The 55619-nt window shown below is 67.0% G+C and carries 54 protein-coding genes and 6 pseudogenes (1 of these 60 running past the window's edge); 25 read left to right on the top strand and 35 right to left on the bottom strand.

Translation table 11 applies throughout. From position 1 onward, the window contains the following. From wrbA to FZ029_RS27770, 3 genes and pseudogenes are all read left to right on the top strand, one after another. Positions 1 to 429: the 3' portion of an NAD(P)H:quinone oxidoreductase gene (wrbA, locus tag FZ029_RS27780; protein ID WP_149272887.1), read on the top strand. Its footprint begins 171 nt before the window's first position; the window shows 429 of its 600 coding nt (coding positions 172-600); its start codon lies off the left edge, out of view; the stop codon is at positions 427 to 429. A 24-nt stretch (positions 430 to 453) separates the two neighbouring features. After that, positions 454 to 918 (top strand): annotated as a pseudogene (locus FZ029_RS33735) (ester cyclase). Between the two features lie 33 nt (positions 919 to 951). Further along, entirely contained in the window at positions 952 to 1722 is a 771-nt protein-coding gene (locus tag FZ029_RS27770) for an SDR family oxidoreductase (RefSeq protein ID WP_149272886.1), read from the top strand. 146 nt (positions 1723 to 1868) lie between these two features. On the opposite strand, the pseudogene FZ029_RS27765 reads toward FZ029_RS27770, so the two are convergent. From FZ029_RS27765 to FZ029_RS33370, 3 genes and pseudogenes are all read right to left on the bottom strand, one after another. Then, positions 1869 to 2507: pseudogene (locus FZ029_RS27765) on the bottom strand (IS6 family transposase); the annotation flags it as partial. A 71-nt stretch (positions 2508 to 2578) separates the two neighbouring features. After that, entirely contained in the window at positions 2579 to 3148 is a 570-nt protein-coding gene (locus FZ029_RS33375; protein WP_211104243.1) for an AraC family transcriptional regulator, read from the bottom strand. A gap of 47 nt (positions 3149 to 3195) precedes the next feature. Beyond that, on the bottom strand, positions 3196 to 3720 hold the full coding sequence (locus FZ029_RS33370) for an AraC family transcriptional regulator ligand-binding domain-containing protein (protein ID WP_211104242.1): 525 nt from the start codon (positions 3718 to 3720) through the stop codon (positions 3196 to 3198). A gap of 234 nt (positions 3721 to 3954) precedes the next feature. On the opposite strand from FZ029_RS33370, the gene FZ029_RS27755 reads away from it, so the two are divergent. The 8 genes and pseudogenes from FZ029_RS27755 (at position 3955) to FZ029_RS27725 (ending at position 9208) form a co-directional block, all read left to right on the top strand. Continuing rightward, positions 3955 to 4761 (top strand): SDR family NAD(P)-dependent oxidoreductase, encoded by an 807-nt coding sequence (locus FZ029_RS27755; RefSeq protein ID WP_149272885.1) that lies wholly within the window; start codon positions 3955 to 3957, stop codon positions 4759 to 4761. Positions 4762 to 4925: 164 nt separating this feature from the next. Beyond that, entirely contained in the window at positions 4926 to 5222 is a 297-nt protein-coding gene (locus FZ029_RS27750; protein ID WP_149272884.1) for a YciI family protein, read from the top strand. 33 nt (positions 5223 to 5255) lie between these two features. After that, complete coding sequence (locus FZ029_RS27745; protein ID WP_247892535.1) at positions 5256 to 6284, top strand: SDR family oxidoreductase; 1029 nt, start codon at positions 5256 to 5258, stop codon at positions 6282 to 6284. A 114-nt stretch (positions 6285 to 6398) separates the two neighbouring features. After that, positions 6399 to 6677, top strand: a pseudogene (locus FZ029_RS33365) (aldehyde dehydrogenase family protein); the annotation flags it as partial. After that, positions 6678 to 6821, top strand: coding sequence for an aldehyde dehydrogenase family protein (locus tag FZ029_RS33360; protein ID WP_211104240.1), 144 nt, complete (start codon positions 6678 to 6680; stop codon positions 6819 to 6821). It abuts the pseudogene before it with no gap. A 57-nt stretch (positions 6822 to 6878) separates the two neighbouring features. Then, on the top strand, positions 6879 to 7271 hold the full coding sequence (locus FZ029_RS27735; protein ID WP_149272883.1) for a nuclear transport factor 2 family protein: 393 nt from the start codon (positions 6879 to 6881) through the stop codon (positions 7269 to 7271). A gap of 408 nt (positions 7272 to 7679) precedes the next feature. Then, positions 7680 to 8195, top strand: coding sequence for a DUF2249 domain-containing protein (locus FZ029_RS27730; RefSeq protein ID WP_149272882.1), 516 nt, complete (start codon positions 7680 to 7682; stop codon positions 8193 to 8195). 110 nt (positions 8196 to 8305) lie between these two features. Beyond that, the gene (locus tag FZ029_RS27725) at positions 8306 to 9208 is read left to right on the top strand and encodes an SDR family oxidoreductase (RefSeq protein ID WP_149272881.1); all 903 of its coding nucleotides are present in this window, start codon (positions 8306 to 8308) and stop codon (positions 9206 to 9208) included. 45 nt (positions 9209 to 9253) lie between these two features. Here FZ029_RS27725 and FZ029_RS33190 read toward each other — a convergent pair whose 3' ends face one another. After that, entirely contained in the window at positions 9254 to 9406 is a 153-nt protein-coding gene (locus FZ029_RS33190; RefSeq protein WP_188052080.1) for a hypothetical protein, read from the bottom strand. Between the two features lie 264 nt (positions 9407 to 9670). Here FZ029_RS33190 and FZ029_RS27720 point away from each other — a divergent pair, with 264 nt between their 5' ends. From FZ029_RS27720 to FZ029_RS27705, 4 genes are all read left to right on the top strand, one after another. Further along, positions 9671 to 10117 (top strand): hemerythrin domain-containing protein, encoded by a 447-nt coding sequence (locus FZ029_RS27720; protein WP_149272880.1) that lies wholly within the window; start codon positions 9671 to 9673, stop codon positions 10115 to 10117. 100 nt (positions 10118 to 10217) lie between these two features. Next, positions 10218 to 10883 (top strand): SCP2 sterol-binding domain-containing protein, encoded by a 666-nt coding sequence (locus FZ029_RS27715; protein WP_149272879.1) that lies wholly within the window; start codon positions 10218 to 10220, stop codon positions 10881 to 10883. 6 nt (positions 10884 to 10889) lie between these two features. Then, positions 10890 to 11888: a peptidase U32 family protein gene (locus tag FZ029_RS27710; RefSeq protein WP_149272878.1), complete on the top strand. Its 999-nt coding sequence runs from the start codon at positions 10890 to 10892 to the stop codon at positions 11886 to 11888. 27 nt (positions 11889 to 11915) lie between these two features. Then, positions 11916 to 12812, top strand: a complete 897-nt coding sequence (locus tag FZ029_RS27705; protein WP_149272877.1) for a U32 family peptidase — start codon at positions 11916 to 11918, stop codon at positions 12810 to 12812. A gap of 200 nt (positions 12813 to 13012) precedes the next feature. Here the strand turns inward: FZ029_RS27705 and FZ029_RS27700 are convergent. The 8 genes and pseudogenes from FZ029_RS27700 to FZ029_RS27660 form a co-directional block, all read right to left on the bottom strand. Then, positions 13013 to 13156: pseudogene (locus FZ029_RS27700) on the bottom strand (twin-arginine translocase TatA/TatE family subunit); the annotation flags it as partial. A gap of 18 nt (positions 13157 to 13174) precedes the next feature. Continuing rightward, positions 13175 to 14209, bottom strand: a complete 1035-nt coding sequence (locus FZ029_RS27695) for an FAD:protein FMN transferase (protein WP_149272876.1) — start codon at positions 14207 to 14209, stop codon at positions 13175 to 13177. After that, a complete protein-coding gene (locus FZ029_RS27690) occupies positions 14209 to 14751 on the bottom strand; it encodes a nitrous oxide reductase accessory protein NosL (RefSeq protein ID WP_188052079.1) in 543 nt (180 codons plus the stop codon). The genes FZ029_RS27695 and FZ029_RS27690 overlap by 1 nt, the downstream gene beginning before the upstream one ends. Continuing rightward, positions 14751 to 15575, bottom strand: a complete 825-nt coding sequence (locus FZ029_RS27685; RefSeq protein ID WP_149272875.1) for an ABC transporter permease — start codon at positions 15573 to 15575, stop codon at positions 14751 to 14753. The genes FZ029_RS27690 and FZ029_RS27685 overlap by 1 nt, the downstream gene beginning before the upstream one ends. Beyond that, positions 15572 to 16498, bottom strand: coding sequence for an ABC transporter ATP-binding protein (locus FZ029_RS27680; protein ID WP_149272874.1), 927 nt, complete (start codon positions 16496 to 16498; stop codon positions 15572 to 15574). The genes FZ029_RS27685 and FZ029_RS27680 overlap by 4 nt, the downstream gene beginning before the upstream one ends. Further along, a complete protein-coding gene (locus FZ029_RS27675) occupies positions 16495 to 17859 on the bottom strand; it encodes a nitrous oxide reductase family maturation protein NosD (RefSeq protein ID WP_149272873.1) in 1365 nt (454 codons plus the stop codon). The genes FZ029_RS27680 and FZ029_RS27675 overlap by 4 nt, the downstream gene beginning before the upstream one ends. Positions 17860 to 18046: 187 nt before the next feature. Beyond that, the gene (gene nosZ / locus FZ029_RS27665) at positions 18047 to 19996 is read right to left on the bottom strand and encodes a TAT-dependent nitrous-oxide reductase (protein ID WP_149272872.1); all 1950 of its coding nucleotides are present in this window, start codon (positions 19994 to 19996) and stop codon (positions 18047 to 18049) included. A gap of 84 nt (positions 19997 to 20080) precedes the next feature. Beyond that, on the bottom strand, positions 20081 to 22426 hold the full coding sequence (locus tag FZ029_RS27660; protein WP_149272871.1) for a NosR/NirI family protein: 2346 nt from the start codon (positions 22424 to 22426) through the stop codon (positions 20081 to 20083). A gap of 285 nt (positions 22427 to 22711) precedes the next feature. Here FZ029_RS27660 and FZ029_RS27655 point away from each other — a divergent pair, with 285 nt between their 5' ends. Next, positions 22712 to 22828 carry a hypothetical protein gene (locus FZ029_RS27655; RefSeq protein WP_149272870.1) on the top strand — a complete coding sequence of 39 codons (117 nt, stop codon included), beginning with the start codon at positions 22712 to 22714 and terminating at the stop codon, positions 22826 to 22828. A gap of 229 nt (positions 22829 to 23057) precedes the next feature. Beyond that, positions 23058 to 23355: pseudogene (locus FZ029_RS33730) on the top strand (hypothetical protein); the annotation flags it as partial. Between the two features lie 178 nt (positions 23356 to 23533). Here FZ029_RS33730 and FZ029_RS27640 read toward each other — a convergent pair. After that, entirely contained in the window at positions 23534 to 24409 is an 876-nt protein-coding gene (locus FZ029_RS27640) for a ParB/RepB/Spo0J family partition protein (RefSeq protein ID WP_247892534.1), read from the bottom strand. Further along, complete coding sequence (locus tag FZ029_RS27635; RefSeq protein WP_247892533.1) at positions 24399 to 25397, bottom strand: AAA family ATPase; 999 nt, start codon at positions 25395 to 25397, stop codon at positions 24399 to 24401. The genes FZ029_RS27640 and FZ029_RS27635 overlap by 11 nt, the downstream gene beginning before the upstream one ends. A 265-nt stretch (positions 25398 to 25662) precedes the next feature. Here FZ029_RS27635 and FZ029_RS27630 point away from each other — a divergent pair, with 265 nt between their 5' ends. Further along, positions 25663 to 26115: an IS6 family transposase gene (locus FZ029_RS27630; RefSeq protein ID WP_149272867.1), complete on the top strand. Its 453-nt coding sequence runs from the start codon at positions 25663 to 25665 to the stop codon at positions 26113 to 26115. Between the two features lie 60 nt (positions 26116 to 26175). On the opposite strand, the gene FZ029_RS27625 is transcribed toward FZ029_RS27630, so the two are convergent. From FZ029_RS27625 to FZ029_RS27600, 6 genes and pseudogenes are all read right to left on the bottom strand, one after another. Further along, positions 26176 to 26403 (bottom strand): TadE family protein, encoded by a 228-nt coding sequence (locus FZ029_RS27625; protein WP_149272866.1) that lies wholly within the window; start codon positions 26401 to 26403, stop codon positions 26176 to 26178. 7 nt (positions 26404 to 26410) lie between these two features. Beyond that, positions 26411 to 26683: pseudogene (locus FZ029_RS27620) on the bottom strand (hypothetical protein); the annotation flags it as partial. A 12-nt stretch (positions 26684 to 26695) separates the two neighbouring features. Next, positions 26696 to 27526 (bottom strand): pilus assembly protein N-terminal domain-containing protein, encoded by an 831-nt coding sequence (locus FZ029_RS27615; RefSeq protein WP_149272864.1) that lies wholly within the window; start codon positions 27524 to 27526, stop codon positions 26696 to 26698. A 12-nt stretch (positions 27527 to 27538) separates the two neighbouring features. After that, positions 27539 to 27751, bottom strand: a complete 213-nt coding sequence (locus tag FZ029_RS33995) for a DDE-type integrase/transposase/recombinase (RefSeq protein WP_282184184.1) — start codon at positions 27749 to 27751, stop codon at positions 27539 to 27541. 46 nt (positions 27752 to 27797) lie between these two features. Next, entirely contained in the window at positions 27798 to 28034 is a 237-nt protein-coding gene (locus FZ029_RS27605) for a 4-oxalocrotonate tautomerase family protein (protein ID WP_149272863.1), read from the bottom strand. A 41-nt stretch (positions 28035 to 28075) separates the two neighbouring features. After that, on the bottom strand, positions 28076 to 28786 hold the full coding sequence (locus FZ029_RS27600; RefSeq protein ID WP_149272862.1) for an SDR family oxidoreductase: 711 nt from the start codon (positions 28784 to 28786) through the stop codon (positions 28076 to 28078). A 240-nt stretch (positions 28787 to 29026) separates the two neighbouring features. Here FZ029_RS27600 and FZ029_RS27595 point away from each other — a divergent pair, with 240 nt between their 5' ends. Then, positions 29027 to 29998 carry a transcriptional regulator GcvA gene (locus FZ029_RS27595; RefSeq protein ID WP_149272861.1) on the top strand — a complete coding sequence of 324 codons (972 nt, stop codon included), beginning with the start codon at positions 29027 to 29029 and terminating at the stop codon, positions 29996 to 29998. A gap of 137 nt (positions 29999 to 30135) precedes the next feature. On the opposite strand, the gene FZ029_RS27585 is transcribed toward FZ029_RS27595, so the two are convergent. Beyond that, complete coding sequence (locus tag FZ029_RS27585; protein ID WP_188052077.1) at positions 30136 to 31647, bottom strand: radical SAM protein; 1512 nt, start codon at positions 31645 to 31647, stop codon at positions 30136 to 30138. A 407-nt stretch (positions 31648 to 32054) separates the two neighbouring features. Between FZ029_RS27585 and FZ029_RS27580 the strand changes: the two genes are divergently transcribed. Continuing rightward, on the top strand, positions 32055 to 32444 hold the full coding sequence (locus FZ029_RS27580) for a DUF4280 domain-containing protein (protein ID WP_149272859.1): 390 nt from the start codon (positions 32055 to 32057) through the stop codon (positions 32442 to 32444). After that, on the top strand, positions 32441 to 33325 hold the full coding sequence (locus FZ029_RS27575; protein ID WP_211104237.1) for a transglycosylase SLT domain-containing protein: 885 nt from the start codon (positions 32441 to 32443) through the stop codon (positions 33323 to 33325). The genes FZ029_RS27580 and FZ029_RS27575 overlap by 4 nt, the downstream gene beginning before the upstream one ends. A 13-nt stretch (positions 33326 to 33338) precedes the next feature. Here the strand turns inward: FZ029_RS27575 and FZ029_RS27570 are convergent, their stop codons facing one another. From FZ029_RS27570 to FZ029_RS27505, 14 genes are all read right to left on the bottom strand, one after another. Continuing rightward, complete coding sequence (locus FZ029_RS27570) at positions 33339 to 34175, bottom strand: hypothetical protein (protein WP_149272857.1); 837 nt, start codon at positions 34173 to 34175, stop codon at positions 33339 to 33341. 35 nt (positions 34176 to 34210) lie between these two features. Beyond that, complete coding sequence (locus FZ029_RS27565; protein ID WP_149272856.1) at positions 34211 to 36205, bottom strand: hypothetical protein; 1995 nt, start codon at positions 36203 to 36205, stop codon at positions 34211 to 34213. Positions 36206 to 36214: 9 nt separating this feature from the next. Then, on the bottom strand, positions 36215 to 36943 hold the full coding sequence (locus FZ029_RS27560) for a hypothetical protein (RefSeq protein ID WP_149272855.1): 729 nt from the start codon (positions 36941 to 36943) through the stop codon (positions 36215 to 36217). Positions 36944 to 37005: 62 nt separating this feature from the next. Continuing rightward, positions 37006 to 37707, bottom strand: a complete 702-nt coding sequence (locus tag FZ029_RS27555) for a prepilin-type N-terminal cleavage/methylation domain-containing protein (protein WP_149272854.1) — start codon at positions 37705 to 37707, stop codon at positions 37006 to 37008. Continuing rightward, a complete protein-coding gene (locus FZ029_RS27550) occupies positions 37704 to 38399 on the bottom strand; it encodes a prepilin-type N-terminal cleavage/methylation domain-containing protein (protein ID WP_149272853.1) in 696 nt (231 codons plus the stop codon). The genes FZ029_RS27555 and FZ029_RS27550 overlap by 4 nt, the downstream gene beginning before the upstream one ends. A 12-nt stretch (positions 38400 to 38411) precedes the next feature. After that, the gene (locus tag FZ029_RS27545) at positions 38412 to 39149 is read right to left on the bottom strand and encodes a prepilin-type N-terminal cleavage/methylation domain-containing protein (RefSeq protein WP_149272852.1); all 738 of its coding nucleotides are present in this window, start codon (positions 39147 to 39149) and stop codon (positions 38412 to 38414) included. After that, positions 39146 to 40174: a type II secretion system F family protein gene (locus FZ029_RS27540; RefSeq protein WP_188052075.1), complete on the bottom strand. Its 1029-nt coding sequence runs from the start codon at positions 40172 to 40174 to the stop codon at positions 39146 to 39148. The genes FZ029_RS27545 and FZ029_RS27540 overlap by 4 nt, the downstream gene beginning before the upstream one ends. 19 nt (positions 40175 to 40193) lie before the next feature. Then, a complete protein-coding gene (locus FZ029_RS27535; RefSeq protein WP_149272850.1) occupies positions 40194 to 42677 on the bottom strand; it encodes an ATPase, T2SS/T4P/T4SS family in 2484 nt (827 codons plus the stop codon). 18 nt (positions 42678 to 42695) lie between these two features. Beyond that, positions 42696 to 44306 (bottom strand): bifunctional serine/threonine-protein kinase/formylglycine-generating enzyme family protein, encoded by a 1611-nt coding sequence (locus tag FZ029_RS27530; RefSeq protein WP_149272849.1) that lies wholly within the window; start codon positions 44304 to 44306, stop codon positions 42696 to 42698. A gap of 47 nt (positions 44307 to 44353) precedes the next feature. Continuing rightward, positions 44354 to 44938 (bottom strand): type II secretion system protein, encoded by a 585-nt coding sequence (locus tag FZ029_RS33990; RefSeq protein WP_188052074.1) that lies wholly within the window; start codon positions 44936 to 44938, stop codon positions 44354 to 44356. Between the two features lie 33 nt (positions 44939 to 44971). Further along, positions 44972 to 45673, bottom strand: a complete 702-nt coding sequence (locus tag FZ029_RS27520; RefSeq protein ID WP_149272848.1) for a hypothetical protein — start codon at positions 45671 to 45673, stop codon at positions 44972 to 44974. 14 nt (positions 45674 to 45687) lie between these two features. Continuing rightward, positions 45688 to 46161, bottom strand: coding sequence for a hypothetical protein (locus FZ029_RS27515; RefSeq protein ID WP_149272847.1), 474 nt, complete (start codon positions 46159 to 46161; stop codon positions 45688 to 45690). A gap of 6 nt (positions 46162 to 46167) precedes the next feature. Continuing rightward, complete coding sequence (locus FZ029_RS27510) at positions 46168 to 48165, bottom strand: secretin N-terminal domain-containing protein (RefSeq protein WP_149272846.1); 1998 nt, start codon at positions 48163 to 48165, stop codon at positions 46168 to 46170. A gap of 378 nt (positions 48166 to 48543) precedes the next feature. Further along, a complete protein-coding gene (locus tag FZ029_RS27505) occupies positions 48544 to 49350 on the bottom strand; it encodes an A24 family peptidase (RefSeq protein WP_211104236.1) in 807 nt (268 codons plus the stop codon). Between the two features lie 426 nt (positions 49351 to 49776). On the opposite strand from FZ029_RS27505, the gene FZ029_RS27500 reads away from it, so the two are divergent. From FZ029_RS27500 to FZ029_RS27485, 4 genes are all read left to right on the top strand, one after another. After that, positions 49777 to 50922: a nuclease-related domain-containing protein gene (locus FZ029_RS27500; protein WP_149272844.1), complete on the top strand. Its 1146-nt coding sequence runs from the start codon at positions 49777 to 49779 to the stop codon at positions 50920 to 50922. A gap of 414 nt (positions 50923 to 51336) precedes the next feature. Continuing rightward, positions 51337 to 53193 (top strand): hypothetical protein, encoded by a 1857-nt coding sequence (locus FZ029_RS27495; RefSeq protein WP_149272843.1) that lies wholly within the window; start codon positions 51337 to 51339, stop codon positions 53191 to 53193. 61 nt (positions 53194 to 53254) lie between these two features. After that, on the top strand, positions 53255 to 54376 hold the full coding sequence (locus FZ029_RS27490; RefSeq protein ID WP_247892532.1) for a ferritin-like protein: 1122 nt from the start codon (positions 53255 to 53257) through the stop codon (positions 54374 to 54376). 14 nt (positions 54377 to 54390) lie between these two features. Further along, positions 54391 to 55515: a hypothetical protein gene (locus FZ029_RS27485; RefSeq protein ID WP_211104235.1), complete on the top strand. Its 1125-nt coding sequence runs from the start codon at positions 54391 to 54393 to the stop codon at positions 55513 to 55515. Positions 55516 to 55619: the final 104 nt, after the last annotated feature.

Raw genomic sequence — 55619 nt, 5'->3', positions numbered from 1 at the left:
GCACCGGTCGCCACGGTGGCCGAGCTGGAGCAGTATGACGCCATCATCGTCGGCACCGGCACCCGCTTCGGCCGCATCTCTTCGCAGATGGCGGCCTTCCTCGACCAGGCCGGCGGGCTGTGGGCACGCGGCGCGCTGAACGGCAAGGTCGGTGCCGCCTTCACCTCCAGCGCCACCCAGCATGGCGGCAACGAGACCACGCTGTTCTCCATCATCACCAACCTGCTGCATTTCGGCATGGTCATCGTCGGCCTGCCCTACAGCCACCAGGGCCAGATGAGCAGCAGCGAGATCGTCGGCGGTGCGCCCTATGGCGCCACCACGATTGCCGCCGGCGACGGGTCCCGCCAACCGTCCGAGATCGACCTGGCCGGCGCCCGCCACCAAGGCGAACTCGTCGCCCGGACCGCCGCCAAACTCTTCGGCTGAAGCGAAACCACCAAGGATCCCGCGATGTCCAGCACGCCCCAGAGCAAGGCGGCGATCGCCGTCGTGCGTCGCAACACCGAAGAGGTCCAGGGCCGTGGCGACTACGCCCTGTTCGAGGAACTCTTCGCCCCCGATTACATCGACCATACGCCGCAACCGGGCGGAACGCCCGACCGGGGCGGCACGCTGCGCCTGTACAAGGCCCTGCGCGCCGCCTTCCCGGATTTCCATGCGGACATCCACTGGTAGGTCGCCGACGGCGATCTTGTCACCACCTACAAGACCTATCACGGCACCCACGAGGGGTCCTTCCTCGGCATTGCCCCCACCGGCAAGGTCATCGCCTTCGAGACGGTGGACGCCATGCGCGTGCGTGACGGCCGGATCGTCGAGCATTGGGGCGTCGCCAACCTCTACAAGCTGCTTGAACAGCTGGGCGCCCTGCCCGCAGCCGCTTCCACCACCCAGCCGGCTGGTGCGCCGGACTGATCCGGCGCCCCTTCTCTCCTCGCGAGGTCAATCATGAGCAATATTCTGAACGGCAAGGTGGTCGTGGTAACCGGCGCGTCGAGCGGCATCGGCCGGGCGATCGCGCTGCGCGCGGCCGAGCATGGTGCCCGCGCGGTGATCGTCTCCGACGTGACGGAGACGCCGCGCGAAGGCGGCGAACCGACTGCCGAAGCAATCAAGGCGTTGGGTGGAGCCGCCCGTTTCGTGAAGACCGACGTCAGCAAGCGCGCCGAGAACGACGCCCTGGTCGCGGCGGCGGAGGAGTTCGGCGGCGTCGATGTGTTCGTCGCCAACGCCGGCATCACGCTGCGGACCGACGGCGCCGAGGTGCCGGAGGAGGATTACCGGCGACTGATGGCGGTGAACCTTGACGGCGTCCTGTTCGGTGCCCAGGCGGCGGCCCGCCAGATGAAGGCCAAGGGCAAGGCCGGCAGCATCGTGCTGATGGCGAGCATGGGCGGCATCGCCGGCGCCGGGATCACGGTGGCTTATTCGACCAGCAAAGGCGGCGTGGTCCTGATGGCGAAGTCGCTGGCCGATGCGCTGGGGCCCGACGGTATCCGCGTCAACGCGGTGGCACCGGGAACCATCGACACGGTGCTGCTGCGAACGGCTCCCGGCATCGCCGAGGCGTCGGAAGGCTTCCGTCAGCGCACGCCTCTGCGCCGCCTGGGCCAGCCGGCGGAGATCGGCGACGCGGTGGCCTATCTCGGCTCCGACCTGTCCAGCTACGTCACCGGCCATGCCCTTACCGTCGATGGCGGCCTGCTCGCGGTGATCTGACCCTGCTGTCAGCGATCCAAATAGCCTTTACTCGCAAATCTCATAGAAACAAGCACTTGTCCCGGTCGCAATATCGTTAACTGGCACCGTCAACTTGTCGACAACCGGGCAGAGCGAGGGCGCGGCGGACGGCAGCGGCCTGCTGATTACGCCGCCAGCGGCGCGCCGGCGACCTCGGCCCAGACCTGGAACGCCTGGGCGCGGGCCTTCCGGTAGTCGGTGACGGGGCGGTGGTCGCGGCGGAGATGGAAGAGATTGGCGATTTGGTCGTGAATCGACAGGAAGCGCTGGACCTGGGCGGGGTCTTTGAAGCGCTTCCTCTGCCGTTCGCGCCGCCGGGTGGGTTGGTGGGAGTTCTCAGCCCCGTTGTTCAGCCCCTTGTGCTGGCGGTGCTCCCCGCCCATGGCCAGTTCCCGCTTGGCGGCGGCGTAGGATTTCAGTTTGTCGGTGATCAGCATGCGCGGTGCCTGGCCCTGCTGTTTCAGCAACCTGCGCAGCAAGCGCTTGGCCGCCTTGGTGTTGCGCCGGCTCTGGACCAGCACGTCAGGCACGAAGCCATCCTGGCCGACGGCCCGCCACAGATAGTGTTTGCGGCCGCCAATGGTCAGAACCACCTCATCGAGGTGCCATTTGTCGCCGCGCCGAGGTGCCCGCCGGCGCAACCGGGTGGCGAACTCGGGACCGAACTTCCGGGCCCATTGGCGCACCGTCTCATAGCTTACCGTGATGCCGCGGGCCGCCAGCATCTCCTCGACCATCCGCATGCTCAGCGGGAACCGGTAGTATGTGCAAAGTCAACGGATCAACGACTGAACCGAGGACAAGGCAGCGCATGAGGCATTTCTTTTGTCAGTATTTAACGCAGATGGGTTCTCTCTTCCGTGCTTTTTTCTTTCAATCCGTGTTCCATCGAAGCGCTATTACTATTCGCGCCAATACGATCCGGCAAGCTAGTACCACGTCGAACAGCTTGCGGCGTGGTTCCAGTCCATCCTCGGAAGGCACGAACAAAAGAGTTTGCGTCTTCAAATCCAAGTAAAAGCGCAATCTCAGCGCTCGACATCATTGTCTTTTGCAAATAATGCTCGGCAAGCGAGGATCGCACAGCATCAAGAGTATGCTGAAATGAGGTGCCTTCTTGTTGGAGCCTGCGCTGAAGTGTGCGCGTGCCCACTCCCAGCCGTTTCCCAACTGATTGCATCGAGACTTCACCGGCGGGTAAAGCTTCAAGCAAGGCGCTTCTGACCCGCTCGACCATGCTGGCATTTCGATCAAGATCCGCCAGCCTTTGGCGTAGCGATGGTTCGAAAAACTGCCAAAGTTTGTGGTTCTCAGTTAGGAACGGGCGATCAAAGTCGTCGGTTTTAAAGACGATTGTCGCCGCATCTGCTTCTTCAACCGGAACGCCAAAGAAATTCTTGTACAAGGCAGCATCAGCATCCGATGTATCGACAGCAGATGGCCACGTCACTTTCAGCGGGGCGATTGCTGTGCGCGTGGCAAGGCGTGCGAGTTGGACAAAAAAACGAGCTTAAAGGCAAGGAATACGTTAGGCGGTGTTTTCGTTTGATCAAGAAAATCGATCGTGAGCGTCGCGCTCGACGAAGCTCGTGCGACGTTGAACGTCATCGGTGCAATCAATCGCACATATTTCGCCATGCGTTCGACTGCGGTGCTGAGATTGGCACTGCACAAGGCGGCGAACAATTCCGGATCAAACCAGTCACTGGTCATGACCTTTGCAATGCGCAGAGGGGCAGGCAACGTAGCGTCTAGCGATCGGGCCTCATCCTCGATGGCTACCCACAGCCTGAAGAATTCCTGTGACGACAAGCGAACGTGATCACGAGCAAACAGATCGCCGGGCAGATCAGCGCGGCGCAGAACCGGGGCCGTGGCCAAGCCGGCATCCTGCATCAGCAAGCGCCAGCCCGGCCAAACGGCATAATCCCGGGAAGTTGTTGACCGACCGGACAATGCGGCGTCTGCTTTCGTCATGGCGCGATTTTATATTGCGGATCATGCCAGAACAATCGCGGATCGCGCCAATCTTGCAGGAGGTTTGCTGGCACCAAGGCTTGGCATCCAGCCACATCAAAGTGGCGCCGCGCCCCAGATTGGCGTGATTGGAATTTTCTTTGGCATGTTCCGCTAGTGAAAATAGCCGCTCTGTCCGGCATATCTGCTTTCACTCAATCCTTCTCACCGCGTTGATGCGATGGATGCAACGACATGACGAAGACTGTTCTCATTACCGGCGCGTCGTCGGGTTTCGGCTTGATGCTCGCAAATATGCTCCACAAGCAGGGCTTCAATGTCATCGGTACCAGCCGGGACCCCGCAAAGTATAGCGGAAAAGTCCCTTTCAAACTCCTCACCCTCGACATCGACGATGACGCTTCCATCCAGGCGTTTCCGGATGAACTGTTCCAACACGTCAAACAATTGGATGTCCTGGTGAACAATGCCGGTTACATGGTGACCGGTCTGGCCGAAGAGACGCCGCTCGATGTGGCGCGGAAGCAGTTCGAGACCAATTTCTGGGGAACCGTGAAGGTCACCAATGCCATCCTGCCGCATTTCCGGCGCCAGCGGTCTGGCAAGATCATCACGGTAAGCTCGATCGTTGCCCTGATCGGCCCGCCCAATCTTTCCTTCTACACGGCGTCGAAGCATGCCATTGAGGGCTATTTCAAATCGCTACGCTTCGAGCTGAACCCATTCAACGTCAAGGTCAGCATGGTAGAACCGGTTTGGTTCAAGACAAACCTTGGTGCCAATGCGGTAAAGGCGACGACTGGGGCGATCAGCGACTACGACAGCTATCGCCGCAAAACCGATGCAGCGACGCAGAAGGGGATCGACGATGCGGAAAGCCCTGATGCCGTCGTAAAGAAGATTGCTCAGCTCATCGATGCCAAGGACCCCAAATTCAGCAACCCGGTGGGCAAGATGACCGGCATGTTCCTCTTCCTGCAAAACTATGCCCCAAAAATGTTCGAGGGGGCGATCCTCAAAAGCGTAGCAAACGCGATCTAGCGGTAACGAGACCTTCGAAGGAGAAGCCGGTGTTCTTCCTGTCTCGCTTCTCGGGCACATCGATGGTCTATCCAGCTTTTGTCAATTTCTTGCACAGCTTCGTGCGCATCCTGCTGCGGATGGGGTGAGATGCTCTCCATTCCCGATCACCAAGGAGTGCTCCCATGAAAGCCTATCTGACCAAGTGGGTTCCGCCGCGTGCGGATTTCCTTCAGACCATCACCGATGAGGAAAAGGCGCTGTTCCAGCAGCATGGCGACTGGCAAACCGAACTGCGCAAGACCCGCCAGATCGTCGCGCACGGACCCGTCGCCGACCCCGCCGGACCTTATGGCGTTGCGCTGTGGGAGATCGAGGACGATGCCGACATCGCGGCGCTGACCGCGCAGGACCCGATCGTGAAGGCGGGGGTGGGGCATTACGAGCACTTCCCGATGATGCAGCTGCTTACGCGCGACTGACGCGCCGAGGAGCAATTTCCGAAAGGACCGACCATGACTGCGGTTTTCATCCCCCCGCATGCCGATGACGGCGACGGGAAATGCGATCTCGTGTCCGCGATCCTGTCACGACGCGGACTGCTCGGCGTCACCGCGGCGTCCGCTGCCGTCATTGGCTTAGGGCTCGCACCATCGACGGTACGCGCCGCCAACACGACCGTCCGCTATGTCCAGACGCCGCCGACTTCACCGCCGAAGTCGACAAGCTCCTCGCCGAAGCCTGATCCCCCAGACACAAGGTTCATCATCATGACTGTCGCTCTCATCACCGGCGCCTCCAGCGGCATCGGAAACCTCTACGCGCGCCGGCTCGCCGCGCGCGGCCATGACCTTGTCCTTGTCGCGCGCGATGCCAGCCGCCTCGCCGCGCTCGCGGAGGAGCTGCGGTCCGCGCACGGCACCACGGTCGAGGTGCTGGCTGCCGACCTGACCGATACGGCACAGCTGGACGCGGTGCAGGATCGCCTTGCGAGCGGCATGCCGGTCGACATCCTCGTCAACAACGCCGGCATGGCGGTGCTCGGCGGCTTCGCGGCGGCCCCGCGCGCAAAGCTGGCGCAGATGCTCGATCTGAACGTGCTGGCGCCCACCTTCCTGGCGCATGCGGCGCTGCCCGGCATGGTCGCACGCGGCGGCGGTGCGATCGTCAACGTCGCTTCGGTGCTGGCGCTCCTGCCCGAATACGCGCCCGGCGCCTATGCCGCGACCAAGTCGTTCATGCTGACGCTGTCTCAGAGCCTGCACGCCGAATTCGCCGACAAGGGCATCTACGTCCAGGCGGTCCTGCCTGCCGCCACCCGCACCGAGATCTACGGTCGCGCCGGGGGCGACATCAGCAAGATCAACGGCGTGATGGAGGTCGAGGATCTGGTCGATGCCGCGCTGATCGGGTTCGACCGCAAGGAACTCGTCACCATTCCGCCGGTGCCGGACGTCGCTGCCTGGGATGCCTTCGAACAGGCGCGCGCCACGCTCGCCGCGGGCTTCGGCAATGCCGAGCCAGCCTCCCGCTACCGCGGCTGACCCCCTTACCCGACACGGGAGACCATCATGGCCTATCGTACCGTCAACCCGTACACCGAACAGACGGTCAGGGAGTTCGACGACCATTCGGATGCCTAGGTCGGTGCGCGCGCCGCCGAGATGCTGAAGACGTCGACGCTGGAACTGGGCGGCAGCGATGTGTTTGTCGTGCTCGACGATGCCAATCCGGCCAAGGCGGTCGAAGGCGGCATCTTCGCGCGGCTCGGCAACGCCGGTCAGATCCGCACCGGGGCAAAACGGTTCATCGTCCAGCGCGGGATCGCCGACGCCTTCACTCAGGCCTTCGTAGGCGCCATGCAGGGCGCAGCCATGGGCGATCCGCTCGACGCGACCACGCTGCACGGCCCGCTCGCCTCGCAGATCGAGACGTGAATGGTCTTCATCAACACACCGACCACCTCGCGCCCCGAACTCCCGTTCGGCGGCATCAAACGGTCCGGCTACGGCCGCGAGCTGGGAGATGTCGGGATCAAGGAATTCGTCAACCGCAAGCTGGTCGTCGTCGCCAACGGCTGACGTCCGGAATGGAACGGCGCCGAGCCGCTCCAGACCTGCAACAGGAGGAACACCACCATGACCGATCAAGTGCAAGCCACAATCACCGAATGGCTCCGCGTCGTGACGACCCGCGACTGGGACGCGCTGCCGGCGCTGCTCACCGACGACGTGACCTATCACAACCCGGCGCAGGCCGAGCCGTTGCGCGGGACGGATGCGCTGGTCGGCACGTTGCGCCTGGTGTTCGGAATCTTCGAGGATTTCGAATACACTCGCCGGTTCGGCGGGGATGAGGGCCATGCGCTGGAATTCCGTGGCCGCGTCGCCGACGCGCCGTTCACTGGCATCGACCTGCTACGCTTCGACGGCGCGGGCCGGATCGTCGATCTGGTCGTCATGATCCGCCCGATCGGCGCGGTCATGAAACTGGGCGAGGAAGTCGCCCGCCGGATGTCGCACAAACAGTAAAGGTGCGAACCAATGAGTGATCTGGCGATTGTCGCCAGCGTGATGCATTGAGGCGAGCGGGAACGGCCTCCGCGCTGAACCAGATGGTCAAACTGCCGCGCTGACGTAGGCCAGCCTCATAGGTCGCCCAATTCGTTACGCGGTACCGGGCACGAGGAAACTGATGGCGATGCCCAGCGTGGTGTTTAAACAACATCGGGCGGCGATCGTGGCGGGCATCAATAGGGACCAACGTCTACGCCGAGCCGTAGTCCCCCGCCAATCCCCCATCCATGCACCACGCTGGCGGCCGGCTGAGCGCCCCCTACCCTCTCCGGCGTTTGTGCTGGAGCAAAGAAGGGGGCGGCGATCCGGGGTACAGGGGGGCATGGCGATCCTGCCGCTCCCCCACAGACCAGACGGACGACGATGCCGACCACCAACTCCCACGCCACTGCCCAGGCCGAACCGGTTCTCGATCTCCGCGCCATCCCGCCCTATCAGCGCCACCAGCTGATCTTCCAGTCGGTACAGGATCTGACGCCCGGCGACGGCTTCTCGCTGGTCAACGACCATGACCCGCGTCCGCTGCACCACCAGTTGCTGAGCCTGTTCGGCGCCGGTTTCTCCTGGGAGTATCTGCAGCAGGGTCCCGAGGTCTGGCAGGTCCGCATCGCCCGGCCCGAGGGTGCGGCGGCGACCAGCTTGCGCGTGCGCATCGACCGTAACGGCGACGTGGCGATCGGTGCGGCCGATGCGCGGCTGGGGCCGGACGGCAGCGGCGCCTCGGTCTGCGAGGTGACGGATGTTCCGCCGGGCACGCTGGAGGCCGACGTGCTGTCGCTGCTGCAGGGCGTGATCCCGCCGGCCGGCGTGGTCAGCATCGCGTACGAGCGGCTGCTGGCCCGGCGCAACGGGTCCTGCTGTGGCGGCATGTGCGGCTGAGGACCCCGTTTGGCCGATGGTCAGGGTTGCGGCAACCATTCCTGTCCCGACCGGTTCTGTGTGGGGCGCTTCACCGCGTCGCACACAGAGTGCCGACTCAGGAGACAGGTATGGACCGCAAGGACGACACCGTCACGCCGCAGGACCCCCGCAACAAATACCCGCGCCCGCCCTTCAAGGGCCAGTCGCAGCCCTGGCCGGGACTGGCCCGCGACATGGACCCGCCGCCCGACCATGGCGAGACCAGCTACAAGGGCTCCGGCCGGCTGGCCGGGCGCAAGGCGCTGATCACCGGCGGCGATTCCGGCATGGGCCGGGCCGCCGCCATCGCCTATGCCCGCGAGGGCGCCGACGTCGCCATCAACTATTTCCCGACCGAGGAGCCGGACGCCCGTGAGGTCGTCGCGCTGATCGAGAAGGCCGGCCGCAAGGCGGTGGCGATCCCCGGCGACCTGCGCGACGAGGGCTTCTGCCGAAAGCTGGTGGCCGATGCGGTCGCGGGCCTGGGCGGGCTGGACATCGTCGTCTGCAACGCGGCGCGGCAGCAGGCGTTCCCATCGATCCTCGACATCAGCAGCGAGGAATTCGACGCGACGATGAAGACCAACATCTACGCCCCCTTCTGGATCATCAAGGCCGCCCTGCCCCACCTGAAGCCGGGGTCGGTCATCATCGGCACCACGTCGGAACAGGCCTACGACCCGACGCCGGATTTGTACGCCTATGCCCAGACCAAGGCGGCGACGATGAACTACGTCAAGTCGCTGGCCAAGCAGCTGGCCGAAAAGGGCATCCGCGTCAACGGCGTGGCGCCCGGCCCGATCTGGACCCCCCTGCAGGTCAGCGGCGGCGCCAGCCAGGAGAAGCTGAAGCAGTTCGGTGGCCAGACGCCGTTCGGCCGTCCGGGGCAGCCGGCGGAGCTTGCCGGCATCTATGTCCAGCTTGCCGCGGAGGATGCCAGCTTCACCACCGGCCATGTCTATGGCGCGGCGGGCGGCAGCGGCCAGCCGTAAGGGGATCGGGCTGCGGGCGGCGGGGCCAATTCGCGAAAGCGGGACTCACCCCATGATGTCCTCGGCGGACCGCCTGCGGTTGGACGGGACGGTCATTGCTCCGGCGATGTCCGGCGTCAGGTTGAAACAGAGATCGCACCCGACCAGCAGGCCCAGGCTGAAGATCGACGTGGCGGCGGTGATGCAGAGGATGGTCATGGGATCGCTCCGTCCGGCGAGGGTCTGCGCCGTCCATCCGACCGGGGGTGGTTCGCGGCGTTGGAGCGATCCTGGGGGTATCCGGAGTCCGGCGCTGTGAGTGGGCCCACAGTCGGCACCTCGTGACGCCGGCGTTGTGGGCCAATTACTGACGGAAGCGCGAATAGGAGTTGTTTGCGGTGGCGCAACGATCCCGCAGCCGCCGGCCGGCATGCTGGCTTCAACACCGCCCAATCAAGGGCGGCACAGGTTGGAGACAGCATCATGTCCAAAGTCACCGTCAGCACCGCGCTCTACCGCGACCACCATGCCGGCGTCGGCCAGCTGGTCGGGCGCATCGAGGCGCTGCTCGCCTCGCGCACCGTGGAGGCGGACCCGGCGGCGCTGATCGCCACGGTTCGGGAGCTGTTCGGCACCTTCGCCGTCCATCTGTCGCTGGAGGACAGCGCGCTCTATCCCCGGCTGCTGGCCCATCCGGACGCAACGCTGCGCAGCACGGCGGCGCGGTTCCAGGCGGAAATGGGCAATCTGCGGGGGCGGTTCGACCAATACCGCACGCGCTGGCCCGGCCCGGTCGCCGTCGCCAAGGACCCCGCCGCCTTCATCCGCGAGACGCGCGAGGTGGTCGCCGCGCTGAAACACCGTATCGGCCGCGAGGACCGCGAGCTGTACGACCTGATCGACCGTGCCGGGCTGGCCAGTGCGGCCTGACGGCGGATCTTTCAAGCTTGAACTTGACCGAGGTCAATGACGTCAGGCGGTTACCGGCTTTCATGGGCGGCGGAATGACCGATGAGGAGGGAAGCCGCCCATGCGCGATCCCGATGTCGCCCCGAATGTTTCCGACGAACGCGCCCGCCGGTTCGAGACCGGGTTGAGCAGGGCCGGGCTGGGGCTGGTGCCCAAGCTCGGGCGGCGGGCCAGCGACGCGCTGCTCGCCCGGCTGCTGCGGCTGCTGGCCGAGCGGCATCCGCGCGCCTTCGATGCGCTGCGCGAGATGGCCGATGCCCGCGTGCTGATCGAGCCGGTGGATGCGCCGGTCGCCCTGCTGATGCGCGTCGGACCGGAGCTGTCGCTGCATGCCCTGGCGCGTGGGGCGGACGGTGCGGGTGAGGCTGCCGACGCGATGGCCGATGCGGTAATCCGGGGGCCTTACGCCCGGCTGCTCGACCTGCTGGAGGGGCGGATCGACGGCGATGCGCTGTTCTTCCGGCGCGAGCTGAGCATTTCCGGCGACACCGCGCTGATCCTGGCATTGCGCAACACGCTGGATGGCGAGGAGGAGATGGATTTGGTGGCCGATGCCGCCTCCATCGCCGGGCCGCTGGCCCGCGCCCTGCCGGTGCTGCGGCGCAATGCCGGGCCGGTGCTGGACCGGATCGAGGCGGCGCGCCGGCTGCTGCCGCCGCCGCTGCGGCGGGGGATCGAGCGGGTGGAGGCGCGACTGACCGGGGTGCTGCCCGGCACGGGGGCTTAGGGAATCATGGACAATTTCGAGCTGATCTGCCCGGCGGGGACGCCGGCCGCCTTGCGCGCCGCCGTCGATGCCGGGGCCGATGCCGTCTATCTCGGCTTCCGCGACGAAACCAACGCCCGCAATTTTCCGGGGCTGAACTTCACCCGGCAGGATGTCGCCGACGCGGTTGATTACGCCCATGCGCGCCGCGTCGAGGTCTATGTCGCCATCAACACCTACCCGCAGGCCGGCAATCTCGGCCCCTGGCAAAAGGCGGTGGACGATGCGGCGCGGCTGAAGGTGGATGCGGTGATCCTGGCCGATCCGGGGTTGCTGGCCTATGCCGCCAAGCGGCATCCCGACCTGCGGCTGCACCTGTCGGTCCAGGCCTCCGCCGCCAATGTCGAGGCGATCCGGCTGTACCGCGATGCCTTCGGCGTGCGGCGCGTCGTGCTGCCGCGCGTGCTGACGGTGCCGGAAATCGCCAAGCTGAACGCCGAGATCGACATCGAGACCGAGGTGTTCGTCTTCGGCGGACTCTGCCCGATGGCGGAGGGGCGCTGTTCGCTCTCCTCCTACGCCACCGGCCTGTCGCCCAACAAGCAGGGCGTCTGTTCGCCGGCCAACCATGTCCGCTATGAACAGCGGGGCGGCGCGCTGGCCTCCACGCTGGGCGGCTTCACCATCAACGTGTTCGGCGAGGGCGAGCAGGCCGGCTATCCGACGCTGTGCAAGGGCCGCTTCGTCGCCGGTACCAGCGCCGGGGAGGGGCCGGCCTATCTCTTCGAGGAGCCGACCAGCCTGAACGCGATGGACCTGCTGCCGGAGCTGAAGGCGGCCGGCGTGCGGGCGCTGAAGATCGAGGGGCGGCAGCGCGGCAAGGCCTATATCGCCGCGGTCGTGCGTGCCTATCGCGAGGCGCTGGAGAGTTTCGCCGCCGGGCGGCCGGTGTCGCACATCGATCTGCAGGCGATGGTCGAGGGCGGGACCCAGACCACCGGCGCCTATACCCGCGCCTGGCGTTGAGCCGCTGGCGGTAAGGAGTTTCAGGGAATGACTGCGTCACTCACTTTGGGGCCGGTGCTGTTCAACTGGCCGGTCGACCGCTGGCGCGACTTCTACGCCCGCATCGCCGACGAGGCGCCGGTGGACACGGTGATCGTCGGCGAGATCGTCTGCTTCAAGCGGGCGCCCTTCTTCGCCGAAGCGATGGGGGATGTGATCGAGCGGCTGAGCGCCGCCGGCAAGACGGTGTGGCTCGCCAGCCCGATCCTGGTCGGCAGCGAGCGCGAACGGGCGGCGATGCGCGATCTGGTGGAGTCCGATGCCGCGCTTATCGAGGCGAACGACATGGGGGCGCTGGCGCTGCTGGCCGGGCGGCCCCATGCGGTCGGGCCGACGATCAACGTCTACAACGAGGCGACACTGGGCTGGATGGCCGGGCGCGGCGCGGTGGCGGTGTCGCTGCCGGCGGAACTGCCGGCGGCCACCGTCGCAGTGCTGGCCAAGGCCGGGCGGGAACTGGGGGTGGAGACCGAGGTGCAGGTCTGGGGGCGGGCGCCGCTCGCCATTTCGGCCCGCTGCTATCACGCGCGCGCCCACGGGCTGCACAAGGACGGCTGCCAGTTCGTCTGCGGCAACGACCCGGACGGCATGCCGGTGACGACGATGGACGGGCAACCCTTCCTGACCGTCAACGGGACGCAGACGATGTCGCACGGCTGCCTGTGCCTGGCGGCGGAGATGAATGAGCTTGTGGCGATGGGGGTGGACCGCTTCCGCCTGTCGCCGCATGCGATGGACATGGTGCGCGTCGCCGAGGCGTTCCGCGCGGTGCTGGACGGCCGGCGCGACGGGGCGGAGGTCGCCGCCGAGCTGGGCGGGCTGATCGACGCGCCGCTGGTGAACGGGTTCTACCACGATACCGCGGGGGCGCTGCGGGTGGCGTGAGGGGGATGAGCGGGGGTGCTTAGGCGGGTGCCCCCTCCCCATCCCTCCCCCGCCTTCGGCGGTGGAGGGGGTAGGATGTTTGTCGGCGTGACTTATCTGCCAAAGCGACGGCCGTCCCCTCTCCCACCGAAGGTGGGGGAGGGTTAGGGAGGGGGCACCCGTCGCATACGCTCAAGCCATCACGCGATCGGCTTGCGATCCTCGTCCTCGTCCTTCAGGCCGGCCTTGAAGCTCTTGATGCCCTTGGCGAAGTCGCCCATCACGGACGGCAGTTTGCCGGCGCCGAACAGCAGGAGGACGACCAGCAGCACGATGGCCCAGTGGAACAGGCTGAAGCTTCCCATGACGATGATCCGATCTCTTTAAGCCGGCAGCCGCAGAATGCGGCCGTCGGGATGGGTGAAGCGGGCGGTGACGCCGGGATAGGCGGCCAGGATGGCCGGAACCCGATCCGCCGGCACCACCGACAGCGCGGTCGACAGGGCGTCGGCCGTGGTGGCGTCCGGTGCCTGCACGGTAACCGCCAGCCAATGGGCGGCGCAAGTGCCGCTCGCGGGGTCGAACAGGTGGGTGAAACGCCCCGCCGCGTCGAAACGGGTGCCGTAGCCGCCAGAGGTCGCCATCGCGCCGTCGGTCAGCTCGACCGTGGCGGTGGTGCGGTCCGGGTTGCCGGGATCGGCCAGACCGACGGTCCAGGGACGGCCGGAGGGGTGGTGGCCGAGAGCGCGCAACTCGCCCATGTCGACCAGCACATGCTCCATGCCCTCCGCCTTCAGCCGTTCGGTGACGCGGTCGGTGATGTAGCCCTGGGCGATGCCGTTCAGCGTCACCGCCATGCCGGCGGCGGCGAAGGCGATGCGGTCGGGCTCCACCCGCAGGGCATGGACATCGACCAGAGCGCGGGCGGCGCGGACGGCACCCGCCGGCGGGCCGGCGGGGTCGGCGTCGGGGCGGGCGAAATGGCCGGCATAAAGTTGCCACAGCGGCTGCACCGTGGGGTCGAAGGCGCCGCCGGTGTGGTGCGCGGCGGCGGCAGCCTCCGACAGCAGTCGCACGAGGTCGGCGGGGGGCGAGTCCAGCACGCCGTCGCGGTTGAGGCGGCGGAGCGCGGAGTCGGCGCGGTAGAGGCTGAAGACACGCTCCAGACGGGCGACTTCCTCCAGGCTCAGCGCGATCAGGCGGTCGGCTTCGGCCGGGTCGGGGTGGGCGATGCTCAGGCTGGCGTCGGCACCCAGCGCCACGCCGCGCCAGACGCGGACGGGAACGCCGCCGGGAACATTGCCGGGAATGGTTTCGGCGCGCAGCAGGCGGTGCGGCAGCAGCGACAGGCCGGCGGCGACGGCGCCGATGGCGAGGAAGCGGCGGCGGGTGAGAGGGCGGGTGACGGCGGTCTGCATCAATGCTCTCCCTCGGCCATGGTGGCGGCGGGCGGGGCAAGGATCTGGTCCTCCGGCACGTCGGCGAAGCGCAGGACCTTGCCGCCGTTGGCCTGGGCGAAGCGCTCGGCCGCCGATTTGTCGGAGAAGGGATAAGGTTCGGCGTCGCCCATGCCGCCGCGGAGCTTGCTGCCGAGGACGTACCAGGCCTGGCGCGCTTCGACCCAGGCGGTCATGTCGGGGGCGGCGGGATCGGTCGCCTTGGCCACGTCGGTGACGTAGATCGCGCTGATCTCCTTCGGCTCCTCCGGCAGCATGGTGAAGGCGAAGGTGTCGCGGACGGAGGACAGCCAGATCGGCCGCGCTTCCCCCTTCACCAGGATCTGGCCCTTGGGACCGGGATGGTCGGCGAGGTTCATGCCGCAGTAATGGCCGACGGCGTCGGCGGTCAGGGTGACAGGCGGCGGCGGAGCGATCTCCGCCTTCTCCTGCTTGCAGGCGGCGAGCGGCAGCAGCAGGACGGCGGCGAGAAGGACGGTCCGCAGGGGGGAGGTGGTGCGCATCAGATCTGCTTCCTCGAAAAGAGGGCGGCGGCCAGCGCCAGCGGGGCGGCGATCCAGCCGGCCATCACCGCCAGCAGAAGCGGGACCGACAGCTGGACATGGGCGGCGAGGCCGGCGGTGCCGGCGAAGGCGCTGACGCCCTTGAAGCCGGTCAGGTTGAACAGGCGGTAGGCGTCGGCCGGGTTGGCGAGCAGCAGCCAGTTCAGCGTCTCCACCCCCAGGCCGCTGCCGCTGGCGAGGATGCCCAGCAGGGCCATGTCGTAGAGCAGGACGAAGCCCAGCCACACCGCCACGGCGATGCCGGCCGCGGTGCCGCGGTCGCGCACGATGGTGGAGGCGAGATAGCCGAGTGCGGTGAAGGCGGCGCCCAGCATGACGCTGGACCCGATCATCGCGGCGAAGGCGCGCCAGCTGTCATGCCCGATGGCGGTGTTGCCCATGGCGAGCGCGACGCCGGCCGCGCCATAGCCGACCACGGTCGCCAGCGCGATCACCGCGGCATGGCCGAGGAACTTGCCGAGCAGCAGCTGCCAGCGCGCCACCGGGTAGGACAGCAGCAGGGTCATGGTGCCGCGGTCGATCTCCCCCACCACGGCGTCGAAGGACAGCAGCAGGGCGATCAGCGGCAGGAGGAAGATGGTCAGGCTCGACAGGCTGACGATGGTGACCTCCACCGGGCCGACACCGACCGTGCCGGTGGGGACGGATCCGAGGAAGCTCAGCGTCAGCGCCAGCGCGGCCATCAGCAGGGTGGTGGCGACGACCCAGCGGTTGCGCGTCGCCTCGCGCAGTTCCTTGCCGGCGACGATCAGAAGCGTGTTCATTCGGCGGCCTCCCGGCGCAGGAAATGGGCGTACATCTCGTCCAGGCTGGGCTGGACGATCTCGATGTCATCGACGGCGAGGCCGTTGCAGGAGATGCGGCGCACCAGGGCGATCTTGTCGTCGTTGGCGCAGGCCAGTTCCACCACCCCGCCGGCCAGACGGGTCAGGGCGGCGTCCTGCCCTACCCTGCTCGCCAGCGTGTCGATCTCGCCGGTCGGCAGGGTCAGGCGGATGCGCACCGGCAATTGGGCGAGGCTGCGCAGGGTGGCGAGCGAGCCGTCGGCCACCTTGCGGCCGCGGTTCATCACCACGACGCGGTCGGCCTGCCCTTCCAGCTCGGTCAGGGCGTGGCTGCACAGCAGGATGGTGGTTCCGCGGTCGCGCAGCTCGGCGACGATGGCGTAGAAGCTCTGGCGCAGGGCGGGGTCGAGGCCGGTGGTCGGCTCGTCGAGGAACAGCAGCTTCGGGCCGCCGAGCAGGGACTGGGCCAAGGCCAGACGCTGGCGCATGCCCTTGGAGTAGGTCGAGACGCGGCGCTTGATCGCGGCGGCTTCCAGCCCGACCTTTTCGAACAGCGCGTCGTTGTCGCGGCGCGATGCGCCCTTCAGCCGGGCGTAGAAGTCCAGCGTCTCCCGTCCGGTCATGTTGGGGTGGAAGGCGACGTTTTCCGGCAGGAAGCCGATCTGGCGGCGGATGTGGGAGCAGGCGGCGCTGGCCGGGTCGCCGCCCAGCACGCGGATGCGGCCGGCCGTCGGGGTGGTCAGGCCGAGCATCAGCTTGATGAGGGAGCTTTTGCCGGCGCCGTTGTGGCCGACCATGGCCACGCATTCGCCGGGCGCCAGCGTCAGGTCCACGCCGCGCACCGCCTCGGTCTCGCCATAGCGCTTGGTGACGCTCTGCACCTCTGCGGTGAAGTCGGTCATGGCTGTTTCCTTTCGGCGGTTTGTACGGGAGCGGGCATGGGGGGCGGCGCCATCAGCGGGGCGCTGTCGATCACGCCGCCGGGGTGCAGGGCCGGGAACTGCTTCTGCGCCCAGCGGATCACCTGGACGCCGGGGCTGTTCATCAGCAGCTTGGCCGCCGGATATTCCCACATCACCCGGTCGACCACGTCGTTGGGGCGATAGGGCTCGTCGGAGATGCCGTCGCCGTTCAGGTCGAAGGCGGCATTGTCGGACCAGAAGTTGCCGCGCCCATCCTCCGACCAGTCGAGATAGCGGGTGCCGACATACTTGACCTGGGTGCGGTTGCCGATGAAGGCGTTGCCGGTCAGGCTGTTGCGCTCCGACCCGGCGGTGAAATGGACGCCGATCTCGCAGCCCTCGAACCGGTTGCCGGTGAAGCGGTTCTTGTTGGCGTTGTAGATGAAGACGCATTTCCAGGTGCCGCTGCGCAGACGGTCGCTCATCGCCTCGCTGTCGCGGGGGATGTCGGTGTCGGGCAGCGCCTCGCCGCTGTCGGACACGGCACCGGCGAAGCTGCCCTCGATCAGATTGCCTTCGATGCGCGAGCCGTTGGCGCTGTTCAGCATCAGCCCATGTTCGCGATCGGCCTTGGAGCGGTTGTTGCGGATCAGCAGGTTGTTGGAGAACATCACCGCATAGCCGACATTGTTCGCGATGGAGACGTTGTCGGTCAGCTCGGAATCGTTGGTGTACATGTAGTGGACGGCGAACCGGACATGTTCGAACCGGTTGCCGGAGAAGACGTTCTTGCGGGACGAGGTGGTGAACAGCCCGTCGCGCCCCTCGCGCACGCTGTTGTCGAGCACGCGGGTGCCCGGCGCGTTCCACAGCTGGATGCCGTTGCCGCGTTCCGACACGCGCAGGTCGGTGCGGCCGACGATGTCGTTGCGGCGGATCAGGCTGTCGGCGGCGCCCCAGATGTAGACGCCGATCAGGTTGTCGCGCAGCCGGTTGTGTTCGACCACGGCGCCGCGCGCCTCCTTGCCCAGGAAGATGCCGGAATTCTGGTCGATCAGGCTGAGGCCGGAATTGCGGATCTCCAGGTTCCGCACGGTGACGTTGGGGGCGAGCACGGTGAGCGTGCTGTCCTTGCCGTTGCCATCGATGACCGCCCCCGGTTCGCCGGTCAGGGTGACCGGGGTGCGGACGGTCAGCGGGCCGGGATGCACGCCGGCGGCCAGCACCAGCGTGTCCCCCGGCGCCGCCGAGGCCAGCGCCGCCGCCAGTTCGCCGGGGGCGACCGTCGCCGTGGCGGCGAATGCCGGGGCGGTTGCCAGGACGAGGGTGGCGGCGAGGACTGTCGCGGTGCGGAGGAGCATGAGGGTGTCCTAGTGGGGGAGATCCCCTCTCCCGTCCCGGGAGAGGGAGGGGCCCGCCGAAGGCGGGAGGGTGAGGGGGAGTTCAAGAAACCGGGGGTGCATGGTTCCTTGCATTCCCCCTCACCCTTCCCAAGCTCCGCTTGGGCCCCTTCCCTCTCCCGGGGCGGGAGAGGGAGATCCAGAGGGATCAGGTGGCGGTCGGCTCTACGATCATGCGGCCGGCCATTTCCATGTGGAGGGCGTGGCAGAACCACTGGCAGTAGTACCAGTGCACGCCCGGACGGTCGGCCGTGAAGGTGACCGAAGCGGTCGCCTGCGGGCCGACCTCCATGCAGACGCCGTGGTTCGTGATGCTGAAGCCATGGGTCAGGTCGTCGATGTCGTCCATGTTGGTCACATAGACGGTCACCTCGTCACCCTGCTTGACCGTGAACTCCTCCAGCCCGAAGGCCGGGGCACGCTGCCACATGTAGACGCGGACCTTGTTGCCGTCGCGGATGACCTTGGCGTCGTCCTCCAGCACCACGCCGTCCTTCTTGGCCTGCTGGCGCGCCTCTTCCCACAGCGGGTCGTTGCGGTCGTAGACCGAGCGCGGGTTCACCTTGGAACGGTGGACGATCAGCGTGTCGTGCGGCTCGGCGAAGGTGGGGCCGTCATGCACCACCCGCATCTCGTCGCCGGAGATGTCGATCAGCTGGTCGTTCTCCGGCTTCAGCGGGCCGACGTTGAGGAAGCGGTCCTTGGAGAACTTGTTCAGCGACACCAGCCACTTGCCGTCGGCCTCCTTGGTCTCGCCCATCGAGCTGTGGTTGTGGCCGGGCTGATACTGGACGTCCAGCTTCTGGACGATCGGGTCGATCTTCTCGCCCTTGAAGGCACGCCGCGCCTTGTCGATGTTCCACTTCACCAGCTGGCTGTCGAGGAACAGGGTGGTGTAGGCGTTGCCGCGGCCGTCATAGGCGGTGTGGAGCGGCCCGAGGCCCAGCTGCGGCTCGGCGACGACGACGTCGCGCGGCTTGATCTTGTCGTCGAACAGGTCGTCCAGCAGACGCACGTCGAACACGGTGACGGTCGGCGACAGCTTGCCGTTCACGGTGACGTGGATGCCGTCCGGAGCGGCGTTGATGCCGTGCGGGTTGGCGGGCACCGGGATATAGCGGGTGAAGGCGCTGCCGTGGCGGCCGTCGACCACCGGCACGCCGTTGACCAGCGGGATCTTGCCGGACTTCACCGCCTCGTCGATGCGCTTCAGGTTGAAGACGACGACCCAATCCTGCTCGGCGCTGGTCATCTCCGCCGCGGTGACGCCCTCTTCGGAGTCGTAGCAGGTGGAGAAGGCGTATTTGCCCTGATAGTCGGCGTCGGTGTTGTCGAGGTTGCCGTCGACCCAGACCTGCCACGCGATCTTCATCGTGTCGCCGTCGATGGCGGTGAAGTGCGACTTGTAGGCCTTCGGGTCGGTCAGGTTACGGCCGTCGTTCGGGGTCGGCACGCGCTGTTCGCCGTTGGCGAAGACATAGCCGGTGCGCGGGTAGCGCTGCGGGCGCAGACCGTGGATGGCGGCGGCGTTGGGGATCTCGATGATGGTGTCGGTCTTCATGATGTCGCAGCGGATGCGCGCGACACGGGTGTTGGCCTTGTCGTTGATGAAGATGTAACGGCCGTCATAGGTGCCGTCGGTGAAGGACATATGCGGGTGGTGGGCGTCGCCGTTCAGATAGATGCCGCCGCGCGATGCCAGGAACTTCTTGGTTTCCGGCAGCATGTGCTCGGTCAGGATCTTCCGGCTCTCGTTGGTCATGCCCCAGCCGGTGGCGGAGCAGCGGTTGAAGACCGGAATGCGCATCAGCTCGCGCATCGACGGAAGGCCGAGGATGCGGACTTCGCCGGAATGCCCGCCGGAATGGAAGGCGTAGTATTCGTCGAGATCGCCCGGCTTCACCTCGGCGTTGAGGTGGCCCGCCTGCGGGGTTGCCGCCAGCGCCGAGGAGGCGCCGAAGAGCGCGCTGCCCGCGATGCCGCTGGCGGAGGCGCCGCCGACGGCACCGGTCAGGCCGGCGAGCGCTGCCGCCTTCGCCGTTCCGCCCAGAAGCGCACGGCGGTTGACGCCTGCCGTATTGTTCGTCTCGTTCGACATGGTCTACTCCTTCGCTGACCCCGCTTTGGGGCTTTCAAGGACCCGTTGTGGCCGGGCCCGGTTATGGGGATGAGGGGATGGTGGTCAGGACTGGTGCGGCCGGAGCGTCAGCCGGCCGGTGGCCGGGTCGGCGGTGGGCACCGTGCTGCGGGCGCTGACGGTCGTGGGGGCGCCGGCGGGGGCCGGTTGGGCCGCGGCCGCGGCTTCCTTTTCCGCCGCCAGACGGGCCTCGGCGGCCTGCCACTTCTCGCGCTTCTGCCGCTTCTGGATCATGACCGGGCATTTGTGGTCGTGGTGGTAGAGCATCTGGCAGTGCAGGCATTGGATGCATTCGTTGGGGTTGATCGAGCCGTCGGGGTGGATGGCCTGGACCGGGCATTCGTTGCCGCAACGCTGGCAGGGGCTGCCGCATTCCTTGTAGCGGCGCAGCCAGTCGAACATCCGCAGCCGGCCGGGGATCGCCAGCGCCGCACCCAGCGGGCAGAGATAGCGGCAGAAGAAGCGTTCGATGAACAGGCCGGCCGCCAGCAGCGCCACGGCGAAGGCGACGAACCACCAGTCGCGGACGAAATGCAGGATGATGGCGGTCTTGAACGGCTCGATCTCCGCCGCCTTTTCCGCCGTGCCCAAGGATTGCAGCGACAGGGCGAACAGCATCAGGAAGATGATGTATTTGATCGGCCACAGACGCTGGTGCAGGCCGAAGGGCACGGTGATCTGGCGGATGCCGATCTTCTTCGCCGCCTTCGACAGCAGTTCCTGCAGCGAGCCGAACGGGCAGAGCCAGCCGCAGAAGGCGCCCCGGCCCCAGAACAGCAGCGATGCCGCCACCGAGAACCACAGGATGAACACCAGCGGGTCCATCATGAAATAGTCCCAGCGGAAGTCGGTGCGCAGCGCGTTGGCGAAGGTCAGGACATTGACGACCGACAGCTGAGCCGTGGCGTACCAGCCGAGCCAGACCAGGGTGAAGACCAGATAGGCCATCCGCACCCGCTCATACAGCTTCGGGCGCCTGGTCAGCTGGTCCTGGAAGAAGAAGATGCCGGTCAGCAGCAGGATGGCGGCGGACAGGATGGCGACATCGACCTTGCGGTTCTGCCAGATGCGCTGCCACAGCGGCGTTTCGGCGGCTTCCTCCGCCTCCGCCGCGCCGGCGGCCTGGATAGCGGCGCTGTGGCTGGCGGATTGGGCGGACGCCGGTGCGGCCGATGTTGGGGCCAGGGGGGCGGCGGGCTTTTCGGCCTTCAGGAATTTGTCGGGCGGCTGATAGCCGAGGTCGAAGGTGACGAACACCTTGTCGAGCGCGGCGATGGCGCGCTGGACCAGCAGCTGGAGGCGCCAGGGGTCGGCCGGGTTGAACTCCGCCTTCTCCGGCAGGACGAACAGGCCGATCTCCGGGAAATCGGGGGCGCCGGCGGCGGCGATGGCGCCCAGGCGCTTGTGCATCTTGTCGCGGAAGCGGACGGAGCCCTCGTGCTGCACCAGCTCGATGCGGTCGAAGATGCCGCCGCGGACATAGCCCGACCCCTTGAAGGAATAGCGCCCCTGCCCCGCCACCAGGATCGCCTGCTGGCCGGGCTTCAGCTGCCTGGTCAGGGTTTCGTATTCCGCATCGCCCAGCAGCGAGCGGCCGATGGTGGGGATGCTGACCAGGGCGGCGTAGAGGTCGATGAAGGTCTCGTCGGGGCTGCCGGCCTCGGCGCGGGCGATGGCCTCCGCCTTGCCGGTCTTCTCGAAGGCGGCGTTCACCTCCCCCACCGACAGGGTCAGGCGGCGCACCGATCCGTCGCCGATCAGGGTCGCCCAGTCCTCCACCCCGGTCTTCGACAGGTCGATGGTCCGGGTCACCGTCTGTTCCGCCTCCGGCGCACCCTGCCCCAGCGCCTGCATCACCTTCTTGCCGGAGCGGATGATGGAATCGCCGATGACCATCACCGTCACCGTCGCACCCGACACGATGTCCACCGGCGGGCTGGCGGCGCTCTGGGTGGCGAGCGTCAGCACGTTCTTGCCGACATAGCCGTTGATGAAGCCGTTGATGCGGGCCGGCGGGATGCCGATCAGCACGATGGGTTCGTGATGATCCATCAGCCGGGCGCCGGTCACCGTGCCGTCCGCCGCCAGCCCGACCACCACGTCGATCGGCCGGCCGGAATAGCCGGTGGTGTTGACGAAGTCGGAGGTCAGATAGGCATGGCCGACCACCGCATCGCCCTTGTAGACCGGGACGGTGGGGACGTTGGGGGTCGCCTGGCCGAAACGGTCGGCGCCGGGGACGAGGTCGGACGGCTGCAGCTTCGCCAGATAGGGCAGCAGCCGGCCGCTGTCGGCGGCCTGGGCCGCGGCGATGCCGGTCAGCAGCATGAGGGCGGCGACCAGGGCCGATCCCACCCAACGTTGCAAGCGCGTGAACCTCACGACGGCCATCCTCCGGCTTTCGCCCTTCGGCTTCGGTGTTTAGTCTTGGTGTTTCGGAGGCATGAAAGCGCGCGGCGGCGGGGGAGTTCTTGACCGTGGTCAAGAGTTAGGCAGATCGGCGGTCGAATTGCGCCAGATCAGCAACTATTGGGGGAGGTTGTGGTTGGCGGGGCGTGATGTGCCCTCTCCCCCGATGGAATACCTCCTAGGGGCAGGATCCACGGGCGAGACGTTTCCAGCAATTTGCGGTTGGAACGGTCAGCCCGAGATAAAGCGGAAGGCCGCATCCCATGAGTGCAGCCTGGCAGGCCAGTCCAGGCCGCACCGTCGATCGCGGTCGTCGGCGGCTATGGCTTCATCGTCTGGATGTCGCAGATGATCCTGGGCCCGCCCGGTCCGCCGCCGGTCTGACGGAGGAACCGTTCCATGGCCGACAATGGCTTAGGCGGAGGAACGATAGACCGCGGAGGATCGACCGGGGAAGACGCGGCCCCCTGCGCGGGCGGCCGGCGGCGGAGCCGGCACCCATCTATCCCCCCTGATCCCGTCCCGATTATTTCATCTTGCACTGCGCCCGTTGCTGCGCCTGTGCCGCGGCCTGTCCGGAGGCGATCCTGCGCCCCGGCGACGGCGGCTATCCTATGCCGCGACGAAGCTGATGCGGGCCGGCTTCCGCACCAACAACTGGACCCCAGTGCCAGCCATTGCATGGCGTCGGCCGCCGTCGCCTTCATGCTGTGGGGCTCCAACATGGCTGCGATGCACCCCATCCTGTGGACGCGCATTACCGACCGCCGGCTGGCGCATCGACATGCGAATATTGCACGGCGGAACTGACCGGGAGAATCTCCCAGCCGGGGAACGGTCCCTTCGGCCAACCATCGGCCTGCGGCACCGCGCGCGAGGTGGGGACCTTCGCCCACCGCCTGCCCGACATGCAGGGGGTGCCGCCGGGATGGAGCGAGGTGCCCGACAACCCGCAGAAGCTGATCGGGCATCGGCTGGCGAATGCGGGCGGGGAGGGGAGATAGCTTTCTCTCCCGCTTCCGACGCCGCTGGGACATCACTGGTCGGAATCCGACCACCCTTCTTGCGGTGGTCGGATTCCGACCAGTCTTACTTTCCGGCGTCGGCCAGGATGGCGTCGATGGCGGTGCGCATGTCGGCCAGCGCCTGACGGTCGGTGTCGGACAGCGGCTGAGGCTTGGCCTGAAGCTCCTGCAGCACGTCGCGGGCCTGGAAGACCGGCTTGGCGGCGCGCCGGGGCAGGGCGCTGGAGGCGACGCCGGCGGGGGTGCCGACCGGTTCGCGCCTGGGCTGGGCGGCGGCCGGGGAGGGCGGGGAGCCGGCCTCGGCGCGCTTCAGCTTTTCCCAGGCGCGGACCTGTTCGTCCTGACCGTCAATGGCGGCCAGCGCCTCCAGCTTCGCCTTGGTCGGGCGGAGCAGGGGATAGTCCTCGCGGATCGCCGGGGCCAGACGCTGGAAGGACAGCATCATGGTGACGTAGGTCTTCTTGCGGCCCAGCGCCTCGGCAAGCTGGCGGTGGGAGTAGCCGTGCCGTTCGGCCAGCCGGGCCAGCGCGTCGGATTCCTCCAGCGGGTTCAGGTCGCTGCGCTGGAGGTTCTCGACGATGGCGATCTCCTCGTCGTCGTCGCCGGTGAACAGGATGCCGAAGATGGTCTCCCGTCCCAGGAGCCGCATCGCCCGCAGCCGCCGCTCGCCATAGACCAGCTGCCAGCTGTCGTCGGCGGTCTGGCGCACGCCGATCGGTTGCTGCAACCCGTGACGTTCGATGGAGGCGGCCAGCCCGCGCAGTTCCTCCTCGTCGAACTCGCGGCGCGGCTGGTTCGGGTTGGGAGCGATGCGGTCGACCGGCACCTCGACCAGATGCGGCGCGTGGCGGCTGAGGCCGAACAGCGCGTCCTTCATCCTTGCGGCTGCGGTGGCGCTCTGCGCCGGCTTGGTTGCCTTGCCGAGAAGACTACGCGACACGGTCGACCTCCTTGATGCGGGCGGTGCGTTCCTCGACCAGGGCGGAGGCGACGTCGCGATAGACGGCGGCGCCGGCCACGTCCGGCATCGCTTCCACCGCCGCGCGGCCGACCGAGGTCGCCTGGGCATAGACCGACGCCTTCGGCACCGGATCGAACACCCGCAGATGCGGGCCGTACTGTTCCTGGATCTGCTCCAGAACCTCGCGGTCGTTGCGTTCCCGCTGCTTGAAGATGGTTGGCACGATGCCGAGCACCCCAAGGGCGGTGTTCATCCGCCGCCGGATCTTCGCGACGTTCTCTAGCAGGAAGGCCATGCCGAGCAGGCTGAACTTCTCGGTCTGGCAGGGGATGATCGCGGTGTGGGCGGCGACCATGGCGTTCTTGGTCAGCTCGCCGATGTTGGGCGGCGTGTCGATGACGATGAAGTCGAAGCTGCGCTTCGCTGCGGCGATCTTCTCCTTCATGATGAAGTCGCCGCCGGCTTCCTTGCCCAGTTCCACTTCCGTCTCGGCAAGGCGGATGGAGGAGGGGGCGACGCGCAGGCCGCTCTCCGGCACGGTGACCAGGATGTCGTCCAGTTCCAGGTCGCCATGCATGACGTAGTAGAGGGTCTTGCCCTCCGTCTCCATCGTGTAGGAATCGATGCCGAGATGCTGGGTGGCATTGGCCTGCGGATCGCAGTCGATCAGCATGGTGGAATAGCCGGAGAGCGCCAGCGCCGAGGCGATGTTCACCGCCGACACCGTCTTGGCGCAGCCGCCCTTCTGGTTGGCCACGACGACGACCAGGGCAGGGCCGCCCAGCCTTTCCGGCTCCGGCCCGGCGATCTCGCGCGTCATCAGCGCATCGACGGCCGCCGGGATGCGTTCGGCGTCGTTTTCCCAGCGGCTGATCTTCTGCTTGTCATAGCGGCGCTGCAGCCGCCCGTTCAGCCAGACGGCGAATTCGGACTGCGACAGTCCTTTCGCTTCCCGTTGGGTTCGCAACTCCTCGCCCTTCACCGTCCCCTCCCCAGCATGAACAGGGCGGGAGGGTAGGGGTAGACGCTACAATGGTCAAGGAAGCCGTTGGGGGACCGTGGCGGGTTCCGTCGCAAAGTCTGGATGGAACCATGAAATCTTACGGGAGCACCCATGTAACGCACTCGCTGGAACCATAAAATGGTTCGCTACCCCCGGTATCTGAAATAGGTTTTCGGGCATTGTCACACCAACGACGGTGGCCCGGCGGCTGTGACGGTAATCTCACCGAATGTCGCCGCTCTCGTTTGCCCGCCAGCAGTTCCCGCCTGCGATCATCCAGCATGCAATCTGGCTCTATCTCCGGTTCACGCCGAGCTACCGGGGTGTCGAGGAACTGCTGGCGGTATGTGGGATCGAGGTGTCTTACGAGACGGTCCGGCGTTGGGTGGTGAAGTTCGGGCCGGCCATCGCCGGCAACCTGTGGCGCCTCCGGCCCAAGCCCAGCCCGCGCTGGCATCCGGACGAGATGGTGATCAGGGGCAGCAGAAAGCTGATGTACTTATGGCGGGAAGGTGATGACGAAGGCGAGGTGTTGCAGGTGCTCGTCCAGCGCCATCTGGTCTCCCGCCGCACCCTGCACACCTTCCGGGCACAGGCCGTGGCCGACTGGCAGGCCGCGACCGCCGCGGCGCGAACCAGTTGCGAATTTCGCAATTCCTACTTGCCGACTCAGTTGCCGTGACAAAGCCTCGCGCTCTCATCAAATGGGATCACTCACGAGGATCGGGGGGCGTCCATCCCATCAACACCCGACAGAACCCTTGTAGCTGCCGGATGCCAGCCAATCGGTGTGGCTGGGACCGATGTTGATCTCGGCGGCGTGGTTCAGCAGGCCGTCCACCGTCATCGCGTAACTGCATTCGGCCAGCGCCACCATCGTCGCAATCAGCACCGGCGCGATCAGCGCCAGCTCCAGCGTGGTGGTTCCCCGGCGTTCGGCCAACGGCACCGTGTTGCGCATCGCCATCATGCCCGCCTCACCGCGTCGCCATCGGGCGCACCGTGTCGTAAAAGGCGAGGTTCGCGCGAACCCCGGCGTCGTCGAGGTCGAGATGGGCGGTTCGCGCCGCCTCCTCCGCATGCAACAGCCCGGCCATGGCGAAGCTCTGGCCGCTCGCCAGTTCGATGGTGGTTTCGGCGCGGCGCACGGTCAGGCCGGGGATGCGGATGCCGTCGCTGACCTCCGGGCGGACGCGCATGCTGATCTGGCCGCCGGCCAGCACGGTCGGCACGAAATCCAGGCTGACGCCGTATTTTTTGAACTATATGGTGGTGGTGCGGTCGGCCTGGGCAACCGGGATGGGAAACTCCCCGCCCGACAGGAAGCTGGCCGTTTCGCCCGACAGGGCCGTCAGGTTCGGCTCGGCCAGAACGGTGATCAGCCCGTCCTCGGCCAGCGCGTCGACCACCGCGTTCACATCGACCTTGCCGCCGTTCGAGCGATAGGAACCGCCGAGCGAACTGGTGGGCGGCGTCGCCCGCACGAGATTTCCGGCGGCGTCCAGGATGCCGCGGCCGCTGGCGATGCCGAAGGCGAAGGAGCCGAGGTTGAACATGCCGTTGAAGTTGAACCCCAATTCCTTGGTGATCTGCCGCGACACCTCGGCGACGCGGACACGCAGGTTGACCACCGTCTGGCCCTGCCCGACGTAGCGCTCCGCCAGTTCGCCGATGTGACGCGCGGCTGCCGGCGAGGCGACCGAGCCGGTCAGCGCGATTCCGGTGCTGGTGCTCTGCACGTCGATGGCCGCCTCGGGAAGCTGGGCCGACAGCTTCGCCCGCAGGTCGGTGATCGGCAGGGTGACGACGACGGTGAAGGACGGCAGTTGCTTGTTGTCGATCGACAGCGCATGGACGCTGGCCCGGCCCGGCGCCTTGGCGATGATGAAGAAGGCTTGCGGCCCGGATGGCTGGACGTCGGCGATCTCGGGGGCCGAAGTGAAGACGCTGGACGCCGGGGACGGCAGGCTGACCGGCTGGCCGCCGCCGACCTCCAGCGTGATCTCGCGCGGGCGGGTCAGGGCCATCGCGCCGCCATCCCGCAGCGGTGGAACGGCGGCAAGGGCGAGCCGGGCTGATTTGAACGTCTTCATATGCCGCTCGCGTCATCGGGTCGGCTGGTGGGAGACTTCGCAGGTGTTGTTCAGATACCGACTTTGTCGGTGCCCGCCCCCGAGCTTCAGCTCCTTCTTCGCCGCCGCATAGGATTTCAGTTTGTCCGTCACGACGACGCGCGGGGTGTAGCGCAAGGCTTTCGGCAGCTTGCGGAAGAAGCGCTTAGCCCGAATACAGTTGCAGGGAAACCGGGCGCGGTTCACCCCAAAGGGGAGGGGGCTTCTTCGCGGTTGACCGCCGGGCGGCGGTTCAAGACGTCTTGCCCGCCGTTTGGCGCCGGTATTCCTCAACCGGTAACCCGCCCACACCCCAGTTCTCCATGGGAACTTCGTCGATCACGACAAAGGTCGCCGCGTGCGGCTTGTTCAGCACCTCGAACAACAGGTCGCTGACACCCTTGATCAGGGTCGCCTTCTGCTCCGGCGTCGCGCCGGTTGCGCCGGGGCTCGTGCCCTCGCGGGTGATCTGGATGTTCACGTACGGCATCGGGTGCGTCCTTTCCGTTTGATGGCGTTACCGCCAGGGCCTTACCAGCGACCGGCATGCTGCCCGCCGTCGACGTGCAGCGTTTCACCGGTGACGAAGTTGGCGGAGTCGAGGTAGAGCACCGCGTCCACGATGTCCTGAATGTCGCCCAGGCGGCCCACCGGGTGCAGAGCGGCCAGGAATTCGTGCGTTTCCGGGGCGTGCATCGGCGTCTTGATGATGCCCGGCGACACCGCGTTCACGCGGATGCCCTTGCCGGCGTATTCGATGGCGAGCGAGCGGACAACCGCGTCCAAGCCGCCCTTGGTCAGGGATGCCAGCGCCGCGGGCACGCTGGCCAGCGGCTGTTCCACCAACGTGGTGGTGATGTTGACGATGTGCCCGCCGCCCTGGTTCAGCATCTGCGCCGCGGCCAACTGGGACACATGGAAGAAGCCGGTCAGGTTGGTGGCGACGACCCCCGCGTAGTCGGCTGCGGTGTATTCGGTGAAGGGCTTGGCGACGAAGATGCCGGCGTTGTTGACCAACGTGTCGATGCGCCCGAAGCGTTCGCGGGCAGTGTCCACCAGGCGCTTGGCGGTGTCCGGGTCGGCGACGTCGCCGCCGACGGTCACGACGTTCGGATCGTCGCTGGCCTTGATGGAGCGGGAATTGGCGACGACGGCGAAACCGCGCTCGCGGAAGCCCGCCACCAGACCCGCACCGATGCCCTGCGACGCGCCGGTGATCAGCGCAACCCTCTGCGTGCTCATGATGGATCCTTTGGGTTCGAACAAGGGGCGTGTGTGGATGACCCGCCACCCGCGGGTCGTTTTCCGCCCCTTGGCGTGGATTGAAACGATGAGAAATTCTGTTGTGAGGCGGGAACCGGAGGACCGTCGAAACTTGCGACCGCGTTGTCTTGCCGTCCCGCTTTCGCATTGAAAAATGCCGCAGGACGCGTAGAACGGCAAACGAGCTTTCCTCATCGAATCGACAAGGTGGGTTTGTCGATGTCACGACCGTTGCTGCCCCTCAGTGGGTTCCGCGCCTTCGAGGCCGCCGCCCGCCACCTCAGTTTCGCCCGGGCCGCGGAAGAATTGCGCGTCACCCCGGCGGCGATCAGCCATCAGGTGCGGACGCTGGAGGATTATCTCGGCGTGCCGCTGTTCCGACGCAGCGGCCGACGCGTGCTGCTGACGGAGGCGGGGCAGATCCTGCTGCCGGATCTGCGGCGCAGCTTCGACCTGATGGAGGCCGCCATGGGGCAGGTCAAGCGGCTGGCCGCGGGCGGCGTCCTGACGGTCAGCATGTCGCCGTCCTTCGCGGCCAAATGGCTGATGCCGCGCATCGAGCATTTTCGGACGCGCCACCCCGACATCGACCTGCGCATCGACGCGGACGTGCGGCTGGTGGATTTTTCCGCCAACGAGGTGGACATCGTCATCCGCTATGGTCCCGGCTCCTACCCCGGCCTGAAAAGCGTGCTGTTGTTCGAGGAGGAACTGTTTCCGGTGTGCAGCCCGCGGCTGCTGTCCGGCGCCGTTCCGTTGCGGAGCATGGACGACTTGCGGCACCATACGCTGCTGCACGACGAGACGATCAATCTCGCAGGGCCGATCCCGTCATGGCGGGTCTGGCTGCAAACGGTCGGGCTGGAGCAGGCCATCGACCTCAACCGGGGACTGCGCTTCAATTCCTCGGTGACGGCGACCCAGGCGGCCGTCGGCGGGCATGGGGTGCTGCTGGGGCGCAGCCTGATCGTTGCCGACGATCTCTCGGCCGGGCGGCTGGTCCGCCCCTTTGCGGAGTCCTGCCCGGCGGGGTTCGGCTATTACCTCGTGTATCCGCCCCAGGTCGCGTCGCGGGCGAACGTCCACGCCTTCGTCGACTGGATCATTGAGGAAGCAGCCGGGGAGGCAACTCTTCCGCAAGGCGCTGAAGCAGGCGCATACGGTGAAACCGCGCACCCTCACGATGGATAAGATTGCCGCCTGCCCGAGTGCGGCCAAGACGACGAAGAAGAACGGCGAGCTGTGGCGCTTCGCAAAGCTGCGCCAAATGAAGTACATGAACGATATTGTTGAGCAGGATCACCGACGGATCAAACGGGCGGTCCGGCTCACCCGGCGGCACTCCCGGCGGTGGCGCCGAGCATGTGCCGGATCTGGGCATAGCGGCCCAGCGCCCCCAACACCTCCGCCTGGGCGTCGGGTCTGAAGCGGGCGGCGGTCATGGCGTCGAGGATCATCTGCCTTTCGGCGGGGCCGAAGCCGGACAACCGTTTCAGCACGCTGCGCAGCAGCGGCGACAGCGGGATCGGCTGCGGTGCCTGCGCGGGACGGTTCGCTCCACCGTACGCCTCCAGGAACTTCGCGATCCGGCGGCCGTAGGCGGCCGGGCTATAGATGTCGGCGCACAGCCGCGCCAGCCCGTCGAGCAGGTCCCGCCGGCTCATCCGCGCCGGGTGGATGTTGGTGGTGAACGGGTTGGCCGCACTCTGCGCGGCGTCGCCGGCCAGCCGCCCCTCGGCGGCGAGACGGTCGTGGAGCGGGGTGCCCGGCGGCGCCACCAGCGCGCCCACCGACAGCACCGGCACCGGGCAATCCATGATGAAGCCGGCCAGCCGGTCGAAGATGTCGGGCCCGTCGGCGTCGAAACCGACGATGATGCCGCCGGACACCGCGATGCCGTGCGACAGGATGGTGGCCAGCGCGTCCGAGGTCGACTGGTACAGGTTCTGCAGCTTGCCGGACTGGCGCAGGCTGTCCTCGTTGATCGTCTCGATACCGATGAAGACGTTGTCCAGCCCGGCCGCCTTGCAGGCCGCCATCAGATCGGCGTCGCGGGCGAGGTCGATCGACACCTGGGTCATGAAGCGCATCGGCGCGTCGGCATGCGCCTCATTCCACCGCCGCAGGGCCGTCAGCATGTCGTGCGCGCGGCTGCGGTAGACGGTGAAGTTGTCGTCGGCCAGGAAGACGCTGCGGTAGCCGTGGCGGTGCAGGACATCCAGTTCGGCGATCACCTGATCCGGATCCTTGTGGCGCTGCTTGCGGCCGAGATACTGGATGACGTCGCAGAAATCGCACTGGAAGGGACAGCCGCGCGAGGTCTGGATCGCCCCCATGTTGGCGCTCTCGTTGGGATAGAGGTCCCAGCGCGGCAGGGGAGAGTGTCGAAGGTCGGGACGCGTCCCCTCATAGCGGTCGCGCGGCCGGCCGGCGGCCAGATCGGCGAACAGCTCCGCCGCGATGTCCTCGATCTCGCCGGTGACCAGCACGTCGGCGTGGGGGCGCACATCCTCCGGGCTGAGCGAGGCATAGGAGCCGCCGATCACTACCCGCCGTCCCATCGCGCGGTAGCGGTCGGCCAACTGCAGCATGCGGTTGCGCTGGGACGACTTGCCGGTGATCGCGACGATGTCGGCGTCCTCGGCGGTGGGGCGGTCCGGCAGCGGCGTGATCGCTTCGTCGGTCAGGCGGATGTCCCAGTCCGGCGGCACGAAGGCGGCCAGGGTGGTGGTCGACAGGTCGGCCACCGAGCTGCGCCCGCCAAGTCCCCAGGCTGCGAAGAAATCGGCCGTGTGGTAGCCGGGAAAATCCGCCGCCGGATTGATGATGTGAATGCGCACCAGCGCCCGCTCCTGTCCGGCCGATACCCGATCCGCCCATCTGGATAAGGACCTGAACAATCACCGGCAGGCAAGGTTTTGCTGCGCCGCCCGGTTTGTCCGGCGCCCGCCGATCCGCCGTATCGGGTCCGGCGGCGGGGCGGCCTGGAGCATGTTGACTCCCGCGCATCGGCAGGTTTATTCAAATCCGCAAGGAATTCGGCATGGATTGTTATCGTTGGCCGCAACAGGGGTGGTGTCGATCCCAAGAAACGATCCGAAGCGGCGGGGGCGGTAGGATTTGAGCGGATAGCATGGGCATTCTGGCAAATGGGACCATGCCCCAGTATGATTTGAGTCGATGCAGTCGTTCCGACAGCGGTGATTTGGGCGGTGATTTGGGCGGTGATTTGAAAGGATAAGCACGCATGCCGATGCAGGTGGTGAACGGCGCGACGCTTCAATGCAGCTTCGGGATGGCCCCCTCGACCTTCGTGGTGCTTCCCGTCCATGGCGTCATGGACGGGAACCAGCCGGCGGCGAACATCACGGACCACAAGCCGATGGTCAACATCCTGCCGTTCGGCATGTGCACCAGCCTCGCCAACCCGACGGTGGCCTCGGCGACGGCGGCGGCGATGGGCGTGCTGACCCCGATGCCCTGCATTCCCGCCACCCTGTCGCCCTGGGTGCCGGGCGCGCCGACGGTGACGCTGGACCATATGCCGGCGCTGGACAACGTGTCGAAATGCCTGTGCAACTGGGGCGGCGTCGTGTCGGTGGTGAATCCGGGGCAGACGACGACAGTCATCCCATGAATCGTCATCCCATGAGGCGGACGGCCTGCACCCTTGCCGCGGCAGCGGTGTACTGCCTTGCGGGAACGGCGGCAGCGGCAGACGCCGACGTGCAGTTCGACCTTGCCCAGCGTTATGAGACGGGCAGGGACGTGCCCACCGATCTCGGCAGGGCCTATGCGCTCTATTGCGGGTTGGCGCGGCAGGGGCATCCGAAGGCATCGTTCCGGGTCGGCTGGTTTCTCTGGACCGGCCTGGGCGTGCGCCGCGACCCGGTGCGCGGTTTCGACTGGTTCGCCGCCGCCGCGCAAGGAGGAGAGGCCGACGCCAGACGGATGCTGAAGCTTCTGCCGCCCGGCAAGCCTCACCCCCAGCCGGCGTGCCGGAGCGAGGGCCGGCACCGGTCCGTCGCGCCGGTCTTCATTCCCGACACCGCCCGGTTCCGCGAGCTGGCGGCGCGCGGCGCGGTCGCCGATGCCGTGCGCGATCTGGCGCCGCGCTTCTCGCTCGACCCCCGGCTGGTGCTGGCGGTGATCGCGGTGGAGTCGAATTTCGAAGCCAGCGCCGAATCGCCGACGAAGGCGCGCGGGCTGATGCAGCTGATGCCGGAGACCGCCCGCCGTTTCGACGTGGCCGACCCGTTCGACCCGGTCGGCAACCTGATGGGCGGGATGAAGTACCTGCGCTGGCTGCTGGCCTATTTCCAGGGCGACGTCCGCCTGGCTCTGGCCGCCTACAACGCCGGCGAAGGCGCGGTGGAACGGCATGGCGGCATCCCGCCCTATGCCGAAACCCAGGCCTATGTGCGCCGCGTCGGCATGCTCTATCCGTCAGACCGCCATCCCTTCGACGCCGCCGTGGCCGAAGCCTCCAGGCTGGTGCGCACGGCGAGCCGGGAATGACCGCCCCCCGCGATCAGGGCTGTTTGGAGACGGCGGAGCGGCGGAAGCGCATGACGTAGCGCGTCGTGCCGTCGCCCGTCTTCTTCTGGAGCTGCACGCGATCGTTCTCGATGGCGGTGATGGTCAGTCCGGGCTCCAGCTCGTCGCCGACGCTGTAGTCCTTGGTCTCGTTCCTGACGTTGATCGTCGCCACCTTGCGGTCGCCGACGCGGCCGACGCCCGACAGCTTGTGGATCCAGGTCAGGTCGATCTCGGCCGAGACCTCCTTGGTTGTGGCGTTGAAGGCGAAGCGCTGGAACGGGTTGCGCTTGTCGAGGCTGGCGACCTGATCGCGCAGGGCCACGACGCGGTCGTCGGACATGGGTGCTGCGTCGTTGCGCGGGGTGATGGAGAATTCGATGGCATGGACGGGCGGCGTCTTGGTCGGATCGTAGGGCCGCACCTGCAGGTCGTTGATGACCAGATTGAGCGACTCCAGCTCCGCCGCGAAGCGCAGGAAGGTCATGTAGTCGGAGGTGATCTTCAGCAGGAACTTCAGGTCGGTGTCGCGGCTGGGGGTCAGCTCCTTGATGATGACGGTGGTCTTCTGGGCGATGGAGTTGATGCGCTCCAGGAAGGTCGGCAGCGAGCGGATGCCCTCCTGCGGTGCCGCCTCCGCCTTCTTCTGTTTCTTGGCCAGTTCCGCCAGCGCGCGGTTCTCCTCCTCCACCAGACGGTTCAGCTGCAGCGCGTCGGCGATGGCCACGTCGCGCCTGCTGTAGAGGGTGGCGTAGCCCAGCAGCATCAACCCGGTGATCAGGTACAGGGTCGACAGCAGGAAGGCGCGGTGTTTCCTGAGGAAGGCGTCCATGGGGGTCTCCGGGTCCTTGTCGTCAGCCGCCGCGCTCAGCGCGCCGATACCGGCGCGTGGGTTTCGATGGCCTCGTTGCGCTCGCGCACCTTCAACTGCATGTCGCCGAGCGCTCCGCCGCCGGCGCCGCCGGCCGGGGTGGCGGCCCGCGTCTGGACACGCTTGTTCTCGTCGTACCAGGCTTCGATGCCGAAACGGATGATCGGGTCGCTTTCCGCCTGGTCCAGGCTGGCGCCGTGGAAGCGGATCTCGCGGAAATCGTCCATGAAGCCGACGGTGTCCTTTTCCAGCCGGTCGATGAACTTCGAGATCTCCAGGATATGGCCGACGGTGGAGGGCAGGACCGCACCTTCCAGCACCAGCTTCTTGCTGACGACGCTGCTGCCGCCCACCGTGCGGGTTTCGGTGGCGAGGAACACGTCGGTCAGCCACATCGGCTTGTCCATGTTGCGGCCGATGGCCAGGAACTTTTCGGTCCACAGCACCTTGTCGGTCGACGCCGCCGCCTGCACCCGCTCGCTGCCGGCGACCGCCCGGCGCATGCGCGCGTTCTCGTCCATCAGCTGCGACACGCGCGCCATGGCGTTGCGGTGGCGGGATTGAAGGTCGTCGTAGCTCTGCCAACCCACCAGCAGCAGAAGCCCGCAGACCAGACCGAACAGCAGGAAATATTGCCGGTCGCTGCCGGGCGCCTCCTCGCCGTCGCCGGCCGGCTGGCCGCGCAGCCGTGCGAGCAGCCCGGCCACCCCCTGGTTGGCGGCGGGGCGGGAGCGGGAGCCGCGGCGCCCCGGCTGCTGCCTGCGGTCGCCGGGGCGCCCGGCTCCGGCCCGGCCATCGGCACGCTCCGGCTTCTTGGCGGCGGCCAGACGGTCGCCATGCAGGCTGTAGCGGGTCTGGCCGATCTGCAGGTCCGATCCGGTGTGCTGCAGCAGGTTGATGCAGTCGCCCGGCGGCTGGCGCTGGAACAGCTCCAGCACGGTGACCGGCGACGGCGCCACCGGCAGCGAGGCCGCCAGGAAATCGGCGAGGCCGTTCACCCGTTCCCAGGCGCCGAACAGTTCCAGCCGCTGCGGCCGGTCGGAGACGCGCTGCGTGTCGAAGAACTCCAGCGTCGCTTCGATGTCGGCCACCATGCGGCGCAGCGCCGGTCCGATCATGCGGTCCATGGCGCTGCGGGTGATCTCGGCGTCGTCGCCGAGCGGCTCCAGCGTCATCACCTCGTCCGCCACCGAACGCTCGCGCAACGCGCGCAATGCGTCATCGACGCCGATGCCGGACTCCCGCGCCACCGCCTCCACCAGCGACATGACGCCGACCGGCAGCACCCGGCTGGTCACCGTGCCGTGCCGCGGGCAGGCCACCACAAGCTGGCTGGATTGTCCGCCGACATAGAGCGCGCCATAGGTGGCGCCGCCCAGGTCATGGGCGCGACGGACGAGGATGTCGGCCACCGGCACCAGCGACACGACCTTCAGCGCCAGCCGGTCGAGCCGGCCCAGGCAGCCGCCGGCGCGCTTGGCGCTGGCGAAGGCGGCGACGCCGTTCTGGCGCGTCTTGCCGCCCTTCTGGCCGAAGGGGGCGAAGCCGAAGATGGCGTGTGGGGCATTCAGCTGCTCCGCCCCATAGGCGCGCAGCACGGCGGGGGAGGTCTTCTCCGCGGCGTTGAACTGCTCGCCGCGGGTGTCGGTGTAGAAGATGCCGGGATCGTCGGTCAGCACATGCAGCCGGTCGATGGAGACGCGGTTCCGTTCGAACGCCTCGGCGGCGGCGGCGAAGACGGTGTCGAGCCGCTCCTCGCCCGGTGCCGGCGCCTGTTTTGCCGGCGGCTCGCCCGACAAGGCCGTCGGCGCGCCGGGCGATGCGGGATCGAGCACGAGCGCGCTCCAGCCGATGTCGGTGCAGTGCAGATAGGCGATGCCGGTGCCCGCCGCCGCATCGGCCCCTTTGCGCGACGGAGCGAACAGCCGCCGCGCCGCGGTCAGCAGGCCACCCGTACGGGGCAGGGCAAGGGTCTGGGACGGAGCGGTCATGGCGCCTCGCTAATACGAGAAGGGGAAGTTGCGCTGGATGAATTGGATGAGGGAGGACCCCTCATCCTTAGTGGTGGCGCAGGATGTGGCGGCAGGCGGGGGGCTGCCGCCCGTTTGATCGAGAACGCAGAAACCCACCGTCAGCCGGCCGACACGATCTGCGATGTTCCGCAGGACGGGCAGGGTGGTAGAATCCGTTACGTCGGTGACCTCGAAATCGACGCGCAACTGGCCGTCGTTTGTGTTGCTTCCATTTGGAATTTCCAAATCGCTAACCACGCCGCGAATTGAGAAGTGGTATTTGTTGGCGTCATTGGTCACGTTTGTGTCGTTGAGCGCAGTGGTGCCGATGTTGGTGGCGTTGGCGTTCTGTGGGTAGTACCAGACCAGTGAACCAGGGTTGTCGATGGTGCCGCTCTGCTGAAGTTCGCCGGAGCCGTCGAGATAGTCTTGAAGCGAGCCAACTCGGCTGTATTTGTTGCGGCCGGAGTAAGAGGGATAGCTGCCGGTGCCATCGTTCTCGGCAGTGCAGGCATCTGCTTGATTGAGTGCCAGCGTTGATTTCTTCTCGCCGTTTGCACACAGCCCCTGCGCGCTGGCGCGGCTGAGCATATAGTTCAGGTGGCCGTTCATCGCCCAATAGACGCGGGTCTCGGCCAGCAGCGACTCCACCTCTTCGGCTTCGGACACCAGCAGGTGGTTGATCAGCGTGGTGGCGAACAGCATCAGCAGCGCCATGAACACCATCACGGCGACGAGGACCGATCCCTGCTGGCGCTCTCGGGCGCAGTGGCGTCTCGCTACCATGGCAACGGTTTATCCTGCAGGCCGGTGAAGGCGGTCCAGTAAGTCACCGTGTAGTCGGTGTTATAGGCATGCGGCGCTCCCTGCACCTGCGGGTCGATCAACTGGAAGGCCAGCGTGGTGATGCCGCCGCGCGAGGCGGACGTTGACAGCGTCGGGTCGGAGCGCAGGTAGCCCTGCATCGTCGCACTGGTCGCGACGGCGCATCCCTGTACCGGCAGGTCGGTTCCTGTGCAGGGGACCGTCACCTCCTGGATCTGCTCTGCAAGCTGGGCGTCCACCGGGTTGCCTAACGGAACGCTGCCGTCGCGGCCGAGGCCGAAGCGGTACAGGCGCGTGCCGCCGTCGGCACTGCGGCTGAGGAAGGGATTTTGCGAGTTCTCGACCTTGGGCATCTTGAACGGATCGGCGACAATAATGGTCGGATTCCGACCGCGCAGGCCGAAGACGTAGTTGAAGGGAAGAACGGAGCCGCTGGCGGTGGTGTTCGCGTTCTCGTTGCTGCCGCCGAAGGCAAGGATTTCAAAGATCTCGCGGGCGTGACGGTTGATGGCGACCTGACTGTTCAGGGCCGCCGCGGTGCGCAGCGAATCCGACAGCACGCCGCCGATGGCCGCCAGCAGGATCAGGCTGATGGTGCCGGCGACCATCAGTTCGATCAGGGTGAAGCCCCGCTGGGCGTCGCGCCGGCTCTTCATCGCTGCCCCACGATGGTTTGGAGCGTGATGGTCTCCACCGGTCCCATGTCGCCGCGCGGGTCCACCGTGTCGGTGGAGTAGCGGAATGGATAATCGAGATAGAGGGTGAGCAGTTGGCAGGCTCCACCGCTGCACTTCCTGTTACCACTGGCTCCGGTGTCTGGGAAGGCGCTTAGTTCCCAACTCAACTGCGCCAGCACCGCGTGGTCACGGTCAAGCCAGACGAGGTTGCGGTCGTCCGTCGAGGTTCCGACGCTGCCAGCATCGAGATAATAAATTTGGCTGTAGACAGTGTTGGCGTTCTGGCCGTCGGTGTTTACGGTCTGCGCAAACGTCGTGGGCGAAGTTGTTACCGCCGGGGTGGTGGTGTTGTCGGCGTAAATGAGCCGTTTCCCACTAACCGATGTGCCGATGTATGACCCGACCCGCGCCGGAATTGCCGAAGTCGCGTAGTCTTGGACCTCCACCGGGTTGGACGGTCCCGCGGCGAATATATACAGCGCGCTCAGCCGTTCCATCTCGCCGTTCAGGCGGAACACCGCGCGCTGGCGCAGCGAGGCCTCGTCGAGCTGGCGGGCGGCGGCTTCCCACAGGCCGTTCATGCCGAGCACGAGAATCCCGACCAACACGATGCCGACCATCACCTCCATCAGGGTGATGCCGGATTGCCGGGTGAGGCGGGGAGGGAGCATCGGTCCGTCTCCCTACTCGGTCAGGGTGTCGGACATCGCGATGCCCTGCCGCCAGTCGAGCGTCACCGTGTGCCCGCCGATGGTCACCGACGAGGTGGCGCGGCCGTCCGGCGGCGGCGGATAGCTGAGCACAACGACACGGCCGCTGCTGCCCTTGCCGGTGTCGCGCACCCAGCCCTGCGGCTCCTGCTTCTTGGGCTCCTCCGAGTAGGAGGGATTGCAGGTCCGTCCGGCGCCGCTGACGGAACCGGTGGTGGTGCCGGAGGCCGATTTCGGGCGCAGCAGGGCCAGCACCTGGAAGAGCGTCGTCTCGCTGCCGCCGGTGGAGATGAAGGGGCCGTCGGTGGCGGCGCTGGGGGTGGAGGCCGTGAAGGGCGAACTGCCGTAATTGCCGCACTTGGTCGTGTCGGTGCACAGGGTGATGAAGCAGAAATCGCCGGCGTTCGACAGGTCGACGCCCAGCTTCTTCTGGATCTCCTCCTCGTTGGTGGAGGTCAGATAGACGCCGGTGCGGTTGTGGTGGATGCGCTGCTTGGCGGCGATGGTCATCAGGTGCGGCACCGCCTGGGACACGTTGGCCTGCAGCAGGTGGTTGGTGTAATAGCCGCCGCCGATCGCCGCCAGGATGCCGATGATGACGATGACGACCATCAGCTCCACCAGCGTCCAGCCGGCCTGGGCGCGGTCTTTCGCGGCGCGGCGGATGCCGGAGCGGGCGGCGGGGCGGGCGGGAGGCCGGATCGCGCTCATACCATGGACCCCATCTGGAAGACGGGCAGGAAGCAGGCCACCATCATCCCGGCCACCGCGAGGCCGATGAAGATGGTCAGCACCGGGTTCACCAGGCTGGTGATGCGGTCCAGCAGGTCCTGCACGAGGCTGTCGAAGTAATCGGCCGACGACATCAGCAGCTCGTCCAGGATGCCGGCCTCCTCGCCCGACGCGATCATCTGCAGGACGATGCCGTGGAAGACCTGATAGCGGCGGAAGCTGGCGGCGAGGCTGCGCCCCCGCTCGAACTCGTCGGCGATGTCGTAGAGGATCTCGCGGATATAGACGTTGCCGTTGGCGTCGGCGGCCAGCCGCAGGGCGTGGAGGACCGACACGTCGTTCTCCACCTGCACCGCCAGCGTGCGCAGGAAGCGCGCCAGCGCGCTCATCCGCCACAGCGGGCCGAGGAGGGGGATGCGCAGCTTGATCTCGTCCCACACCGCGCGGCCGTCGGGGCTGGCGATCCAGACGATGAAACTGCCGATCAGCACCGCCTGCACGCCGACGATCAGATACCAGTTCTCCGCCCAGAAGCGCCCGAGGTCGAGCAGCAGCTGGGTCGGCGCCGGCAGCGCCTTGCCGAAATTCTTGTACATCTTCGAGAAGTTCGGAAGGATGAAGAAGACCATCGCATTGAAGATGCCGAAGAAGGCCAGCACGACGAAGGCCGGGTAGGCGATCGCCGCCTTCAGCTTCCGCCCGGTCTCGTGGATGACCTTCTGGTAATGGGCGATCTGCGCCAGCGCGCCGCCGAGCCGGCCGGATTCCAGGCCGGAACGGACGACGTTGACGTACACGTCGTCGAAGACACCGGGGTGGGCGGCCAGCGCCGCCCCAAGGTCGTGGCCGTGCTTCACGTCGTCCGACACCGTGGCGATGGTCTCGCGCAGGCGGCGTTGCGGCGTTTCGTCCGCCAGATTGTCCAGCACCTCGACCAGCGGCAAGTTGCTGCGGATCATCGATGCGAACTGCTGCGTGAAGATCAGGGTGTGGAGTGTGCTCACCGCCATCGCCGGGCCCGCGTCAGTAGGTTTCGCCGAGCACGCGGATGACCTCGGCGTGCGTGGTGATGCCTTCCTCGATCAGCTGAAGCCCGTGCCCGATCAGCGTCGTCATCCCGGACTCGCGGGCCATGCGCCGCAGCTCGTCGGCGTTGAAGTTCGGCGACAGGATCATGTTGCGGGCGGCGTTGGTCATCTCGAACACCTCGAACGCCGCCTGCCGGCCGCTGTAGCCGGTGTTGCGGCAATGCACGCAGCCCAGCCCCTGGACATAGGTCAGGTCGTCGTCGATCTCGATGCCGAGCGCCTCCAGCCGTTCGGCGGAGATGCCGTCGCCGCGCAGCTGGCGGCGCAGCTCGGTGCCGGTCACCACGGTCCGGCAATGGCCGCACACCTTGCGCACCAGCCGCTGGGCGATGGTCAGGGTCAGGGCGTTGGCGACCAGGAAATGGTCGATGCCCATGTCCAGCAGGCGCGTCACCACGCCGACCGCGTCGTTGGTGTGGATGGTGGAGAAGACGATGTGGCCGGTCAGCGCCGCCTGGATCGCCATCGCCGAGGTTTCGGTGTCGCGGCATTCGCCGACCATGATGACGTCCGGGTCCTGGCGCAGGATCGTGCGCAGGCCCGACGCGAAGGTCAGGCCGATGCGGTCGTTGACCTGCATCTGGTGCACGCCCTTCAGCCGGTATTCCACCGGATCCTCGACGGTCAGGACGTTCTTGGCCTTCTTGTCGATGCTGCCCAGGCAGGAATAGAGGGTCGTCGTCTTGCCCGAGCCGGTCGGGCCGCAGATCATCACCAGCCCGTAGGGCGCGCCCAGCTTGTCGTAGAGAAGCCGCAGGTCGCGCGACACCATGCCCAGATGTTCGGGCGACGGGCGCAGTGCGTTCTTGTCGAGCAGGCGCAGCACCATCTTCTCGCCGTAGATCGTCGGATAGGAGGACACGCGCACGTCGATGGGGTTGCCCTGGATGACCGAGCTGATGCGACCGTCCTGCGGGCGGCGCTTCTCCGCCACGTCCATGCCGGCGACGATCTTGATGCGCGACGAGATTTCCGGATGCATCGACACCGGCATCGAGGTGTCCTCGTGCAGGATGCCGTCGACGCGGTTGCGCACCAGCAGATAGTCCTCGGTCGGCTCGATGTGGATGTCCGACGCCCCCTGCAGGCAGGCGCGCTGGAGGAAGTAGTTGACCAGCTGCGGGACGTCCGCCTCCTCGATGCGGGTGGCGATGCGCTGCTCCACCTCCGGCGGGATGTCGATGACCAGCACGCTGGAGCTGCCGTCCTCGTCCTCCCCCTGGTTCTTCAGGCGCTGCAGCGCCGACTGGAAGACCGCCGGGGTGACCAGCAGCCTTTGCGTCGGCTTTCCGGCGCAGCGCGCGACCCAGTCGTCGAGCGGCAGGTCGAAGGGGTCGATGGTGGCGTAGCGCAGCGTCCCGCCGTCGCCGGACGCGAGCACCACCGCACCGCGCTTGGCGGCGAGCGGGAAGGGCAGCCATCCGGTGGCCACCGCCTGTTCCATCAGCTCCTTCTCGGTGGCGAGGGTCTCAAGCCCGAACTGCCGGGCGACGAGCGCGTGGATCTCGTCGTGGAAGCGCACGCTGGTGTCCTCCGCCAGCATGCGGAAGAAGGTCCGCCCGGTGTCGCGCGCCACCTTGCACAGAGCCACCGCCTTCGGCCCGTCGAGCAGGTTGGCCTGCACCAGATCGCGGGCGATGCCGTTCAGGACGACGTCGCCCTCCGGCCGTTCGAAGGCGCGTCGCTCCTCCGCGACCGTCGGCGGAGGGGGCAGCGGAGGGGAGGGGAGCGGTGCGGCGGTGAAGCCGGTGGTCCAGCCGTCATCAGCCGGTCCGGCGACCTCCGGCAATGCGGTCGGATCGGCCGCGGCCGGTGTGGGTGTGTGCGTCGGAGCGGGCGTCGGATGCGGGCCGGGCACCGGAGCGGGGGATGGGGTGGCGGCCGGGGTTTGGACCGCGCGCATAAGCGTCTGCGGATGGTGCATCACGGTCGCCGCCGCATCCGGGCGGATGAGCACCGTCGCTCCCCCGCCGTCCCCCAGCAGGGTGGCGTCGTCATCGTCGGGGGTGGCGGCCGGCAGGCGGGAGATTGACGGGTGGACCGTGACGGTGCGGTCGGCGTCCCCGGCATCCTCCTGCGGCGCACCCGTGTTGAGGATCATCAGCGTGGCGCCCAGGTTGATCCGGTCGCCGCTGCGCACCGGCAGCGGCGCCTCGTCCACCGGCGTGCCGTTCAACCGGGTACCGTTGGCGCTCTTCAGGTCGGTCACCGTCCAGGCGCTCAGCACCGGATCCCAGGCGAAGGCGCAGTGGCGGCGCGACACATGCCTGTCGTCCAGAGTCAGATCGGAAATCGCGCCGCCGGCGTCGCGCCGGCCGACGACATAGCGGTCGCGCCCGCCGTCCAGCACGGCCGGCAGTTCGCTGCCGTCGGTGTGGCGGACCAGGATGCGCAGGGCGGGCCGTTCGGTCGTTGTCATGGGGCAGGTATCCGGCGGCTAAAGGTCGGGCAGGTAGGCGACGCGGAAACCGATGTCGCTGCGCCGTTCGCCGGGCGGCGCGGAGGACCGGAACGCGCAGCGGCCCTGCACCGGGACGCTCTCGAAACTGCCGCCGCGCAGGACGCGCGGGCCGGCACCGCGGCTGTTGACGGGATCGGGCGAATCCTTGGACAGGGTCCGGTAGAAGGCGTCGTCGTACACGTCCTGGCACCATTCCCAGACGTTGCCGCACATGTCGTCCAGGCCGTAGGGATTGCGCCCCTCGGCGTAGGAACCGACCGGCGAGGTCATGGTGGAGGCGCGGCCGATGTTGGCGCGCGTCGGACCCGGCGGCTCGGCGCCCCAGGGATAGTCGGCGAAGGGCACGCCGCCGCGCGCGGCGCATTCCCACTGCGCTTCCGTCGGCAGGAAGCCGCCCACCCAGCGGGCGTAGGCCTGCGCGTCGGCATGGGTGACCGCGACCACCGGATGGCTGGCGGCCGAGGCCAGCCGCTTGTCCAGCAGCGGCGGCGCCGGATGGCCGGTGGCGGTGACGAACTCCGCGAAGTCGGCGGCGGTCACCGGCCGGGGGTCGATGAGGAAGGGCGACAGGCGGATGCGCCGGCCGGGCAGCTCGTTGGGGAGAACGCCGACGCCGGCCCGGGTGCCGAGGTAATGTTCGCCGCCGCAGATCAGGACCGCGCCGTCGCGACGGCCGGTCGGCCCCGGGTCGCCGGGCTCGCTCAGCAGTTCGACCACGCGCAGGGCGTCGAGCAGTTCCGCCGCCGCCTGGATGCGCCGCTCCGGCCGGTAGGCCATCAGTTGGAGGATGAGGCGGTCGAGCGCCGGCGGCACCGCGGCGTTGTAGCGGCTCGGCGGCTCGATGTTCTCGATGGCGATGCGCGGCACCTGCCCGGTGGACAGCAGGTTCTGCAGCGAGTTGGGCGGCACCCGGCCGGTGAACAGCTCGTAGGCGATGATGCCCAGCGCCCACAGGTCGGCGCGCCGGTCGACGGTTTCCGGCGCCTCGAACTGCTCCGGCGCCATGTATTTCGGCGTGTAGGCTTCCAGGAAGTCGCCGGCGACCTTGGCGCCCAGCACCGAGAAGCCGAAATCCATGATGACCGGCCGGCCGATGTCGCCGCCGCGCAGGAAGATGTTCTGGGGCTTCAGGTCGCGGTGGACGATGCGCGTGTGCGCCACGGCCAGCGCACCGGTCAGGTGCTTCAGCAGCGTCAGCCGGTCGGGCGCGGTGTCGCGCAGCGTGTTGCGGTTGGCGTCCATCCACTGCCGCAGTTCGACGCCGTCGACGATGTCCATGACCACGCCGAAGCCGCGCGGCCCGTCATAGATGTCGTGGATCGGGCAGATGTTCTCGTGCCGCAGCAGGCGGGAGATCAGCACCTCGCTGCGGATGCTGCGCAGCATGGTGTCGCGCAGGCTGCTGTCGGCGAGGACGTCGGGGTTGAGCACCTTGATCGCCACGTCGTAATTCAGCTCCGCGTCGAAGACGCGGTAGACCGTCGCCGTGCCGCCCCGCCCCAGCCGCCGCCAATTCTCGTAGCGGCCGCGGGGCTGCACCGCACCGGAGGCGATGGCCAAACCGAAATCGTCGGTGTCGTTCATCATGCGTCCGGTGCCGGTGGGAGGGGAGGCGGGAGTGGCGGATGCGGCGGTCAGGTGGCGGCCTTCGCCACCGGCGCGGTTTCGGCGAGCGTGGCGCAGTTGCCGGCTGCGACGCTGGTGGTCGCCTCGCTCTTGATGTAGCTGACGCGGTGGTACTGGCCGTCCCAGCCCGCCTCGCCGGCGGTCGCCGCGTTGGAGTAGTAGACGGCGCCGGTGTCGGCGGTGCTGGCGAAGCCGTTGGGGAAGCGCTGGGCGGCGATGCAGACCGAGGCGCTGCGCGAGGTCGCGCCGATCTTTACCGAGACGACGTATTTCCAAACCGAATTGGTCGGCAGCGTCACCGTCGGCACCACGCTGTCGATGCAGGTCGTTCCGGTGCAGTTCGGATACATCGTGTTGGCGGTGTCCAGGTTGGTCTGCAGCTGGGTCACCGTTGCGTTGGGGTTGGCGTCGATGTAGCCCTGGATGTTGCGGGCGATGTCGGCCATGCGCTGCGACGGTTCCGTCGTCTCCGCCTGTTTGACGAAGCGCGTCAGCTGGGGAATGCCGATGGCGGCGAGGATGCCGATGATCGCCACCACGACCATCAGCTCGACCAGGGTGAACCCCTGTTGCTTGCGCTTGCGGTGATGCATTGCCGCTGCTCCTTATGTCAGCAGTGTAAGTCGCTATTTGACGCTGTAGGAGACGAGGACGCGGGACGACTCGGGCGTCTCCCCGTACCTGTACTCCATCCGGACGTAGTTCCTGGCGGCCGGGCTGTACCACCAGCGCTCGTAGCCGACCCAGTTGCCGGTCAGGCTGCGGGTGCGCATGACCGCGACCACGGTGTCGAAGGTGCCGGCGGGCACGGTGACGGTCTCCCGCCCCTCGATCGTCCAGGAGGTGCGGTGCCGGACGGTGACGCCGTTGCGGGTGTATTCGCGCATGAACACGATCGGCTTGCCGGCCGGCGCGCCGAACAGCTCCATCGGGTTCTCGGAACGGAAGACGACGTTGCGCAGCGCAGCGCGGGACTTCGTCTCCTCGCGGAACAGGCCGCGCATGACGAACCACTGCGCGGGGTCGTCCAGGCGCTGGAACTTCGCGGTTTCGCCGTTCGATTCGACGACGGTCATGCCGTAGCCGTCGCTGTAGCGCCAGGTGTCGCCGACCGACCAGTGCGGCGGCACGAACGGCTGCGACGCGAGGCGCGTCGGGGCGGCGGCCAGGGCGGTGGGCGCCGCAGCGGTCCCGGTGGCAGTCCCGGTGGCGGTCGTCTTGGGGAACGACGCCGGCTCGGTCGTCACGGCCGGCGGCGGGTTCTGCACGGTGCAGGCGGCGGCCACGCCCGCGAAGGCGAGAACGAGGGCGCGGAGCACGGGCTTCATGCGACGGGGTCTCCTCACTTGAGCAGGGCGGCGAGCGTTCCGGGCAGCTGCTGCAGGCCCGGCGAACGCCCGGAAAGGACGGTCCACTCGCCGGCGCCTTCGGTGCCGGCGGCACGGACGCGGTAGCGGTAGAGCATCGGAGGAAGGGAGCCCTGCTGCAGGGCGGCGGGGGCGGTGAAGGCGCGGATCACCAGCGCGTTCTCGGCGTCGGCGAAGGCTTCGAAGACGAAGTTGGTGGACGGCGCCTTGATCCCCAGCGACTGGAAGGCCTTGGCCGTGTCCTGCGGCTGGTTGGTGAAGTAGACGAACCGTTCGAACTTCGGGAAGGTGTCGGCTTCCGCCTTGGCGATCTGGCCAACCGCCGCCTCCAGCTCGGCGCGCGCGGCCTCGATCGACAGGTTGCGGTCCACCAGGGGAAGCAGCGCCGCCGCACCGATGGCGAGCGTGCCGGCCAGCACGTTGAGCGAGTTGACGATCCGCAGGCGCATGGCGCGTCACTCGTCCTCTTCGATCATGCGGGTGTCGAGATCGAGCAGCTGACTGGTGGACTGGATGTCCTGGCGCATGTCGGCCAGCTTGGCGCGCTGGGCCTGCAGGTAGCGGCGCTGCGCGATGTCCTGGGCATAGACGTCGGAGGGCTGGACCAGCCGCGGGGTGATGAAGAAGATGGTTTCCTGAAGGTCGGACAGCGATTCGCGCGACTTGAACAGGTTGCCCAGCACCGGAATGTCCTCCAGCACCGGCACGCCGTCGCGGGATTCGATGCGGGTGTCGTTCATCAGGCCGCCCATGACGAAGGTGGACCCGTCGGGGATCAGCACCTGGGTCTGCACCTCGTTGCCGGTCAGCGTCGGGCGGCCCTGCGACAGGGTGACGTCCTTGTCCGAGGCGTTAATGTTGAGGCGGATCAGCCCCTGCTCGCCGGTGTCCTCGCGGACGATCAGCGACGGGGTGATGTTCAGCAGAAGCCCGGCCTTCACCTCAAGGTAGGTGCCCGGCGCGTTCGGCGCCGGCGGGGTGGCCAGGAACTGCGAGCGGTCGTTGGTGATCTTCGCCGCGATGTTGTTGAGCGTGACCACCCGCGGGGCGGCGATGGTCTGCAGCTTGTTGGCCTCCGACAGCGCGTTGATCTGCGTCTGCAGAGAGAAGGTGTCGCCGCGGAAGACGAAGGAGGCCAGCGTGCCGCCGAGGGTGGTCGGCAGCAGGGTGAAGGGGTTGAGCGGCTCCAGCGGGCTGGTCGTCGTGTCCTTGTTATTGCTGGTGACGGTGATGCCGCTGGAGGTGTTGGTGGCGGTCTGGCTGGCGATCTGTTTCCGCAGCGAGTCGCCCGGTGCCTGGAGATTGTCCTGGGAGATGCCGGTGCTGACGCCGAGGCCGTAGGTGCCGCCGTTGGCGTTCAGCAGCTTGGCCGAGCCCCAGCGCACCCCCAGCTCCTCGGCGACGCCGCGGCGGGCGCGGACGATCATCACCTCGATCTCGACCAGCGGCAGCGGGCGGTCGAGGCGCTGGACCAGCGTCTCCACCTCGCGGATGGCCGAGGGCGTGCCGCGCACGACGATGGCGTTGGAGCGCTGGTCGATGGAGATCACCGGCGGCACCAGCCCCAGCTCCTTGCGGATGCGGGCCAGCTCCTGCTGCTCCTGCGGGGTGCTGGGCAGGCCGTTGGCGCCGCCGGCCGGTCCGCCGCTGCCGCCCTTGCCGTCGCCCATCCCCAGCATGGTGCGCAGCGTTTCGTCCAGACCGGGAATGGTGGTGGACTGGCCGCCGAAGGTCTGGGTGGTGGCGCCGACGCTGGCATAGCGCAGCGGGATCACCTTGACCGTGGTGTTCATCACCTCTTCGCGCAGGCGGGCCTGGTTCTCGGCGTTCATCTCGCGCTCGCGGGCGGCGGCCTCGGCCTCGCGGCGCTTGGCGTCGCCGGTGCCGCGGTCCATGTCCGCCGACTGCCGCTTGTTCAGCTCCTCGATGCGCGTCTTCTCGCTCTTGTCAAGGACCTGCGCCAGTTCCTCCAACCGCTTGATCTGGTCGGGCGTGCCGCGCACCAGGATGATGCTGCTGTCCTTGTCCTCGACGATCTCGCCGCGCAGTCCGAGGCGCTGCACCGCGTTGCGGAACTGCGCCGGTTCGGCATAGGTCAGCGTGATCAGGCGGCCGGGCAGCGGCGCCGTGATGGTCACCGTCCGGCTGTTCGGCTCGTAAGCGTATTCGAGGTTGTTCTCCTCGATCAGCTTGTTGAACGCGGCCTGCAGAGGCATGTTGTTGAAATTGAAGCTGACGGTGCCCTGCACGCCCGGGCGGAAGTCGGCGCGCAGGCTGTTCTCCTCCATGATCCGGGTGAGGACGACACGGATGTCCTCGTCATAGAACTCGCGCTGGAAAAGCTTGTCCGACCAGGGAATGTCGGCCGCCATGACCATGGCGGGACTGCCTGCAAGCGTCGCCAGTACCATGGCGACCGAGAGGGGGCGTGCGACGAAATCACGAAATGCCATCCCTGGCGCTCCCTTCTGTTCCAGGCCCGGCTTGCCCAAGCCAAAGCCTTCCCATTGCCCGGATGAGGCATCATCCGGACACAACGAAAAAATCCGTTCCGGAAGACCCGGTCAGGGGGCGTTCCGGCCGCGGCATACGCATTCAAAAGATCCGACGCAGCGAATACCTTCGCGTGCAAGCATTGGTACAGATATTGTCCGCGCGCGCACCGACTTGCCAAAGGGATGACGAAACGGACGTTGAATTGTCTAACATGGATAATGCGGAAGGAGCAACACATCGAAATTTCGCCTTTAATGCATTGGGTTGAATGCAGGGAGTTTTGCTTTCACACACCAATGAATGCATGCGCGAATTTTTCGTGTTGCAGCGCAGTGTTAGCGGAGGAAGAGCGGTCCCAGAATGGGGCGCAAGTGCTGCCCGAAGGCGAGCATCAGCAGGCCGGCGGCGATCAGAAAAGGACCGAAGGCGATGGGCGCCTGGCCGGATCGCCGCCCGAAAAGGGCGAGAATCGCCGCCGCCAGTGTTCCGGTCAGGCATGCCAGGAAGAGCGTGGCAGGAAGCGGCTGCCAGCCGAGCCAGGCGCCCAGCGCGGCGAACAGCTTGACGTCCCCCGCCCCCAACGCCGGGCGGCCGAGGGCGGTTTGGGCCACCCATCCCAGCAGTCGGAGCGCGCCATATCCGGCGGCGGCGCCGAGGATCGCGGCCGGTGCGCCGACGAATACGCCCCCCGCACCGAGCAGCAGGCCGATCCACAGCAGCGGCAGGGACAGCGCGTCGGGGATCAGTTGCGTTTCGGCATCGATGAACAGGATGGCGATGGCGAACCAGGAGAAGACCGCGGCGGCGGCGGCCTGCATCGGATCGCCGAAGGCGGGAGCGACGGCGAGCGGCAGCGCCGCCCCGAGCGCCTCGACCAGCGGATAACGCCAGGAGATGCGGGTGCCGCAGCCGGCGCAACGGCCCCGCAGCAGGGCGAAGGAGAGAAGCGGCACGTTGTCGCGGATCCGCAGCCGGCGCCCGCAAGCCGGGCAGCCGGAGGGCGGCAGGACGAGATCATACCGCTCCGCCGATCCGTCGGCCCGATCGATCATGATGGGGAGCCGGTGGATGACGACGTTCAGGAAACTGCCGACCATCAGCCCGAGGACGCCGAGTCCGATCCAGATATCCAGTCCCAGCACCGGCCCCTCCCCAACGGGCCGGCTGAAATCTTCCTGCCCGTGCGCCATTGCTGGCTCCACAACCCGGTCGTGTCAACCGCGGCAAATTTGTTTCGTCCGCGTGTATTCCGGTCGTGGAAAGCGGGAAGGGCAGCGCCCGGCCCACTCGCATCTGCGACCACAGAGCGGATGATGCCGATAGATCATAAGAAAACAAACAGACGGATTCCTCAGTACATTCAAATGTATGAGTGACCTTGATCGTGACAAAACTGATTTTTCGTGTAAATAAGTGCCGTCTTTTATTGTGTGTCTGACCGAGCACCCCTTTCTCAAGATCGGTTCGGATGAAGGAACGAAGAGTTTCCGACGGGTGCGTTCCGGCTCCGCATTGGCGGTGGCCCGATCCTGCCGCCCCCAGTCCGATAAGCCCAAGGAGTTGCGACCGTGACCGTGGATGCATTCCCCCTTCAGGCCCGTCAGGCCGGGGTTCGTGCCGAACGCCAGATGGCCTTTTACCTGCGCCGCGCCTTTGCCTCGTCCGACGATTATGCGGTTCTCAACAACATCCGGATCACGGCAGGCGGGGACACCGCGCAGATCGATCATCTGGTGATCAGCCGATGGGGGCTGGTCATCATCGAAAGCAAGAGCGTCTCGACCCGGGTGCGCGTCAACCAGCGTGGCGAATGGATGCGGCTGATGGGCGGATCCTGGCAGGGCATGCCCTCGCCCATCCTGCAGGCGACGCGGCAAAGAGACTTCCTTCGCACGGTCCTCAGCGCGAACAAGACCAAGCTGCTCGGCCGGGTTCTCCTGGGAGGTCAGAAGGATTTCGAAAATTTCAGCATGGATGTGATGGTCGCCGTATCCGACCATGGCATCATCGACCGGGTGAACGGCGCCGACCCGAAGGAGGTCTTCAAGGCCGACCAGATTCCCATGCGCGTCAAGGAACTGCTGGAGGCACGGCGCCGTGAGATCGGCGGCCTGTTCTCTCTCCGGTCGCCTTGCATGGGCATCGAACCGGCGGAGCAGGTCCGGCTGGTCGGGTTCCTTCGGGACTTCGAACTCCCGGTGGAGGACCCGCAAGCGGAGGCCCCTTCCACCTCCAGCGAAGTCCGCGAACTCCGTCAGCCGGAGCGGAGGGAGACAATCTCCCCTCGGCCCGCTGCCCCTTTGCCCGCCTCTCCGCCCGCTGCCCCTCTGGTCGTTGCCCCGCCGCCCGCCGTAGCGCCGGTTGTGGCCCCTCCGATCGTCGCCCCCCAGAGCACCGCGTCGGTCGGCACCACATCGGTCGGCACGGCGTCGGTCGGTGCTCCGCCGGCCAGCGCCCCACCGGCCGGGGCCGGATCGACGAACGCCGAGCCCCCCGGCGCCGGCCACCGGTGCAGACACTGCAACTGCGGCGATCTTGCGATCCGATGGGGGAAGTACGGCTACTATTTCAAATGCCTGGGCTGTGCCGGCAACACGCCTCTGCCGGTGCTGGCGGATGGCAGCAGGCCGACGCTTCGCAAGGAGAACGCGCACTTCTACAGAATGAGTCCGGACGGGTCCGAGGACCTCTACTTCATCAACCCGAAGGAATAGGCGAGGCGGATCCTGCCGCAATGGCCGGCAACCGACCGTTCTCCCGTCGAGGTCGGCGGCAGCCGCTCTGTGCCATGTTTGACGGAATGATCGTGGCCGGCGCTTGGCGAACGGCTGTGCATCCCCGCCATATCGGCGTGTATCGTCAGAGATATTCCATTTTTAGAATATTGCGCGGTTGTTATAATCCTATCGCGTGTATTCATTGTGGATGATTACTCATTTCCATGATATGGAAGGTCATGGAAATGAGCGGGCACGCAAAAGCATTCGCCGGGTAAATCCACCGCGATGCAACGGATACACGTGTCTGAATCATACGATTGGGGCGGGGAAGCCGACTCCAAGGCATCCGTGCGTCGCTGGGTAGCAGATTTTTATCAAATGTTATCGAAATGAAGCGGGGAAAACGCGATGGCATATTTGACTGGGCCGCGGCTGAATTTCACCGGCAAGTTCATCGCCGACGTTTCGACCGTCAACAACTTTCCGTCCAACTATGACGGGACGAACTATACGGCGGCCGATTATGCGAACTGGGACATCGGCTATTGGAATCCCTACGGCACCGGTGTCTGGCGGCTGACCGACTGCGCGGTGACCGGTGCGGTGCGCGGCGACGGCAGCGCCGTGTCCGACGATCCCGTTCTGTCGATGACCCTGGCCGATGCCGACGACCAGCCGCCGGCAAAGATGGTCGATCTGGACAGCGAGCAGCAGATGGTCTCGGCCATCTGGGGCCTCGTCGTCCGTCTGGTCGGCGGCGACGGGCAGGCCGCGCTGCGCAGCAACTTCGCCGTCGCGTCCTTCACCGACCTGTGGAAGCGCAGCCTGACGCCGGGGTCGCTGCCGCAGCACAAGCTGCATCCCGCCTGCATGTACGGCGCCGCCTGGCAGTCGGTTCTGTCCGATCTCGCCTGGGGCGACGTCGCCGCATCGCCCTTCCTGCAGGAATTGCAGGCCGCCGCCGGGCCGGGCGGGCAGCTGTCGATCAAGTTCAACGTGGTGGGCTACAACGCCGGCTATTGGATCGGCGACGACGGCACGCGCTATCCGCCGCTGCCCGACTTCACCATGGGCTTGATCACCGGCAGCATCGGCGTCGCCCGCGTGGACGAACCGCGCTTCTTCACGCTGGGCCGCAAGCTGCAGCCGAGCCAGAAGCAGAGCCGGTCGGCCCCGACCCTGTTCTATTACGCCACCGCCGTGGTGGACGAGGCGCGCAAGGCGCTGGCCATCGACCTCGGCAACTCCATCCCGTTCAAGGAATGGCGCGGCGACATCGTCGGCGAGACGCTGCAGGTCGGCTATCTCGATGCGGCGCAGGGCTTCCAGCCGCTGGGCGAGATCACCCCCGACAACGCCTGGTACCAGCGCACCGCCGGCATCGCCGACATCGCCCTGACCGATGCGCAGCTGACGGCCGTTGCGACAAGCCCGCTCGCCGTGCGCAAGGCCGGCGCCGACACGCTGCTGGGCCAGGAACCGGCGGACGGCAAGGCTCTGCGCGCCGACCAGTTCGTCTTCCGCATGGCTCCTGGCGACAGCGCCGAGACCACGGTGTGGGCGACCGCATTCGGCAAGCCGCTGGCCGATGCCGAGGTCGCGCTGGCCTTCGACAACAGCTCGCTCGGCGGCGGCGATGGCGATCCGCCGGTCGGCGTTCCCGCCGGCGCTCTGGGCTTCCCGCCGTCGGTCAAGACCGATGCAGCCGGCAAGGCCGCCGTCAAATTTTCCGCCGGCGATCCGGGCCAGCCGCGCGCGATGGACGACATCGACGGGCAGGTCTATGGCGTGCGCCCGACTCTGACCGACGCCGGCGCGGACTCCTACAGCAACCCCTGGGACTTCATCAGTTTCCTGGTGTGGAGCGGCTACGAGATCCCCGAGGAGCCGAGCTGGGAAGCCGACATCAAGCCGATCCTGGCGCAATACGCCGCGCTCTATCCGGTGATGCTGCCGGTGCTGAACATGGGCGACTATGACAGCGTGCGCAAACACCTCTACTCGCTGCAAACCGCCCTGTCGCTGCCGGAAGAGAACCCGAACTACATGCCGGCGGTGCGCGATCTGTCGCCGAACAAGAAGGCCGCGATCCTGAAATGGGCCACCAACCCGGTGCGCGGCACGGCGCCGGCGAAGGCGCTTCCCGCCGGGCCGGTCGCCGACGAGCCGGCGGCACCCGCGACGGAGTCGATGATGTGGGCCGCGGTCCAGGCGCCGGCGGCCGCGGACACCGCGCCGCACCCTGCCACGTATCTGAAGAAATAACGGGCCGAGCCTCCGCCCCAACCATCCCGCCCCAACCATCCGATTGGTGGAGAGATCCCACATGACGACAGACACCATGGCGGCGACCCGCTCGGTCCCGGCCGCCGGCGCCAAGGCCACCGACCTGCCCAAACGCGGCCCCTCGCTCGTCGTCCAGGCCAAGGCGCCGCGGACGCTGGACGAGGTGCGCGCCAACCTCCAGCTCGCGGTGGAACTGGAGCACGCCACCCTGCCGGCCTATCTCCAGGCCGCCTATTCGCTGGACGATGCGAAGAACGGCGTGATCGCCGGCATGATCATCGACATCGCCATGCAGGAAATGGAGCATTTCTGTCAGGCCGCCAACATCCTGGTGGCCATCGGCGGCCGTCCGGCCATCGACAATCCGGCCTTCGTGCCCTCCTATCCCGGCGGCCTGCCGAAACATATCGGCACCCAGCCCGGCGAGCAGGACTTCATCGTCCATCTGCGCGGCTTCTCGCTGGATCAGGTCGAAAACTGCTTCATGGTGATCGAGGAACCGGCCGATCCCATCGACATCCTGGAGTCGGCGCCGAGACTGGCGGCATCCGACATCAAGGACAATTACCGGACCATCGGCGAATTCTACGAGGACATCTCCAAGGCGTTGGGTGACCTCGGGAACGGCGTCTTCTCCGGCGTCGCCGACGGGCAGGTCTACGGCATGTTCGGCATCAAGCCGATCCTGTCCCTGGCCGACGCGCAGGACGCCATCGCCCGCATCGTCCGCGAGGGCGAAGGCACTCCGACCTCGCCGGAGGAAGGGACCGAGGACGGCGACGACAACGGCATGGCGCACTACTACAGCTTCTACGAGATCTACAAGGGCCGGAAGATCGCCAAGGGCGCCGATGGCAGCTGGTACTTCACCGACGAGGTCATCCCCTTCGACCCGACCGGCGTCCAGACCCTGATCGACGATCCCAAGCAGGCCGACTATGCCGCCGGCTCGGTCGCGGCGGTGCAGTCGGAGGCCTTCAACACCTACTACTCCAACCTGCTGAAGGCCCTGCACCAGAGCTTCAACGGCAATCCGGACAAGATCAACGACGCCATCGGCCTGATGTTCGACCTGAAGATCCAGGCCAAGATGCTGATGCAGCTGCCGATGGACAGCCAGCCCGGCAAGTTCTGTGCCCCGACCTGGCAATATATCCCGTGACGAGGAGGCTCCGCATGACCGGACATTATCGCCTGCTGGGCGCGGTCGCCGCGCTGGGCCTGATCGCCGCCGCCGGCACCGCCTGGGCGCAGGCCAGGAACATCTACCCGACCTTCGGCGTCCACAACCCGCCGGGCTTCAGCAACTGCCCCTGGAAGGGCTGCGTCTATCCCCGCAATGCCGGGGAGCCGAGCGATCCGCATTTCCCGGCCTTCTGGTCCACCAACTGGACCATGTACCGCGTGTTCAAGGGCTATGCCGATCACCCGCCGCCCTATGACGGCAAGCCGCCGGCTCCGCTGAAGGACGGGGAGGATTACGAGGTCTCCTACGGCTCGACCTATTATGACAGCACCGTCGCCGGCCCGATGGGCAAGGGCGCGATGATGGAGCATTACGAGAAGCGCTGCCTGCCGATCTTTCCGGGATCGAACCAGTACACCTGCTCTTTCGTGTCGATCGGCGACCGCGCCTTTTTCCTGACTTACGAGCAGGACCGGCCGAAGGGAATGCCGGCCTGCTGCAGTTTCTCGCCGTTGAACCACCCGCCGCGCCGCGACTTCATCAAGCATCTTCCCTATGCCAAGAGCGACAGCGCGCAGTTGGACTACCGGATTCAGGGCTATTCGATCTGGGTCGGCACCGCCGGCGGTCCGGCGCAGGCCGGCGTCAGCCCGGACCAGACCGCCAATGGCGGCATCCTGTTCGGCTATGCCTTCAACGCCAAGGAAACGGCGGACACCGACGGGCTGACGGCGGAGCCCTACCGTACGCCGCCCGGTGTGGCTCCAGTCGCGGCGGGCGTGCCGGTTCCGTCCGAAGGGGCGCAGACCGCGGCATATCGCAAGCCGCAGTCCTTCTACTTCTCCGGCGTTCCCTATTCGGAAAAGACGCCGCTGCCCAACGCGCCCATCGTCAGCCAGAACTTCTCCAACTTCGCCCAGGTCCGCCCGGACCCGGCGAAGACCTGGGACCTGGTGGCGAAGATGTGCGTCGGGCCGATCCCCGACTGCCACCTGTTCAACCCTCCGGCAACGGAAATGGCCGGCGCAGCGGCTGTCGGTGCGGACGCGGTTCCCGCTGCGGTGATCATCGCTCCCGCGGCACCTGGAACCTGGGGCAGTATTCCGGCCAAGTGAGCGGCCCCAACTTTTTTGCCGAAGGGCGAAAAAAGGTCTTGCGCGGTTTGGGGGGTGCCGCATATAAAGCGCCTCCCGACGCGAACGACGCCGGCGCCGCCGAA

It is taken from the genome of Azospirillum sp. Sh1 (genome assembly GCF_008365135.1).
Taxonomy (GTDB): domain Bacteria; phylum Pseudomonadota; class Alphaproteobacteria; order Azospirillales; family Azospirillaceae; genus Azospirillum; species Azospirillum oryzae.
Note: the sequence above shows the minus strand (reverse complement) of the source record. Positions and strands in the feature narration are given on the sequence as shown.

Excerpts from the sequence above, each read along its gene's own strand:
- FZ029_RS27770 (WP_149272886.1), top strand. The coding sequence starts at position 952 with ATGAGCAATATTCTGAACGGCAAGGTGGTCGTGGTAACCGGCGCGTCG.
- FZ029_RS33370 (WP_211104242.1), bottom strand. The coding sequence starts at position 3,720 with ATGACGAAAGCAGACGCCGCATTGTCCGGTCGGTCAACAACTTCCCGG.
- FZ029_RS27755 (WP_149272885.1), top strand. The coding sequence starts at position 3,955 with ATGACGAAGACTGTTCTCATTACCGGCGCGTCGTCGGGTTTCGGCTTG.
- FZ029_RS27750 (WP_149272884.1), top strand. The coding sequence starts at position 4,926 with ATGAAAGCCTATCTGACCAAGTGGGTTCCGCCGCGTGCGGATTTCCTT.
- FZ029_RS27745 (WP_247892535.1), top strand. The coding sequence starts at position 5,256 with ATGACTGCGGTTTTCATCCCCCCGCATGCCGATGACGGCGACGGGAAA.
- FZ029_RS33360 (WP_211104240.1), top strand. The coding sequence starts at position 6,678 with ATGGTCTTCATCAACACACCGACCACCTCGCGCCCCGAACTCCCGTTC.
- FZ029_RS27735 (WP_149272883.1), top strand. The coding sequence starts at position 6,879 with ATGACCGATCAAGTGCAAGCCACAATCACCGAATGGCTCCGCGTCGTG.
- FZ029_RS27730 (WP_149272882.1), top strand. The coding sequence starts at position 7,680 with ATGCCGACCACCAACTCCCACGCCACTGCCCAGGCCGAACCGGTTCTC.
- FZ029_RS27725 (WP_149272881.1), top strand. The coding sequence starts at position 8,306 with ATGGACCGCAAGGACGACACCGTCACGCCGCAGGACCCCCGCAACAAA.
- FZ029_RS33190 (WP_188052080.1), bottom strand. The coding sequence starts at position 9,406 with ATGACCATCCTCTGCATCACCGCCGCCACGTCGATCTTCAGCCTGGGC.
- FZ029_RS27720 (WP_149272880.1), top strand. The coding sequence starts at position 9,671 with ATGTCCAAAGTCACCGTCAGCACCGCGCTCTACCGCGACCACCATGCC.
- FZ029_RS27715 (WP_149272879.1), top strand. The coding sequence starts at position 10,218 with ATGCGCGATCCCGATGTCGCCCCGAATGTTTCCGACGAACGCGCCCGC.
- FZ029_RS27710 (WP_149272878.1), top strand. The coding sequence starts at position 10,890 with ATGGACAATTTCGAGCTGATCTGCCCGGCGGGGACGCCGGCCGCCTTG.
- FZ029_RS27705 (WP_149272877.1), top strand. The coding sequence starts at position 11,916 with ATGACTGCGTCACTCACTTTGGGGCCGGTGCTGTTCAACTGGCCGGTC.
- FZ029_RS27695 (WP_149272876.1), bottom strand. The coding sequence starts at position 14,209 with ATGCAGACCGCCGTCACCCGCCCTCTCACCCGCCGCCGCTTCCTCGCC.
- FZ029_RS27690 (WP_188052079.1), bottom strand. The coding sequence starts at position 14,751 with ATGCGCACCACCTCCCCCCTGCGGACCGTCCTTCTCGCCGCCGTCCTG.
- FZ029_RS27685 (WP_149272875.1), bottom strand. The coding sequence starts at position 15,575 with ATGAACACGCTTCTGATCGTCGCCGGCAAGGAACTGCGCGAGGCGACG.
- FZ029_RS27680 (WP_149272874.1), bottom strand. The coding sequence starts at position 16,498 with ATGACCGACTTCACCGCAGAGGTGCAGAGCGTCACCAAGCGCTATGGC.
- FZ029_RS27675 (WP_149272873.1), bottom strand. The coding sequence starts at position 17,859 with ATGCTCCTCCGCACCGCGACAGTCCTCGCCGCCACCCTCGTCCTGGCA.
- nosZ (WP_149272872.1), bottom strand. The coding sequence starts at position 19,996 with ATGTCGAACGAGACGAACAATACGGCAGGCGTCAACCGCCGTGCGCTT.
- FZ029_RS27660 (WP_149272871.1), bottom strand. The coding sequence starts at position 22,426 with ATGGCCGTCGTGAGGTTCACGCGCTTGCAACGTTGGGTGGGATCGGCC.
- FZ029_RS27630 (WP_149272867.1), top strand. The coding sequence starts at position 25,663 with ATGTCGCCGCTCTCGTTTGCCCGCCAGCAGTTCCCGCCTGCGATCATC.
- FZ029_RS27625 (WP_149272866.1), bottom strand. The coding sequence starts at position 26,403 with ATGATGGCGATGCGCAACACGGTGCCGTTGGCCGAACGCCGGGGAACC.
- FZ029_RS27615 (WP_149272864.1), bottom strand. The coding sequence starts at position 27,526 with ATGAAGACGTTCAAATCAGCCCGGCTCGCCCTTGCCGCCGTTCCACCG.
- FZ029_RS27605 (WP_149272863.1), bottom strand. The coding sequence starts at position 28,034 with ATGCCGTACGTGAACATCCAGATCACCCGCGAGGGCACGAGCCCCGGC.
- FZ029_RS27600 (WP_149272862.1), bottom strand. The coding sequence starts at position 28,786 with ATGAGCACGCAGAGGGTTGCGCTGATCACCGGCGCGTCGCAGGGCATC.
- FZ029_RS27595 (WP_149272861.1), top strand. The coding sequence starts at position 29,027 with ATGTCACGACCGTTGCTGCCCCTCAGTGGGTTCCGCGCCTTCGAGGCC.
- FZ029_RS27580 (WP_149272859.1), top strand. The coding sequence starts at position 32,055 with ATGCCGATGCAGGTGGTGAACGGCGCGACGCTTCAATGCAGCTTCGGG.
- FZ029_RS27575 (WP_211104237.1), top strand. The coding sequence starts at position 32,441 with ATGAATCGTCATCCCATGAGGCGGACGGCCTGCACCCTTGCCGCGGCA.
- FZ029_RS27570 (WP_149272857.1), bottom strand. The coding sequence starts at position 34,175 with ATGGACGCCTTCCTCAGGAAACACCGCGCCTTCCTGCTGTCGACCCTG.
- FZ029_RS27565 (WP_149272856.1), bottom strand. The coding sequence starts at position 36,205 with ATGACCGCTCCGTCCCAGACCCTTGCCCTGCCCCGTACGGGTGGCCTG.
- FZ029_RS27560 (WP_149272855.1), bottom strand. The coding sequence starts at position 36,943 with ATGGCGCTGCTGATGCTGTTCGCCACCACGCTGATCAACCACCTGCTG.
- FZ029_RS27555 (WP_149272854.1), bottom strand. The coding sequence starts at position 37,707 with ATGAAGAGCCGGCGCGACGCCCAGCGGGGCTTCACCCTGATCGAACTG.
- FZ029_RS27550 (WP_149272853.1), bottom strand. The coding sequence starts at position 38,399 with ATGCTCCCTCCCCGCCTCACCCGGCAATCCGGCATCACCCTGATGGAG.
- FZ029_RS27545 (WP_149272852.1), bottom strand. The coding sequence starts at position 39,149 with ATGAGCGCGATCCGGCCTCCCGCCCGCCCCGCCGCCCGCTCCGGCATC.
- FZ029_RS27535 (WP_149272850.1), bottom strand. The coding sequence starts at position 42,677 with ATGACAACGACCGAACGGCCCGCCCTGCGCATCCTGGTCCGCCACACC.
- FZ029_RS27530 (WP_149272849.1), bottom strand. The coding sequence starts at position 44,306 with ATGATGAACGACACCGACGATTTCGGTTTGGCCATCGCCTCCGGTGCG.
- FZ029_RS33990 (WP_188052074.1), bottom strand. The coding sequence starts at position 44,938 with ATGCATCACCGCAAGCGCAAGCAACAGGGGTTCACCCTGGTCGAGCTG.
- FZ029_RS27520 (WP_149272848.1), bottom strand. The coding sequence starts at position 45,673 with ATGAAGCCCGTGCTCCGCGCCCTCGTTCTCGCCTTCGCGGGCGTGGCC.
- FZ029_RS27515 (WP_149272847.1), bottom strand. The coding sequence starts at position 46,161 with ATGCGCCTGCGGATCGTCAACTCGCTCAACGTGCTGGCCGGCACGCTC.
- FZ029_RS27510 (WP_149272846.1), bottom strand. The coding sequence starts at position 48,165 with ATGGCATTTCGTGATTTCGTCGCACGCCCCCTCTCGGTCGCCATGGTA.
- FZ029_RS27495 (WP_149272843.1), top strand. The coding sequence starts at position 51,337 with ATGGCATATTTGACTGGGCCGCGGCTGAATTTCACCGGCAAGTTCATC.
- FZ029_RS27490 (WP_247892532.1), top strand. The coding sequence starts at position 53,255 with ATGACGACAGACACCATGGCGGCGACCCGCTCGGTCCCGGCCGCCGGC.
- FZ029_RS27485 (WP_211104235.1), top strand. The coding sequence starts at position 54,391 with ATGACCGGACATTATCGCCTGCTGGGCGCGGTCGCCGCGCTGGGCCTG.